The following is a 57671-nucleotide window of genomic DNA, read 5'->3' on the forward strand; positions in this document are numbered from 1 at the left end:
GGATCCCGGGCTTCTGGGAGTGGTAGCGGGGGCAGGATTTGAACCTGCGACCTCTGGGTTATGAGCCCAGCGAGCTACCGAACTGCTCCACCCCGCGTCGCGTTGTGTCTAAAGACTAGTGGGCGGCGCGGGGTGGGCGCAAACTGAATAGCTAGGACGTGCCTCCCGCTTGCGATCCCGTAGGCGATGGCGACGGCGAGACCGAGGGGGCGGGCGTGGCCGGCGGCGAGGCGGACGGAGTGGCCGAGGGCGCCGTCGAAGGTGTCGTCGATGGCGTCGGCTGCTGGACGTTGGCCCCTTGCAGCGCCTTCAGCGCCTCCTCCAGCCGCTTCTGCGCCTCACCGTAGGCGTCCCAGTTGGGCGGGGTGGCCTGCAGGGCCTTCTGCGCGTCCTCGTACGCCTTCTTGGCGTTGGAGATCGCCGTGTTGAGCGCCGAGTTGGCCTGGTTGGGGACGGTCGCCTGCTGATCAGTGGGCGGCTTCTGCTGTTGCTCGCCGCCGAAGACCTCCTGGAGCGCCACGTCCAGGGTCGGTCCGACACCGATCTTGCTGCCGTAGGACACCAGGACCCGCTGCAGGATCGGGTACGGCTCCTGGCCTCCGCCCGCTGTCGTCTGGACGTACACCGGCTCGATGTAGACCAGGCCGCCCGCGTACGGCAGCGTCAGCAGGTTTCCGTAGCGCAGCGACGAGCTGCCGACGCCCATGACGTTGAGCTGGCCGGCGAGGCGGCTCTGGAAGGCGTTCTGGATCTGCCCAGGGCCCGGGATAGGTGTGTTGGACGGCATGCGCAGGATGCGCAGCCGGCCGTATCCCGAACCGGCCGACGAGTCGACCGCCATGAACGCCGACAGGTTGGCCCCGCCCTGGCGCGGCACGAACGTGGTCGTCAGCGAGAACGTCGGCGTCGCGCCCGGCCCCGGCATCGTGGTGGTCAGGTAGTAGGGCGGCTGCTTGATGTTCTTGTCGCCCTGCGTCGGGTCGCCCGGGACGTTCCAGAAGTCCTGGCCGCTGTAGAAGGCGGCCGGGTCGGTGATGTGGTAGCGCGACAGCGTGTAGCGCTGCACCTTGAACAGGTCTTCCGGGTAGCGGACGTGGTTGCGCAGGTCGGGGCTCATCTCCGAGGCCGGGCGGATGACCCCCGGGAAGGCCTTGCTCCAGGTCTTCAGCATCGGGTCGTTGGTGTCCCAGCCGTAGAGCTTGACCGTGCCGTCGTAGGCGTCGACCGTGGCCTTGACGGAGTTGCGAATGTAGTTGATCTTGTCGGTCGGCTGCTGGGCGATCACGCGGCGGTCCGTGGACGCGTCGCGCGTCATGTCGCCGAAGCTCTCGCTCTGCGAGTACGGGTAGTCGTTGGACGTGGTGTAGCCGTCGACGATCCAGGTGATGCGCCCGTCGACGATCGCCGGGTAGGGGTTGCCGTCGAGCGTGAGGAAGGGCGCGACCTTCTGCACCCGGTCACGCGGGTTGCGGACGTACAGGATCTTGGAGTTGTCGTTGATGTCGCCCGACAGGAGGATGTTCGCCTCGCCGTACTTGGCGGCGTAGACGAGCCTGTTGACGAACGACCCGACCTGGACCCCGCCCCCGGTGTAGGTGGTGTTCTCCTGGCCCGTGCCGCCGGTCTTCGGGTAGTCGAGCTCCTGCGGGTTCTTCGGGTTGCCGCCCGCGATGACGTAATCGTCCCCGGCCGGGGCCTCGCCGAAGTAGACGCGCGGCTCCCGCAGCTTGGTGCTGGTCGCCAGCGGGCCGGTGACCGGCATGTCCTTGGCGTCGTACGCGGGCTGGCCGCTGGTGTCGACCTGGTTGCCCGGCGCGGCGACGAAGCCGTAGCCGTGGGTGTAGACCAGGGCCCGGTTGATCCAGTTGTTCTGGCCCTCGGGCGGGCCGGTCAGCTCACGGACGCCGACGACGTGGTCGATCAGCTTGCCGGTGCTGTCGGGGTAGCGGTCGACGTCGAGCGTGTCGCCGAAGCTGTAGAAGCCGCGGATGCGCTGCGTCTGCTCGTACGTCGACGACACGAGCGCCGGGTCGAGCAGGCGGACACCCGAGACCGAGGTGTCCCCGTCCTTCTGGACCTTGGCGGGGTCGGACTCGGCCTCGTAGGTCTCCACCTCGGTCTTGTCGACGTTGTACGCCTCCCGCGTGGCCTCGATGTTGCGCTGGATATAGGCGGCTTCCTTGCCCTGCTGGTTGGGCTTGACCTGGAACTGCTCGACCAGCGCCGGGTAGACGCCGCCGATCAGGATGGCCGAGAGCACGAGCAGGCCGGCCGAGACGCCGGGGAGCATGCCGCCGGGGCGCACGACGCCGGCGAAGAACAGGGCGGCGCAGATCAGCGCGATGATCGCGAGGATGGTCTTGGCCGGCAGGACGGCGTTGACGTCGGTGTAGGAGGCGCCGTTGACGAAGCCGCGGTCGGAGAAGACCAGTCCGAAGCGGTCGAACCAGTAGGCGACGGCCTTGAGCAGCAGGAAGACGCCGAGCAGCACCGACAGGTGGGTGCGCGCCGCCCTTGAGGCGTGCACGCCGGGCGACTGCAGCCGGAACCCGCCGTACAGGTAGTGCGTGATCGCCGCCAGCACGATCGAGATGATCACGGCGGTGAACAGGAAGTTCAGCACCATCCGGATGAACGGGTAGTCGAACATGTAGAACGAGATGTCCAGCCCGAACAGCTTGTCCTGCTTGCCGAACGACGCCCCGTTGACGAACTCGAGCCACGTCTGCCACTGTCCGGCGAAGGAGGAGCCGGAGAAGAGCGCGAGCAGGCCCATGCCGACAATGAAGATGAGCTTGCGGTGGGGGTCGAGCGCCATGCGGTAGCGGTCGGCGCCGCTGCCGCCGCCGAACATCGCCGGCCCGAACATCGGGCGCACCCGGAAGGCCAGCAGCATGTTGCCACCCGCGATGCCGACCATCAGCACCGCACCGATCAAGAACAGCACGATTTGGGTCAGCAGCACACCGGTGAAGACCGACGCGTAGTTCGTCGCGTCGAACCACAGATAGTCGGTATAAAACCCAGAAAATAGGAAAAACAACGCCACGATCGCCACAAGAGCGATCGCCACAGGCAGAAGCAGTCGGGGTCGGCGGGGCAAGCGCATCGCCCTACCGGCTCCTGGGGTCCGGAAGCTCAAGGCCAACCCCTCGTCGTGATGAAAAAACGGTCCGTGTCTGGCAACCTACACCGCGGTGCCAGCGCTACGGCTAACGCACGGCAAGGGCCGAAAGTTTCATCCGGCCTCACACGCGGGCACGTTTCCCTTGCCTGTGCGCAGCGCGTCGAGCGCCAGCACCGCGTCATGCATCGTCTCGGCCTTGACCAGCCGGAGCCCGTCGGGCACGGCTTTCATGGCCTCGGCGCAGTTGTCGGCGGGGGTGAGGAAGACGGTCGCGCCGGAGTTCTTGGCGCCCACCATCTTCTGTGCGATGCCGCCGATCGCGCCGACCTGACCCGACGGCTCGATCGTGCCGGTGCCGGCGATCTGCTTGCCGCCGGTGAGCTCACCTGGCGTGAGCTTGTCGAAGATGCCGAGCGAGAACATCAGCCCCGCGCTCGGCCCGCCGACGTCGCCGACGTTGATGTCGACGTCGAAGGGGAACTTGTACTTCGCCTGCATGAGCACGCCCACGAGGGGCTGCCCCTTGGGGCCCGCCACCGTCGGCACGGTGACGTCGAGCTTCTTGCCGCCCCTGGTGACGTTGAAGAGCACGTTCTCGCCGGGCTTGTGCGCCTTGACCGCGTCACCCACGACGTCGACGTTCTTGGCGGGTTTGCCGTCGACGGCATTGATCTCGTCGTCCTTCGCGAGCTTGCCGTCGGCGGGCTTGCCCTTCTCCGTGGACACCACCGTCACGGCGGTGGTGTAGGGGATCTTGAGCTCGTTGAGCGCGGCGGCGGTGGCGGAGTCCTGGGAGTTGGTCATCTCGACCGTGTTCTCCTCCTCGACCTCCTTGGGATCGCGGTCGGGAGCGAAGATGGTCTCCTGCGGGACCACCGCGACAGTCGGGTCGATCCAGCCGCGCAACGCCGTCAGCAGGTCGATCTGGGCGGCCGGGCCGCCCTGGTAGGCCACCGTGACGAGGCTGAGCGCGCCGCCGGTGGGATAGGTCTGCCGCCCGTTGATCGTGATCACGGGCTTCTTGTCGACCTCGCCGATCGTGTTCTCCGTCGGGCCGGGGCTCAGCACGACGTACGGGACCGGACTGAACGCGCCCACCACGCCGAGCGCGAGCACCAGGAAACCCGCGATCAGCAGGGTCAGGGCGCGTCGTGACATGTCGATGAGCTTATTCGCCGGCGCCGACCCATTCGGTCTCGCCGTCGGCGAACGCCTGATGTTTCCAGATCGGGACCTCTGCCTTCAGGTCGTCGATCAGCCGGCGTGAGGCCTTGAACGCCTCGTCCCTGTGGGGCGCGGCCACTGCGACGACGACGGCCGCCTCGCCCAGCTCCAGGTCGCCCACGCGGTGCACGGCGGCCAGCGCCGTCACGGGAAAGTCGGCGGCGATCTTCTCGGCCACCCGCCGCAGCTCCGCCTCCGCCGAGGGGTGCGCCGAGTAGGAGAGCCTGGTCACCGGCTTTCCGTGGTCCTGCTCGCGTACGGTGCCCACGAAAAGGGTGGTGCCGCCGGCGGCGTGGTCGCCCACGGCGGCCAGCACCTCGTCGACGGAGAGCGGCGTGTCACGAATGCCGAGCAACCGGATGACGTCCACGGAAAGGGAGCCTACCCAATGAGAAACCCGCTCGTACGGCTGCCGCTTACAGGCGCCGCTTCTTACGCACCTGCCGGACGATCGCGGCGGTGCCGATGACGGCGACGGTGGCGCCCGCGGCGGTGAGCGTGGCCTCCTTGACGGGCAGTCGCCGGCCGACCACGGTCGTCCTCTTCTCGCGCAGCTCGAGGAGCTGGGCGAACGCGGCCTCGTTGGTCCACGACGGCTTCCAGCCAGCCTCGCGCAGCGACGCGCAGTCGACGACCCACGGATAGACGACGTAGTGCAGGTCCGTCGCGGGCGCCGGGGTCACCCCGAGCCGGTGGAGCCGCTGCGCCGTGCCGAAGGTCAACCCTGCGGGCAGTTCGAGGCTGCGGATGCCGGACAGCTCCTCGACCTGTTCGTGCCCCAGCCACCCGTCGGAGCCGACGGCCACCACGCCGGTGACCGCGCCGCGCGCCGCCAGCTCCAGCGCCGAGATCAGGTCGTCGATGTGGCAGAACTGCCAGTGCGGGTTGCAGCCCTTGACGGTCAGGAGCCTGGGCGACTCGAAGTGACGGGTGATGACGGTGTCGACTCCCGGACCGACCACGGCGGCCGGGCGGAGCACGGTGACCTCCAGGCCGGGGTGGGAGCGCAGCGACCTGCGTACCAGGGACTCGATCTCCAGGTAGTCGCCGACGACGCCGGTGTCGGGCTCGGCCGCCACCGGAGCGTCCTCGGGCAGGGGGACCTCGTTGTCGGGCGCGGCGCCGTACACCATCGCGCTTGTGACCAGCACCACTCTGCGCACGCGCGCCGCGGCGCTGGCCGTCAGCACCGTCTGGGCGGCCCGGAGGTTGTACGCGCGCCGCTCACCTGGGTCGGAGTCGACGGCGTAGTCACCGGCCAGATGAACCAGGACGTCGATGTCGGAGATCCGGTTCGCCAAGAGCGGATCCCGTACGTCGAGCACTCTCCACGTGGCGTCCTGAACGTCGCCGCGCTGATCGTCGATGGCCACCACCCTGCGGAAATCCGCGGAGGATACGAGCCTCGCGAGCAGCTCGCGGCCCAGGCCGGAAGCCGCTCCCGTGACGGCTACTACGGGTTGGCGCGGGCGTTTCGAGGTAGGCACCAGGTCCTCACTTTGCACTGATCCGCCGTAGGACGACTAACGTGGCGGATGTGGACTCCTCCATCCTGCACGAGGTAGAGCGGTGACTGACCTGCCAGGTCGCGAAAACGACCCTAACGAGAACCCGTTCGCCATGTTCGGCAACCCTGAGCAGATGGCTCAGGCGATGCGCCAGTTCGCCGACATGCTGTCGGCGCCGCAGGGTTCAGGCCCTGTCAACTGGGACATGGCCAAGAACATCGCCCGCCACGCCGTGGTCGCCCAGGGCGACCCGAGCGTCATGGAAGGCGAACGCCGCCAGATCGTCGAGGCGCTGAGCCTCGCCGACCTCTGGCTCAACGAAGCGACGACGCTGCCGAGCGGCGTGTCCAATCCGCAGGCCTGGAGCCGGTCCGAGTGGATCGAGAACACCGTCCCGATCTGGCGAAAGCTCTGCGAGCCGATCGCGGAGCGCATGGTCGAGACCATGGGCGGCGCTCTCGGCGGCTCCGGGCTGCCTCCGGAGGCCCAGCAGATGGCCGGGCCGCTGCTCGGCATGCTCAAGCAGATGGGCGGCATGATGGTCGGCCAGCAGATCGGGCAGGCGCTCGGCTCGCTGGCCCGTGAAGTGGTCGGCACCACCGACATCGGCCTGCCGCTGTCCGACACGGCCGCGCTGCTGCCGGGGGGCATCGCCTCCTTCAGCGAGGGCCTGGAGATCCCGTCCGACGAGATCAGGCTCTATCTGGCGCTGCGCGAGGCCGCGCACCACCGGCTGTTCCAGCACGTCCCGTGGCTGCGCTCCCACCTGCTGGGCGCGGTCGAGGAATACGCCAAGGGCATAACGGTCGACACTTCGGCTCTCGAAGAGCAGATCCGCGGTCTCGACATCAACAACCCTGAGGCGATCCAGGAGGCGCTGAGCGGGGGCAACCTGCTCAAGCCCGAGGAGACCGAGCGGCAGAAGGCCGCCCTGTCGCGGCTGGAGACGATGCTCGCCCTGGTCGAGGGGTGGGTGGCCACCGTGGTCGACCGGGCGGCCGAGGGCAAGCTGCCCTCCGCCGTGGCGCTGGCTGAGACCGTACGCCGACGGCGCGCGACCGGTGGGCCCGCCGAGCTGACGTTCGGGACTCTCGTGGGCTTGGAGCTGCGGCCCCGGCGGCTGCGCGAGGCGGCGGCGCTGTGGCGCGCGCTGGAGAACGCGCGCGGGCTCGACGGGCGCGACGCGCTGTGGGGCCATCCCGATCTCATGCCGACGGCCGACGATCTCGACGACCCCGACGCCTTCGTGCTCGGCGAGACAGCCTGGGACATCTCCGAGCTGGAGAAGAAGCCGGACGACAAGGGCGACGAGAGTTGAGCCTGCATGCCGACGCGGTGGCGGTGCTGTCCGCGTGGGACGCGCCGACGCCTGAGGAAGAGGCGTTGCGGGCGGAGTTCCTGGAGCATCTGGGCTCCTACGACGACGCGATGCTGCGTGAGTGCGTACCAGGGCATCTGACGGCCACGACGGCGGTGCTGTCGCACGACGGCTCGCAGGTGCTGCTCACGCTGCATCCGAAGGCCAAGATGTGGCTGCCCATGGGTGGCCACTGTGAGATTTCCGACATGTCGCTCGCGGAGGTTGCTCTGCGGGAGGCGTGGGAGGAGTCGGGAATTTCCGGACTCGAGCTGCTGCCCGGGCCGCTCGCGGTGGACAAGCACGTCGTATGGTGCCATCCACCGCACAGCTGGCATCTCGACGTCGAATACGCGGCCGTGGCCCCTCCCGGCGCCGAGGCCGTGATCAGCGAGGAGTCGCTGGATCTGCGCTGGTTCCCGGTTGACGGCGTTCCCGAGCCCTCCGACGAGGCGACTCGGCGATTGGCCGCACGTGGACAGGCAAAGCTTCGGTCAGGCTCACGCGCCCTCGGCTAGAGTCCGTTGCGTCGTTCCAACAGGGGGTGGCGTGGAGACTTCTGCCGTCGGCGGCACGATCGTGACGCCTGGGCGCAAACGGGTGAAGTTCCCCGGGACGGCGTTGACCTGGCTGGCGGTGACGCCGTTCGCCGCCTGGGCCGTGGCCAGGGTGGCCGGGCTGGAGCGGGGGTCGCTGCCCACGCAGATCATGACCGCCACCCCGTACGCTGCGGCGGGTTCGCTGGTCCCCCTCCTGATCGCCGCGGTCGGGCGCAAGCGCGCCGCGACCGCCGTGGCGCTGCTGGCCACCACCGCGCTCGGCTTCAGCGTGCTGCCCAGGGCGCTGGGCAGCGCCGAGACGACGTCGGGCAGGCCCTTCCGGGTCATGACGATCAACATGCTGTTCGGCAGGGCCGACGCGGTGACGATCATGAAGCTGGTACGCGAGTTCAACCCCGACGTGCTGAGCACGCAGGAGCTGACGCCCGGGGCGGTCTCCGACCTGGACGCGGCCGGCCTCGAAGAGGTGATGCCGCACCGGGTGCTGCTGCCCGAGTGGAGCGCCGGGGGTAGCGGGCTCTACTCCAGGCATCCGCTGGAGCCTCTGACGGGCGTGATGCCGCCGGTCGGGCATCAGATGCCTGCCGCGCTGATCTCCCTTCCCGGCGGGAAGCCGGTCGAGTTCATCGACGCGCATCCCTTTCCGCCGCTGGGGGACTATGTCGTCGAGTGGAACGAGGCTCTCGCGGCCTTCCCGTCCGCCTCGTCGCCGGACCGGATCCGGATCATCGCGGGCGACTTCAACGCCTCGCTCGACCACGCCGCCCTGCGCGGGCTGCTGGCCCGCGGCTACAAGGACGCGGCCGACACGGTGGGGGCCGGGCTGATACCGACGTGGCCGGCGAACAAGCGGGTACCGCCGATCATCACGATCGACCATGTGCTGGTGGATCGGCGGGTGGGGGTGAAGGAGGTCAGCGTGCGGGACGTGCCGAGGACCGACCATCGCGCCGTGCTGGCCGAGCTCACCGTGCCCTGACCGGCCGGGCGCATTGTGCCCTGACTTACCCGCCCTTCTGCCCTGACGGGCTGAGTTCACCGTGCCGCGACCAGGGCCCTCGTGTTCTCCCAGCCTTCCAGGCCGGGGTCGAGGCGTTCGACGTCTTCGCGGGTGCGCAGGCGGTGCCAGCCCGGGGAGGTGGCGACCCGACGCGGTCCGGGGGCCTGAGCGCGCAGGGTGGCAACGATTTCCGCGTCGTCGAGGTCGGGATCGGCCCAGGTGGGGGCGGGGAGTGCGCAGGCCATGGCCACCGCGCCGCCGTTCTCGGCCGGGCAGATCGTGATCTCGGCCCTGCCCAGCTCCCTGAAGAGCTTGCCGACGAGCAGGGGCGGCAGGTCGGGCGCGTCGGCGCTGATCACGGCTGCCTGGTCGGCGTTGAGGCGCTGGAGGATGATTTTTAGCGGTTCATCGTCTTTTATCGTGATTACTTCGGTGCCGGGCCAGACGATCTCCTCCAGCTCCGGGATGCTGGTGATCAGGACCGGAGTGACGAGCTCCAGCCCGGCGACCATCTCGTAGGTGTCCTCCGCCACCGCTTCGAGAAACTCACGGGGATCCACGCCCGGGGGCGCCGCCTGTGCCATGCGCTGTCGTACGAGAACCGCGGCGATGCGCGTCAACACTCCTCCGGTGCCGTATGGGCCGCGGCCGAGAATCCCTCCAGAAACCCGCGCGCGCGTTCTGCCTTGGGATACTGTTCTACCAGCGCCCAGAACTTGGCCCCGTGGCTGGGCACCAGCAGGTGCACCAGCTCATGGATGATCACGTAGTTGATGACCCATTCGGGCAGGCCCTTGAGCCTGGTCGAGATCCTGATCGTGCCGTTCTCAGGGGTGCACGAGCCCCAGCGGTGCTGCTGGTTGTCGACCCATCGCACGCTCACCGGCTCCGGCTTGCCGTCGAGATATCTCGTCGACAGCTCCTTGGCCCGCTCGAGCAGCGCCTCGTCGGTGGGCCTTCGTCGGCTTTCCTTCGCAGCCAGCCGATCCAGCATCCGGCTCACCCACTCATCCGCGTCTTCACCACTCAGCCAGGCGGGCAGGAGCACGATCGTCTTGTCGCCGTCGCGGTAGGCGGAGACCGTACGCCGGCGACGAGAACTGCGACGAACCTCGACTGTCTCGGGGGGCACATATGCACGGTAGCCGACCCCGGCGAAATTCCACAGAGGGTGGACGTTGTTTCTGCTGGTCAGATGATTAAGAGCCGGTGAATTTGGGCACGCGCGGTTTCCCGATGCGCGGCCTGACCTGGATCGACCTGCTGGAGGCCGTGGTCAGGGGCATGTTGGGGATTCCCACATCAGCACGGCTTCCTGGCGTTGATGGTCTTGGTTGTGAGTGCTTTGGCGGGCCTTGTGGGGTTGGCACGTTCTAGGCGATCTTCGCTGCGATGGCATCCGCTTGCGACATTGGGCTATTTTCCGGGAAAGATTGATTTACCAGATCTTTATCTCTGCTCGTCCGGGCCATCTCCTGTCCACAGGCACCCGTCCGGGGCCATGCTTATCCACAGCCACCGCCGAACCGGCCCGGGATCTTGCTCGGCCATGAAATCTTTCCCGCCATGAGGCCACGTGTGAAGCCCGCCCTCCGGCGCATCATCCGCGACGAGCACACCCTCCAATACGGCGTACACCCCCTCCGGGCCGTCATTCTCAGCGGGCTGACCCCGGCCGTCCGCCAGTGGATAGAGAGGCTCGACGGCACTCGCGAGCTCGAGCGTGTCCTGGCCGAGGCGGCTGCTGCGGGCTTGGACGAGATCAGTGCTCGCTCGTTGCTGGAGCAACTCGCCGCACAGGGCGTTCTCCACGACGCTGCCACCAGCCCCACGCCGCTCGCCGATCTCTCACTGGCCGAGAGAGACCGCCTGAGACCCGACATCGACGCCCTCGACCTCGCCTCCACCGCCCCGGACGGCGCGATCGCCCACTTCGGCCGCCGCAGGGAGCAGCGGGTGCGCGTCTATGGGGCAGGCCGGGTGGGCGCGCAGGTGGTCGCCCTCCTCGCCGCCGCCGGGGTCGGCAACATCCGCGTGTTCGACCCAGGCACCGCCCGGCCGTGCGACATCACACCCGGCGGGCTGACGTGGGCAGAGGTCGGTCTCCCCCGGGAGGTCGGCGCGGTGGCGGTCGTCAGGCGGCTCACTTCAGGCGGCCACACGTCACGTGGCCACACGTCCGTGGAGTCGGCGGGCGCGCCGCAAGCCGTCGATTCCCGAGGCACCACTCGTCCGCCGGTCGCGCCGCCTGCTCGATCACCGCAGACCGCGCGGGTCACCAACACACCACCAGTCCCGCGCTCCGGCCGTCCAGCGCAGGGCGGTCACTCCAGTGACGCAGCACCGTCGTCACGCTCCAACCGCCCAGCACAAGGCGATCGCTCCAGTGACGCAGCACCATCATCACGCTCCAACCGCCCGGCACAAGACGGTCACTCGGGTGGCGCATCACCATCACCGCGCTCCGGCAACCCAGCGCTGTCCTCGCGGTCCGGCCACCCAGCGCTGTCCTCGCGCTCTGGCAACGCGGGACAAGCCGCACGCTCCAGCACCCCCGCCCAGGCCGCGACCTCCGGCGACCCGGCGCAGGCGGCGCGCTCGGGCCTTACCCCGTATCGGAGGTCCGCCGCCGGCGCTGCGATGCCCTCCCGGACCACCGCACCATCCACCGCAGGCACCGCGCGGTCCACCGCAAGCACCTCAGGCACCGCGTCGTCCACCGCAGGCACCGCGACAGCCGCCGCGGGTGCCTCGGCGTCCTCCGCGAGCGCCGTGACGTCCGCCACGGGTGTGGAGGCGTGCCGCACCACCACTGGGTCGTTGCAGCAGGGGCGCACCTCTGAGAGGCGGGCCGTCCCATCGGGCGGGCAGCCCGTTGCGACGTCCGCCCGGCAGCGTCCGGAGGCTGACGGTGACGGTGGTGAAGGGGCGAGGCCGTCCGTCACTGCCTTGGCCGGAGGTCCGTATCTTGGGGACAAGTCGGATCGGCCCGATCTCGTCATACTCACGCCCGTCACACCCCTCGACGGGGTGCTGGTCAACGAGCTGGCCTCGCTCGGCATCCCGCACCTTCTGGCGTCGGCATTCGAGGGGCACGGTACCGTGGGGCCACTGGTCATACCGGGGAAGACGGCGTGCCTGCACTGCCTGGACCTGACGCGCCGGGATGGTGATCCCGGATGGCCGATCGTGACCGCCAGGCTGGGTGGTTATCCGCCGGGCGAGATCGCCTGTGACACCACGCTGGCGACGCTGGTGGCGGCCGAGGCGACCGGCCATGCGCTCGCCTACCTCGACGGCAAGGAGCCGGCTGTGACCAACGGCACATTGGAAGTTACGCCTGATTGGCGCTGGAAAAGGCGGTCGTGGAAGGCGCATCCGCAATGTCGTTGTATGCGAAACAATCCGTATTCGCTAAGAATGGTCATGTCTCCTAACCGCGACTGACGTGCTCAGAGGATGACCATGAAGGGGGGAAGCGGTATCTCGCCGAGGTTCCGCGCATCAGTGTGAGCGATCTTCCGCGTCGTGCTGTCACGCGCTCCGCCAAGCTGGCCGCCCTTCCGCTCGGATTCGCCGGCCGCGCCGCACTCGGGCTGGGCAAGCGACTCGGGGGCAAGTCCGCCGAGATCGTGGCGCAGGAGGTCCAGCAGCGTACGGCTGAGCAGATCTTCAAGGTGCTCGGCGAGCTCAAGGGCGGCGCAATGAAGCTCGGGCAGGCCCTGTCCATCTTCGAGGCGGCGCTGCCGCAGGAGATCGTCGGCCCCTATCGCGCCACCCTGACCAAGCTGCAGGACGCCGCTCCCCCGTTGCCCGTGTCCACCGTCCACAAGGTGCTCGCCGAGCAGCTCGGCGACGACTGGCGGGAGAACTTCCTGTCGTTCGACGACCAGCCGACGGCCGCCGCGTCGATCGGGCAGGTGCACAAGGCTGTGTGGCATGACGGCAGGGAGGTGGCCGTCAAGATCCAGTATCCGGGGGCGGGTAAGGCGCTGCTCGGCGACTTCGCGCAGCTGGCGCGGCTGGGCAAGCTGTTCGGCGCGCTGCTGCCCGGTCTCGACATGAAGGCCGTGCTGGCGGAGCTGCGCGAACGGGTCGCCGAGGAGCTCGACTACCTGCGGGAGGCGGAGGCCCAGCACGCGTTCGCGCTCGAATTCGACGGTGATCCCGACTTCCATGTCCCCGACGTGGTCGCGGCCAACGAAATGGTGCTGGTCAGCGAGTGGATGGACGGCACCCCGCTGTCCCGGATCATTGCCGACGGCACCAAAGAGGAGCGCGATCACGCCGGATTACTCTTCGTCCGCTTCCTCTTCTGCTCCCCCGCGCGGGTCGGCATGCTGCACGCCGATCCGCACCCAGGCAACTTCCGGATGCGGCCCGACGGGCGGCTCGGCGTACTGGACTTCGGCGCGGTCAACCGCCTGCCCGGCGGCTATCCCAAGATGTTCGGCCAGCTGACGCGCATCTTCAACGAGGGCGACATGGACACCGTCATGGCCGGCCTGCGCCGGGAAGGCTTCATCCGCGACGACATAGAGATCGATCCCGACGCGCTCCGAGCCTTTCTGGCGCCGTACGTGGAGCCGACGGCGGTGGAGGAATTCACGTTCAGCCGGGAGTGGCTGCAGGCGCAGGCGGCGAGCGTCACCGACCTCCGCCCCACGAACGTGGTCCGCCAGCTGAACCTCCCGCCTTCGTACGTGCTCATACACCGCGTTCATGCCGCCGGGATCGGCGTCCTGTGCCAGCTGGGCACCACGGCCCGCTTCCGCGACGAGGTGATCCGCTGGGTCCCCGGTTTCTCCGACGACCCCAACGACGAGGCCCTGGCCGTCAACTAGCCCGTCCACGGGTCATCCCTTCGTTGATGGGCCCACGGGTGACTCGTTGACGGACACAGGGATTTTACTGACGCCGTATTGATTTTCGACTGCGCTGTGTAATGATACGAGTGCAAGGCGTTACCGAACGGAGGGGATCCGGATGCGTCGATCCGCGCGCCTGTCCACCCCCGCCACACCGGCGACCGCAGGCCTCTTCATGGCCGCTACCACCGTCGCCGGGTCGCGGGGATCACAGGCGTGGGTGCCGCACGCATCGATTCTCGCCCGGCTCGACTTAGCACTGCCCGTAGCCGGCATAGGCACGTGACCCGCCGGCCAGGGTCGTGACACCCGAGGTCGGTCCGAAACGGTGACGGCTGTGGCGGGTTCAGGACTGAGGCACCTGGAGCCGGCCAGAGGCAGTGACACCTGTGGCGGGTTCAGGTCTGAGACACCTGGAGCCGGCCAGAGACGGTGACGCCTGTGGCCGGTGAAGCGGGTGTCGCCCGTGGCCGGTTCGGGTCGTGACACCCGTGGGCCGGTTCGGGCCGCAATGCCCGTGCACGCGCGTGTGCTCGTGCACGGTGAGCCCACCGGCGCCGATGGTCAGCGCACTCCCCTCCAGGGTGCTGAACAGGCGCCGGTGGGCTCGCAAACAGCCGTGGCAACCTGAAGCCGACCGAGGCAGGGGCGTTCAGGTGAGGCCTTGGAGCAGGGCCGGGACGCCGTCCGTGAGGACGCGTCCACTCTCCTCAAGTGAGTCCAAGAACCACCCCGGGAGCGGGCTGCGGAGCGAGCAGGTCCTGACGAGTGTCTTCGCCGACGGAGCGCCGCGCAGCTGTGAACCGCCCCTGCTCAGTGCGCCGAGTTCTTTCGGGGCGCTTACATCTCTCGGCGCGCTCTCACCATCTCGGGCGAAAACGCGCACCATAACGAGCGTTATCGCTTGATATCGCCGAGGGAAAGGACTCCAGACATGCGCGTCCATCGGGTCACGGCGGCGGCCGGGTTCGTCTGCGCCGCACTGCTCGTGGTGAGCTCCGCCCGCCGTGCCGGGTTCCTGCCGGAGACGGCGTTCACGCACGCCATCGCGCCGTTCGGGGCGCTGACGGGCTTGCTCGCGATCACGGGCGTCTACCTGCTCATCCGGAATACGGCTGGTGGTCTCGGACTCGTCGGGTACGTCCTCAACTCGACCGGTCTGGCCGGAGCGTTCGCGATCGAGTACATACTGCACTTCGTCTTCCCCTACCTCGGCGGGGGCACGGTGAACGAGCTGCTGGCCGGGGACACCGGGCGGGCGTTCCTGGTCACGTCGGTGGTCCTACTGGCTGGGGTGCTGACGTTCAGCGCGGCGGCGATCCGGAGCGGGGCGATGCCCGCCCTCGGCGTGGTGCTCTACGCGGTGGGGATGGTTCCCGGGTCGTTGCGGAGCGTGGTGCCGCTGCCGGTCTATCTGATCGGGCTGGTGGTGGCGTCGGTCGGGGTCGCCTGGATGTCGGCTCGGCTGTGGGCCGCCGAAGAGGAACTCGTCACGAGTTCGCCGCGAACCGGCGTACGTCCCACGGCTTGAGGTGGGACGACGTAACGTCCCGGCGGAGGTGGCCCGCGTACGAGCCGAGAGGGCGCGCGACAACCAGCCTCGGACGGCGTGACGCCTCGGCAGAAAGTGGCCCACTGTAAGAGCCGAGGGAGGAAAGGTGGGCGAGCGCGACAGACAGTCAGCCTGTCGACGGGCGTGACGCTTCCGCCGAAAGTGGTTCCGTGCGGGCCGAGGAGGTGAGGGAGGGCGGGTGCGCGACGGTCGGCGCTTCGAGAGGGGCAATGTGCTGGGCCCAAGTGGTCGCGTACGAGCCGAGGAGGCGGGCTCGCAAGGGAAGAGCCGGGCGCTGGGAGCGCCCGGCTCTTTTGGAGGATCGCGGGAGATCCTGCGCCGGCGGCAGGATCTCCCGGATCACATCTGGCGGCTCAGGGCCTCGCGGAGGCGGTCGTGCGCCCGCTTGACCTCGCGCCGCGCTCGCTGCACGCGGCTGACGCGCAGGATGAGGCGTTGGTGCTCCGCCTCGCGGTGGAGCGTTTGTATTCGGTCATTTACCAGGTCATGGATGAGATCCGGCACTGCTCGGCTCCTCGTGATCTGAGTGCTCATTCGTCTGTTCGCTTTCTGGTGGTAGGTGCGGTGTTCAGGCAGCGACCGGGTGCTTGCGGGGACGCCCGCGCGGACGCTTGCGGGGAACGATCGTTCCCCTGAGGATCAGTTCGCCGCCCCAGACACCCCACGGCTCCTCGCGCTCGAGCGCGCGGGCCAGGCAGGCCTTCTGGATGGGGCAGCCGCCGCAGAGCGCCTTCGCGAACTCAACGTCGTCCGGCGACTCGGCGAACCACAGGTCAGGGTCGGTACGGCAGGGGATCTTGGCTTCGTCGATCAGGTCCATGATCGTCTTCGCCCCCATCTGCTTCTCCTTTTGATCGATCTTTTTGATCTTGGTCGGGACACCTCGTAGGTGGTCGGGATCACGGACAAATAAATAAGGCCGCGGATCCGTCTGTGGATCCGCGGCCTGGTGGGCTGCTATGTACCGGTCAGGTTATGACCGGTGCATCCCTCCAGGGCTGCGGACCCCACAGTCCACCCTTGGTGAGCTGGTTGGCCGGCAGTTCAATACGTGCGGTGTAGGCAGGGGCAGCTTGCGCAGCGGCGCCGTAGTGGGCGCGCGCGTTGTAGGCAGCCGCCTGGCTACGGGCAGACCTCTCCTGCCGCGGCTTGGCGGGACCATCGACGAGCCTCACCGAGTCACGGCACGCGGAAGCGAGCCACTGCGTGGCCGACATCTTGATGCTCATCACTGGTGACTCACCTCCACTCGAGATCGTCGGGACTGTGCGTCCCGACTCGCTTGACCAAGACCCTAAACCGGGAACCCAGGAACCGGCAACATATTTTCTACCTGCGATTTTGTAACAAGTGGCCGTCTCTGACGGCCGTCGCAGGCGGTGACTTCGCGCCTACTTCGTCAGGCGGATCATGGCCTCCTGGACGACCGAGACCACGAGCTCACCCGACGCGGTGAACATCTCACCGCGCGCAAGTCCCCGAGCTCCCCCCGACCAGGGGGATTCCTGAGCATAGAGCAGCCAGTCGTCGGCCCTGAAGGGGCGGTGGAACCACATGGCGTGGTCCAGTGACGCGCCCATGACATTCGACGCGCCCCAGGCCATGCCGTGGGCCAGCAAGATCGTGTCGACCAGCGTGAAGTCGGAGGCGTACGCGGCCAGCACCACGTGCAGGAGCGGGTCATCGGGCAGGTCCGCGTGGTAGCGGAACCACACGTTGGTCTCGGCGCTGCGCAGCTCCGGGTTCTTGAACGCCTCCCAGGTGAGCGGCGAGACGTACCTGGCGTCCACAGGGCGAGGCCGCGAGAGCCAGTCCCGGAGGCCGGGGTTGTCACCGGCCAGCTCGTACATCCTGTCCTGGAACGTGGGGAGCGTCTCAGGGTCGGGCACCTGCGGCATCACGGACGCCTGATGCGTCACACCCTCCTCGGGGATGTGGAACGACGCCGACATCGTGAAGATCGCCTTGCCGTGCTGGATGGCGACGATTCTGCGGGTGGTGAACGAACGGCCGTCGCGCAGGCGCTCCACGTTGTAGACGATCGGGACGGCGGGGTCGCCGGGGCGGATGAAGTACGCGTGGAGGGAGTGCACGTTACGGTCCTTGGGGACCGTACGGCCGGCTGCCACGAGGGCCTGGGCCGCCACCTGGCCACCGAAGACGCGCTGGATGCGTTCCTCCGGGCTTCGTCCCCGGAAGATGTCGAGCTCGATCTGCTCCAGGTCGAGCAGGTCCAGGAGCTCCTTCAGCGCCTCGTTCACGTGTCCGTCCCCCCTTGGTGCTGTGCAGTATTGGGACAAGTCTGACGTGTCTCCCGTATGCGGCCAAAGGTGGGCCGGACGTTGCCCGATGATCCCGGGCGCTGGTTTCCCTCCTGTTACGGCGCTGCGGCCTTTCTGGATGGTGGTTCTTGGGGGCTCAGGGAGGCCGCCTTTCGCTGGAGAGCCGGCCTCGACCCACGGACCCGGCGTGATGCGGACGGGCGCCTGGGTGCTGGACTGCGCGTGCGCGGGCGGGGCGATCGAGCGTCGGTTGCGCTGACAGCGGGACCAGGGCGGGGCGGCCTGGAGTGAGAGCGGGGATCAGTCGGCGCGGCAGAGGGCGAGGACGGCCTCGCCGTAGCGGTCGAGTTTGACCCTGCCGACCCCCGCGATCGACAGCAGCTCCTGCTCGGACCCCGGCGCACGCTCCGCGATGGCCTGGAGGGTCACGTCCGTGAAGATGACGTACGGCGGGATCTTGGCCTCCTTGGCCGTGGCCGTGCGCCAGGCCTTCAGGCGCTCCAGGAGGGCCTCGTCGTAGTCCGCCGGGCACGTCGAGCAGCGGCCCAGCTTCTGCTCGGCGGCCGCCACCAGGGTCTTGGCGCACACTCGGCAGCTCACCGGGGCCGCCACCGGACGGCGCTCGCGGGAGGACGGCGAGAGGCGGGGCGGGGACGAGGTGCGACCGTTGAGGCCGTCGAGGAAGCGGGAGGGGCGGCGGGTCCTGCGGGCCCCCGGGGCGCGGGCTCCGGCCCAGGAGAGGGACAGGTGCTCCCTGGCGCGGGTGATGCCGACATAGAGGAGGCGGCGTTCCTCCTCGATCTGCTCCGGCGTCTCGGCGTAGATGATGGGCAGCATGCCGTCGGTCAGGCCGACCAGGAAGACGGCGTCCCACTCCAGGCCCTTGGCGGCGTGCAGAGAGACCAGGGTGACCCCCTCCACGGGCGGGGCGTGCTGTTCGGAGGCGCGGCGTTCCAGCTCGGCCACGAAGGCGGGCAGGTCGGCGCCCTCGGCGGCCATGTCCTCCGCCAGGTCGGCCAGGGCCTTCAAGGACTCCCACCGCTCCCTGGCCTTGCCGCCGCCCGGAGGAACCGGCGTCAGGCCCACGCCGCTGAGAATGTGGTGGACCTCCGAGGCCAGCGGCTCTCCGGCCGAGGAGCGGGCGGCGCCGCGCAGGAGGACGACCGCCTGGCGTACCTCGGGGCGGTCGAAGAAGCGCTCGGCGCCGCGCAGCACGTAGGGGATCTCGGCCTTGGACAGCGCCTCCTCGTACGACTCCGACTGCGAGTTGACGCGGAACAGGATCGCGATCTCCCGCGAGGGCACGCCCTTGTCCAGGAGTTTCCTGATCGCGCGTGCCGCCCCCGCGGCCTCGGCGGGCTCGTCGTCGTAGTCGGAGAAGGACGGCTTGGGGCCGTCGGGGCGCTGTGCCACCAGGTCGAGCCGGTGCGGCGACCTGGCGACCATCCGGTTGGCGAGATCGACCACCTGCGGGGTCGAACGGTAGTCGCGGACCAGCTTGATGACGGTGGCGTTCGGGTGCTCCACGCCGAAGCCCGTCAGGTAGCGCGGGGAGGCGCCGGTGAAGGAGTAGATCGTCTGGTTGGGGTCGCCGACCACGCAGATGTCGTCGCGGCCCCCGAGCCAGGTGTCGAGGAGGAGCTTCTGCAGCGGGTTGACGTCCTGGTACTCGTCCACGACGAAATAGCGGTACTGCTGGCGGATCTGTGCCGCGACCTCCTGGTGCTCGGTCATCACGGCCGCGGTCAGCTCGAGGATGGTCTCGAAGTCGACGAGGTGGCGCTCGCGCCTGATCTGCTCGTACGCCTCATAGAGCCTGGACACCTCCTCCGGGGGGACCGGGGGCGTGCGGTGGTGTTTCGCGGCCGCGGCCACGTAGTCCTCCGGGCCGATCTGGGTGACCTTGGCCCACTCGACCTCGGCCGCGATGTCCCGCAACTCGGACCGATCCGGATTTTTCCGCATCTGGCGGCAGGCCTCCGCCAGCACCGGGAGCTTGGACTCGATCACCGAGGGCGCCTCGCCGCCGATGACCCGCGGCCAGAAGTACGTGAGCTGCCGCAGGGCCGCCGCGTGGAACGTGCGGGCCTGCACGCCCGGCGCCCCCAGCGCGCGCAGGCGCTGGCGCAGCTCCCCCGCCGCGCGAGTGGTGAACGTCACAGCGAGCACGCTCGGCGCGTCGACCACCCCGCTGCGCACCGCGTACGCGATGCGATGGGTGATCGCCCTGGTCTTGCCCGTGCCCGCCCCGGCCAGCACACACACCGGCCCGCGCACGGCCTCGGCCACCGCACGCTGCTCGGGGTCGAGGCCGGCCAGGACGTCATCCATGTTGTTCACCCGTACATACTCCCAGGTGTAGCGGAAAGACTCTTTATTCTGGCAACATGCGGGCCGACGTATGTTGACTGTCAGCCAGATGCAAAGAACTGGTCTCTTCCCCCACAATGGGGCCGACCATCTGCATGGGGGAAAGGAAAGCCGTGCGAACAGCGGTTTCCGCGAGCGTGCTCGCGCTCGCGCTCGCCGCCGTCGTGCTCACACCAGTCGCCGCCAGTGCGAACAAGGAGCCGACGCCCGCCCCCACCTCCGTCATCGACCAGGAGGGCCTGGGTGGCTTTGCCAATGAGACCATCTCGTACGGCTCCCACGTACGCCAGAGCATGGACGTCTGGTGGACTCCCGACGGCCAGCAGCGCCCCGGCGTCTTCCTGATCCACGGCGGCTGGTGGTCGGGCGGCGACAAGCGCTACATGAAGGAGATCGTCCGCCAGTACGCCGACCTCGGCTACACGGTCTTCAACCTCAACTACCGGCTCTCCGGCGACGCGGCCTGGCCCGCGCAGCGCACGGACGCGCTGGCCGCGATAGCGCTGGCCCGCAAGCACGCCGACCGATGGGCGTTCGACCCGAGCAACTACGTGGTGGTCGGCTTCTCGGCCGGCGGCCACATCGCGGCGGCGGTGGGCACGTACGGCGACGGCATCCACGGGCTGAAGGGCGTCGTGGGCCTGTCACCGATCATCTCGCCCCTCCGCGCCTACTCCGACGGCGAGAAGTCCAGCGACGCCAGCAAGCGCAAGCTCCGCACGGCCGCCATCCGCCTGGCCGGAGGCTGCGAGCCCAAGGGCAAGTGCTCGCGGGTCTGGGCCAGCATGGAGGTGGCCTGGCACGCCAGCAGCAAGGACGCTCCGATGCTGACCGTGCACTCCGAGGACGAGTTCGTGCCGCCGGTGCAGAGCCAGCTGCTCAAGACGATGCTGGGCCAGGTGGGGGTGCCCGTGACCGTCATCACCCAGCCGGGCATCAACCACAGCAACCCGCTCTACCGCGAGCCGGGCGTGGCCGAGCGCGTGCAGGCCTGGGTCGCCGAACGCCTCGGCGGGTGAGAGCCGCCTGCCGGGGGGATTAACCCGGCACGCGGCGTTGTTGCACCGAGCGCCTGATTTCCTGACCTTGGAGGGATCTCCCAACATGGCGCTCACGGTCTACAGCACCACCTGGTGCGGCCCCTGCAAGCGACTCAAGTCTCAGCTCACCCGCGAGGGCATCAGCTTTCAAGAGGTCGACATCGAGCGCGACCCGTCGGCAGCCGAGTTCGTCATGAGCGTCAACAACGGCAACCAGACGGTGCCGACCGTGGTGATCGACACCCCCAACGGCCGCATCGTCCGGACGAACCCCTCCGCCCTCGAGGTCAAGGCCCTGCTCGAAGCGGCCTGATCACCAGTCGCCGGTCAGCTCGCCGCCGTACCAGGTCTCGATCAGGCGGCGGGCTATCGACACCGGCGGCGGCAGGCGCAGCTCGCCGGAGTCCAGCGCCCGCGCCAGCTCCTCACGGGAGTACCAGTGGGCCTCGGCGATCTCCTCCGCGTCGGGCGTGAGGTCGGTCGAGGTGGCCTCGGCGAAGAAGCCGAGCATGAGGCTGCGCGGGAACGGCCAGGGCTGGCTGCCGAGATAGCGCGGGTTGACGACGGTGATGCCGACCTCCTCGGCCACCTCGCGCGCGACGGCGTGCTCCAGCGACTCCCCCGGCTCCACGAACCCCGCCAGGATCGACAGCCGCCCCTCCGGCCACTGCGGGCCGCGGGCGAGCAGGCAGCGGTCGTCCTCGTCGCGTACCAACATGATGACCGCGGGGTCGACGCGCGGGAAGTGCTGGCTGGCGTCCTGCGGGCAGACCCGGATGTGGCCTCCGGCCTGGATGTCCGTACGGCTGCCGCAGCGCGGGCAGTATTCATGGGTCGTGTGCCAGGCCTCCAGCGCCACGGCGTAGACCAGCAGGCCCGCGTCGCGGTCGCCGAGCAGGCCGCCCACCTGGCGCAGCCCGGCCGCCACCAGCTCGCCCTCCGGCGTGTCGATCAGGCTCATCGGGATCGTCACGCGGCCGTTGACGTCGCCCTTGGGGATGCCCGGCAGCGGCGCGGCGACCGCGAAGTACGCGACCCCGTCCTCCAGCCCGAGCAGATAACGCGGCCCGGTCGGCGCGTCCTCGGGCGGGAGGAGCACCGCGTGCACCTCATCGCCCGTCCGCCGCACCAGCGTGTGGCCGTTGTCGATCACCAGCACCCGGCTCGACGGATCGGACCACGCCCGCTCGAGCCATCCCTCGTTGGCACGCAGCGCCGATGATCTGTCGATCGTGCCGCGCGCCAGAAGCAGGGGTCCGATGAGTTGCTCTTCCGCGGTCGTCTCCACAGGCCGCCCCCTCCCCAAATCCCCTGTCATCCTATGACCTCGCGGTTAGCCGCCGATTACGGTATCCGGGCCCCGGAGCGATCTTTCTGAGGCTAAGATCGGTGAGTTAGGTTAGCCTTACCTGATTGCCCGGGGGTGCCTTCGCGTTGCGGCTCTATCTGACCGCGCTCAAACCAACAGATTCCGTGACGGATGGCTTCCTGCCCGCGGCTCAAGCGCTGGGCTGTGAGGTGACGATCCTGACGGATCGGCCGGAGCACCATCCGCACGCGGTGGCGTGCGACGTACGCGATCCGCGGGCCGTGATCGACGCCGTCGAGCACCTCGGCAGGCCGGACGCGATCTTCACCAACTCCGACCACCTGCAGGCGGAGACCGCGCTGGCGGCCGCCTATTTCGGGCTGCCCGGCAAGGACTGGCGGGCGTGCGTGGCCGCCAAGAACAAGTTCCTGATGCGCCGCAGGCTCCTCGAGGCCGGGATCGAGCACGTGTGGTCGACGCGGCTCGGCCCCGGCGACCCGGTGCCCGAGAGCCTGCCGTACCCGGTCGTGCTGAAGCCGCGCGAGGGCGTGGCCAGCGAGGACGTCATGCTCGTCGAACGCGATCCGGCCGGGGCGGTCGCCGAGGTCAGGAAGCGGCGGCCCGGGGAGGCGCTGGTCGTCGAGGAGTACCTCGAAGGGCCACTGCGGACACTGGAGACGCTGGGCGACTCCTCCGGCCTGCGGGTGCTCGGGGGGTTCGAGACGACGTTGGGGGCGCTGCCGTACTTCGTCGAGGAGCGGCTCGACTGGGCGCCGGCGGACGAGTCGCAGGAGCACGTGCTCGGGGCGCTGCGGGCGCTCAGGGTCGGGTTCGGGGCCTGTCACACCGAGTACGTGGTCACTTCGCGCGGGCCTCGGATCGTCGAGGTGAACTACCGGGTGATCGGGGACCACTGCGACTTCCTGCTCGGCGACGTGCTCGGTGTGCCGCTGTTCGAGTGGATCCTGCGGGTGCACCTCGGCGAGACCGTGCCCGACGTCCCGGAGACCTCCGCGCACGGGAGCGCGGTCAGCCTGGTCGCGGACCGGCCGGGGACCGTCAAGGACGCTCCCGGCACCGAGGCCGTGGATAAGGGCGACGTACGGCTGTGGCACCGGCCCCTGCGGCGGGTCGGGGACATCGTCTCCCTCACGCACACCAACCGGGACTATCTCGGCGTGGTACGGGCCGTCGGCCCCTCCCGGGAAGCGGTGGACTCGGCGATCGAGGCTTACCGGGCCGCACGGCCGTGGGTGATCGAATGAGCGGTCGGGAGGCCTATCTGGCCGCCCGGGTGCTGAACGCGCTGCTGCGCGAGGACTACGGCGGGCTGTCGTCCCGGGTCAGCCGGACCAAGGACGGCACGGGGCTGCTGCTGGCGGACGGGCGATGGGTGCGACTGGTCCCCGGGGCGCTGTTCCAGGACTTCGTGGTCGCGGAGGACGAGCGGCTGGGGCTGGAGCAGGTGCTGGAGACGCTGGCGGAGGTCGCGGACCCGGCGGACGCGGAGGGGGTGGCGGCCTTCTTCGAGGAGTGCCTGGCCGCGCTGGGCGCCCTGGAGCTGCACGACGCGCACGCCGCCGAGGTGCTCGCGCGGAAGCCCTCCTATGAGGCGCTCGCCGCCTTCGTGGATCATCCCGTCTATCCGACCTCCCGGGCTCGTGTGGGGCTGTCCGAGGCCGAGCTGCTGGCCTACGCACCGGAGTTCGCGCCCTCCTTCGAGCTGCGCTGGGCCGCCGTGACGGGCGCTGTGACGGGCGCCGTGACGGGCGCCGTGACGGGCGCCGTGCCCGGCCCCGCCGCGCGCCTTCCCGCGGACGTCGCGCCCTGGGAGAGCGACGAGGTGCTGTTCCCGGTGCATCCGCTGACCGTCGGCGAGGTGCGGAAGATCGACGGGGTACGGGTCCTCGACGAGGCCCGGGTGACCGTGCGCCCCACCCTGTCGATGCGTACGGTCGAGCTCGACGCCCGCACCCATCTCAAGCTCCCCCTGCCGATCAGCACCCTGGGCCTGCGGAACCGACGCTCGATCAAGCCCGGCACGCTCGGCGACGGGGCGAGGGCCGAGCTGCTGCTGCGCGAGCTGGCCGATCCGGACGTCCTGCTGGCCGACGAGCAGACCTACGCGCACGCCGGCCACGAGTACCTCGCCTGGATGGTCAGGCGGCTGCCCGAGGGCGAGATCGTGCCGGTGGCCGCGCTGGCCGCGCCCGGCGTGCTCGCCGAGCTGGGCGACGTCGTCCCCGCCTATCTGCGGGTGCTGCTGCGGTGGAACGTGCGGCTCTTCGTGCGGTACGGCGTCGCGCTCGAAGCCCATCAGCAGAATCTCGCCCTGGTCTTCCAGGGCGACCGGATGCGGCTGCTGGTCAAGGACAACGACGGGCTGCTGGCCTCACCCGCGAGGCTGCGCGCCGCCGGGGTCGCGGTACCGGAGTTCGCCGACGGGCGGATGCTCGACGACGACCCGCACGCGCTGGCCGACGTGTTCGTGACCATCACGCTGCACCTGGCCGCCGCCGCCGTGGCGTTCGCGGCGATGCCGAACGACCGGGCGGCCGCGCTGCTCCGTACCACGCTGGCCGAGGCGCTCGACGAGTACGGCGACGACCCCATGGCCAGGATCCTGCGCGCCAGGACCCTGGACGCCGCCAGGCTCACCGGCAAATCCATGATCACCGCTGGGACGCTCGTGGCGAAGGAACGTTCCGGCGCACGCGACGTCAACAAGTTCTACGGCACCAGCGGGCCCAACTACCTGAGGAGAGCCTGATGCGAGGACTGGCCATCGACGCGGCCTCCGCCCTGGCCGAGGAGGCGACGCTGGCGGCCCTGCTGCGCTGCTGCGTGCGGGAGGTGGCCGGGCCGCGCGGGCTGGTGTGGCCCGCCCCGCCGTACCTGCTGCTGCGGGTGGCCGGCACGCTGCTGCGGGCCCGCACGTACGGAGGCGCGGCGCTGCGCTTCGACGGCCCGCCGGAGCGCCTGGAAGGCGGCGCCTGGCAGCGGTTGACGACCGACGAGCTGGTACGGCTGGCCGAGACGGACCTCCACGGGGAGAACGGCGAGTTCGGCGGCCAGGTGGCGGCCAGCCGGGAGGCCGTGGCGGCGATCCTGCGGGCCAGGGAGGAGGCCGTGACACCCGCTGATCCGTGGCTGGCCTCGGAGCAGGCGCTGGTGTACGGGCATCCGTTCCATCCCAGCCCCAAGGCGCGCGGCGGGGACGGCTGGCTGCGGTACGCGCCCGAGGCGCACTCCCGGTTCCCCATCAGGCTGCTCGGCGTGCGGGAAGACGTGCTCGCGGAGGACGGCGACGTGTCGGCGCTGGACGCGATGGGGGCGGCGCCCGCCGGGTACCGGCTGCTCCCGGCCCATCCGTGGCAGCTCGAGCTGCTGCGGCCGGCGTTCGGGTCGGAGCTGGTCGATCTGGGGCCGGGACCGGCGGTCATGCCCACCTCGTCCGTGCGGACCGTCTACGCCCCTGAGCCGGAGGTCTGCCTGAAGTTCTCCCTGGACGTGCGGATCACCAACTGCGTGCGCAAGAACGCCTGGTACGAGCTGGCCGGGGCCGTCGAGCTCACCTCCCGACTTACACCGATTTTTGAGGAAATATCCGTCAAGCACCCCGCCACCCGCTGGCTCCCCGAGCCCGGCTACCGCTCGGCCGCCCTCGGCCCCCGGCTCCACGAGGGCCTGGGGGTGATCGTCAGGCAGAGTCCCTGGGCCGCCTGCGATCCCGGGGTGACTCCCGTGCTGGCCGCCGCGCTCGCCCTGGACGTTTCGGCGAAGGAGCCGCTCGCCTGGTGGCACGCGTACGTGACGGCGGTCGCGCTGCCCGTCCTGGAGCTGTACTTCACGCACGGCGTGGTGCTCGAGCCCCATCTCCAGAACGTCCTGGTCGGCCTGGACACCGACGGCCTGCCCGCGCAGGCCGTCTTCCGCGACCTGGAGGGTGCCAAGCTGGTCGCGGGCCGCCACGACCTCGCCGGCCTGCACCCCGAGGTGGCCGGGGCGCTCACCTACGACGCGGAGCGCGGCTGGGCCCGGGTGGTCTACTGCCTGCTCGTCAACCACCTCACCGAGATCGCCGCCACGCTGGCGGGGCAGGACGACGGGCTGCTGCGCGAGCTGTGGGGGACCGCCCGCGACCTGCTCGCCCGCCAGGCCGAGGACCTCGGCCGACCGCTGCCCCTGTCGGACCTGCTGGCCGGGGCGCCGCTGCCCGCCAAGGCGAACCTGGGCGTCCGCTGGGCCAGGGCCGCCGACCGCGCCGCCGGTTACGTCCCGATCGCGAACCCGCTCGCATGATCGCCGACCGCGTCCGGGACGCCGCCCTGAGCCTGCCTGCGGCCCCCGCCTACCTCTACGACCTGCCCGCGCTGGACGAGCACGCCGCGTCCGTACGACGGGCGCTCCCAGGGATCGAGCTGTACTACGCCGTCAAGGCCAACCCGGACGCCGAGCTGCTGCGCGTGCTGGCGGGCCACGTGGACGGGTTCGAGGTGTCGTCCGGCGGCGAGCACGCGCACGTCACCGCCCTCTTCCCCGGCGGGCGGACGGCGCTCGGCGGCCCCGGCAAGACCGACGCCGAATTGCGCCTGCCCCACCATCGCATCCACGTCGAGTCCCCGAACGAGCTGCGCCGCCTCCTCGACACCGGCCTGGAGGCCGACGTGCTGCTCAGGCTCAACCCGGACCTCCCCGTCGAGGGCGCCGCGCTCACGATGAGCGGGCCGTTCGGCATGGACGAGCAGGGCGTGGCCGAGTGCCTGCCGCTGTTCACCGATCGGGTACGGCTGCGCGGCCTGCACACCCACCTGGCCAGCGGCCTGGACGCGGCCCAGCTCCTGACACTGGCCGAGAGCCTGCTGGACAACGGGTACGACGAGGTCAACCTGGGCGGCGGCATGGCGGTCTCGTACGCCTCGCCCGAGTCGCGCTTCGACTGGGCGGGCTACGGTCGCGGCCTGGCGGCGCTCGGCCGGGGGCGGAGGCTGCGGATCGAACCAGGCAGGGCGCTGACCGCGTACTGCGGCTACTACGTGACCAGGGTCGTGGACGTGAAGCGGGTGCGCGGCGAGGCGTACGCGGTCCTGCTGGGCGGCACCCATCACCTGCGCACACCGGCGACGAAGGGCCACGACCAGCCGTTCACGATCCTGCCGACGGGCAAGGGGCAGGGCGTGGCCGACGAGCCGATCACCTTCGTCGGCCAGCTATGCACCCCAAAAGACGTTTTTTCCCGAAAAATCGTGAGCTCGGCGTACATCGGGGACACGGTGGTGTTCGAGATGGCGGGCGCCTATGCCTGGAACATCTCGCACCACGACTTCCTCATGCATCCGAAGCCGGCGTTCCACTATCTAGGAGCCTGACGCCCTCGATGAGCGCGACCAGACCGTCGGCGTCGAGCAGGTTGACGGGCCGTACGGTGCGGTTGGCGCGTACGTAGTGGAAGGCCGCCCGCACCTTCTCCAGCGGCACGCCCGCCAGGTGCGACCAGGCCAGCCGGTACGCGGCCAGCTGCACCGACGCGACCCTGGCGGCCTTGCCCTTGGGTGGATGGCCGGTCTTCCAGTCGACGACCTCGTAGCCGCCGTCGGGCAGCTCGAAGACCGCGTCCATCCGCCCGCGCACCAGCCGGTCGGCGATCATGGTCTCGAACGGCACCTCCAGATCGACCGGCCGCCGATCGGCCCACTCGCTCGCCTCGAACCGCTCCTGCAGCTCGGCCAGGCGCACATCGGCCTCTTCGAGCTCCTCGTCGTACAGCTCCAGGTCGTCGATGAGGCGCTGCTGGTCCCACCGCGTCTCCAGCCACTTGTGGAACGACGTGCCCCGGCGCGCCAGCGGCGCGGGCTGGACCGGCACGGGGCGGCGGATCCTGCGGGCCAGCTCGCGCGGGTCGCCGGCCAGCGTGACCAGCGACGACACGGTCAGCTTCGTCGGCAGCTCGACGACCGTGGCGGGCCGGCGGCGGTTCAGCTCGCGCTCGCGCAGCAGCAGGTCGGTGTCGCGCTCCCAGGCCCGCAGGCGCTCCTCCTCGAACGTCCGCAGCGGCTCGTCCTCCTCCTCCGGGAGCGTGCCCGCCAGCGCGTCCTCGACGAGCCTGGCGCCGTCCAGCACGGACTCGTAGCGCAGGCCCTCGGGCGTGACCGGCCAGACGGCCTCGGCGGGCTCGGCGAGCAGCGGGTTGGTGGCGCCCTCCGCCTGGCGGTCGGCCCAGAAGGAGACGCGGTCGGCGGTGTCGCGGATCTCCAGCAGGAAGTCGGACGGCTCCAGGGGCTTGGTGGCGCTGCCCCACCGGTAGCCGGAGGCGATCAGGTGGTAGTGGGCGCGGGTGACGGCCACGTACGCCAGCCTGCGCTCCTCCATCAGGTCGCGCTCGCGGCAGTGCTCGTCGAACGCGGCCAGCTCCTCCTTGCTCAGCCCGCTCAGCCTGGGCAGGTCGGCGGCGTCGCCGCGCAGGGCGTAGGGCAGCTTGCGCGGATTTTCGGTCCAGCGGCTGTTCATGACCGGTGTGGCGGGGAAGATGCTGCCGGTCGCGATCGTCCCCTTGGAGCTGACGAGCTGCGACAGCCCCGGCACGACCACGATGGGCCACTCCAGGCCCTTGGAGGCGTGCACGGTCATGAGCTTGACGCTGTTGCTGTCGCCGACCCGGCCCGCCTCCAGCCCGAACTCCTCGCTCTCCGCCGCCTGCAGGTAGGCCAGGAACGCCCCGAGCGTCGGATCCTCGGCGTCGCCCGCGAACCTGGACGCCGCGTCGATGAACGCGTCCAGGTCGGCCCGCGCCGCGAACGCGCTCGCCGTCCCGCTGCGCGCGGCCACCTCGACGTCGAGCCCGAGCGTCCGCTCGACCTCGGTGATCAGGTCGGGGAGCGGCTGCGCGGTGTGCGCCCTCAGCCGGCGCAGCTCGTGGGCGAGCGCGACGAGTCTGGTGCGGGCCAGCGGCGAGAACGGCTCCAGCCAGTCCTCCCTGTCGGGCAGCTCGTCCAGCGCGTCCACCAGGCTGCCGCGCTCTTCGGCCAGGTCGGCCACCACCTGGTCGAGCGGGTCCTCCTCGCGCCCGCTCTCACTCAGCTCACGGGCCAGCTGCCTGGCCTGCTCCCCCAGCACCCGCAGGTCGGCCGGGCCGATCCGCCAGCGCGGCCCGGCCAGGAGCCTGGCCAGCGCGTCGCCGGCCGTCGCGTCGTACAGGACGCGGAGGGTGGCCACGATGTCGGTCACCTCGGGCACGGTCAGCAGGCCGCCGAGCCCGACCACCTCGACCGGGATGTCGCGTTCTTCGAGCGCCCGGCGCAGCGCGGGGAACTGCGATCGCTTGCGCGCGAGGATCGCCACGTCCTGGGGCTGGATGGCGAGCGTCTTCTTGCGCTCCTTCTCGCCCCAGGGCATGCCGTCGGGTGCGACCTCCTGGCCGAGGATCTTGGCGATGCCGTCGGCGATCCACCTGGCCTCGTCCTCGGCGGTCTCGTGGAAGGCGCACGTGACGCGGCCCCGGTCGACCCGGTTGGGGCCGGGGACCAGGACGGGCACCTCGCGGGCCTCCATGCGCAGCGGGAGCTGGACGCGGGCGGCGACGTCGAGGACGCGGTCGCCGTTGCGGAAGCTGACGCTGAGCTGGCGGACCTCGGCGGCGTCGCCGGTGCTGGTGCGGAAGTCACGCGGGAAGCGGCGCAGGTTTCCCGCGGAGGCGCCGCGCCAGCCGTAGATCGACTGGCAGGGGTCGCCCACGGCGGTGACCGGGTGGCCGCCGCCGTACAGGGAGCGGAGCAGGACGAGCTGGGCGTGGCTGGTGTCCTGATATTCGTCGAGCAGGACCACGGAGTAGCGGGCGCGCTCGATCTCGCCGACCTCCTTGTGGTTGGCGGCGATCCGCGCGGCCAGCGACATCTGGTCGCCGTAGTCGATGACCTCACGGGCGCGCTTGAGCCGTTCGTACGCCTCCACCAGCGGCAGCAGCTGCTCCCTCGCGGCCTGCACGCCGAGCGGCTTGCGCTGGGCCACGGTCGTCCTGCCGGTCAGCGCGTCGTGCCGGTCCTGGAGCCACTCCCCCACCCGCCGCACGTCGCCGGACGCGCGCAGGTGCTCCGACAGCTCGCCGGCGAGCTCCAGCACCGCCGCGGTGACCGACGGCGGGCCCAGCTCGATGCGGTCCATCGGCCCGTCGTACATCGCCACCACCCGCGAGGCGAGCTGCCACGACACGGCCGGCGTGACCAGGCGCATGGTCGGCTCGAGGCCCTCGCGCAGGGCGTGGTCGGTGACCAGGCGCGCGGCGTAGGCGTGGTAGGTGGACACGGTCGGCTCGTTGTCGAGCGCGCCCGGCTCGACCAGGCCGGCCTCGGCCAGGCCGGTCAGCCGCTCCCTGACCCTGGTGGCCAGCTCGGCGGCGGCCTTGCGGGTGAAGGTCAGGCCCAGCACGTTCTCCGGCTTGACCAGGCCGTTGGCGACGAGCCAGACCACGCGCCCGGCCATGGTCTCGCTCTTGCCCGAGCCCGCGCCGGCCATGACGACCATCGGCTCCAGCGGGGACTCGATGACCGTGGCCTGCTCACGGGTGGGCGGCAGGATGCCGAGCTTGCCGGCGAGTTCGGCGGGGGTCAGCACACCTGGCCCCCGTTGTCGTTGACGGGACAGCTGGCCCTGGCCGCGCAGGTGCGGCAGCCGTCGTTGACCTTGGCCTGGAAGAACGGCCCCGACATGCCGGTCGCCACCGTGTCGACCAGGTCCTTGGCCCAGCCGGGGTCCTTGTCGTCCGACAGCGGGGGCTGGGCCTGCTCCAGTGCCTCCTTCTTGCCCGCCGCCTTGCCGACCTGGACCAGTGCGGCGCCGCCCGGCTCGGTCATGCCGTGCCGCGCGAACGCGCCCAGCAGCGCGGCGAGCTGGTAGACGCCGAGCTGGGGATGGCGGTCGAGGTCGCCGGCCTTGGGCTTGGAGCCGCCGGTCTTGAGGTCGATGATCACGGCGCGGTTGTCGGAGTCGCGCTCGACCCGGTCGACGCGGCCCTTGATCTGGACGCCCTCCGACACCATCGCCGTGAACGCCTCCTCCAGGGCCACCAGCTCGCGCGGATTCTCCTTGTGCCAGCGCAGGAACTTGCCGATCATCTGCTCGGCGACCTGGCGCTGCTTGCGGTTGTACCAGACGCCGCCGAAGTCGAGGTCGTTCCAGACCTGGTCGAGGCGGTCGCCCAGGAGGTCCTCGCTGGGCAGGTCGGTGGAGGCCAGGACGGCCAGAGCGTGGATGATGTTGCCGAGGCCCTGGGCGGTGCTGGTGCCCGCGGCGCCCACCGCCGTCTCCAGGAGCCAGCGCAGGCCGCACTTGGTGAAGCTCTCGACCGCCGAGGGCGAGATGTTCACGATGTCGTCGGGCCAGCTCAGGGGGCGGTCGTCGGAGATGGGCGTGAGGGCGTACCAGTCGTTGGGGTGGGCGCCCTGGACGCCCGCGGCGGCGAGCCGGGCGAGCTGCTTGGCGGCACTTTGGCGGATTTTTCGGGGCTTGGTGGGATCGGTCACCGCGCTGCGGAGGTCGGCCACCAGCGCGGACATGTTCAGCCAGCGGGCCCGGTCGTCGACCGTGGCCGAGTCCACCGCGCCCGGCATCAGCTCCGACAGGAACCTGGAGGGCCGCTCGTCGGTGTCCTCGCCGCCCACCGCGGTCACCACGAGCCTGCGCCTGGCGCGGGTGACGGCCACGTAGAACAGCCTGCGCTCCTCGGCCAGCAGCTTGGAGACCAGGGAGGCGGCGTTCGGCTCGGTGCCCTCGACCACCTCGACGAGGTCCTCCACGCCGAGCAGGGAGCCGCGCAGGCGCAGGTCGGGCCAGACGCCCTCCTGCACGCCCGCGACGACCACGACGTCCCATTCGAGGCCCTTGGAGCGGTGGGCGGTCAGCACGCGTACGGCGTCGCCGTCGGGCGCCCGGTCGGCCAGCGTGTCGCCGGGGATCTCCTGGGCGGCCAGGTCGTCGATGAACACCTCGGGACCCGCCTTGGGCATCCGGTCCACGAATCTGGCCGCGTGATCGAACAGCGCCACCACGGCGTCGAGGTCGCGGTCGGCCTGCGCTCCCCTGGGGCCGCCGTGCATGCTCAGCTCGGTCCAGCGCCCGGCCAGGCCGCTGGCGTGCCACACGGTCCACAGGAGGTCTTCGGCGGTGCCCTCCTGCGCCGCGGCCTCGCGGGCGGCGGCGAGCAGCTTGGCCACGCGTTCGGCGGGCAGGGCGATGTGGGGCTCCACCCGGGTCAGCTCACGGACGTCCTGGACGGCCGCGACCAGCAGCTCCCCTGACGACCGTGTCCCCTCCGCCTCGTTCTCCGCGATCTTGAGTGCGCGGCGGAGGCGCCGCACGCCGATCATGTCCGTGCCACCGAGCGGCCCCGTCAGCAGCTCCTCGGCCACGCCCTCGTCGAGCTGGGCCGGATCCAGGGCCACCCGCAGCATGGTGAGCAGCGGCCGCACGCCGGGCTCCTGCGCGATCGGCACCTCGTCGCCCGCGATCATCGTGGGCACGCCCGCGTTGACCAGCGCCCGCCGCAGCAGCGGCACTTGGCGTTTGGCCGAGCGCACCAGCACGGCCATCCGGTGCCACGGCACCCCGTCGATCAGGTGGGCGCGGCGCAGCGTGTCGGCCACGATCGCCGCCTCCTGGCTCGTGCTGTCGGCCAGCAGCACCCGCGCGTCACCGGGCTCCGCCTCGGACAGCGGCACCAGGTCGCGATGGTCGTGCTCGTGCCCGTACGCGTGGTCGGGCATGGGGGCGACGGGCAGGCGGGCCGCGACCCGGCGGGAGGCCTCGAGCAGGTCGGCCCCGCTCCTGCGGCACACCCGCAGCGCCAGCACCGGCGCGTCGCGGCCGTCGCGGGTCTTGAAACGCTCGGGGAACTTCATGATGCCCTGCACGTCGGCGCCCCTGAACCCGTAGATCGACTGGTCGGGGTCGCCCACCGCGACCAGGTCGCGGCCGTCTCCCGCCAGCTGGGCCAGCAGCAGCTCCTGGGCGGGGTCGGTGTCCTGGTATTCGTCCACGAACACCACGTCGTGCGCCGCCCGCTCCCGCTCCCGCACCTCCGGCCTGGTCAGGAGCGCGGAGGCGGCCCCGATCAGCTCGGCGTAGTCGTAGGTCTCCTCCGGGTCGAGGTCGAACCTGTCCTGGTAGCGCTCGGCGAACCGGCCGGCCGCCATCCAGTCGCTCCTGCCGTGCAGCCTGCCGAGCGCGACCAGCCGCTCGCCGTCGAGCCCGCGCTCGTTGGCCCTGGACAGGAAGTCGCGCAGCTCCTCGGCGAACCCCCGCGTCTTGAGCGGCTCGCGCAGCGACACCGGCCAGTCGAGCGCGCCGCTCTCCAGCTCGCCGTGGAGCAGCCGGCGGATCTCCAGCAGCTGCTCGGGGCCGGTCAGCAGGCGCGGCGGGGCCTTGCCCTCGAGCACGGACTCCCGGCGCAGCAGCGCGTACGCGTAGGAGTGGAAGGTGAGGGCCAGGGGCGTGCGGGTGGTGCGGCGCAGGCGGGCGGTGACGCGCTGGCGCAGCTCCTCGGCGGCCTTGCGGCTGAAGGTGAGAATGAGCACGCGCTCGGGGTCGAGGCCGCGCCGGTCGATCCTGTCGACCACGCTCTCCACGATCGTGGTGGTCTTGCCGGTGCCAGGACCTGCGAGAACGAGCAGCGGGCCGCTCTCGTGGGCGACCACGGCACGCTGGTGCTCGTCGAGCGCAGGGGGCACAACAGGGCCATCGCTGCCACGCCGCACCAAACGCCAGGTCTGACCACTCACAGCACTAGATTCCACCAGACCACAGGGACAGATCGTGCCGACTTGCCCGGTCTCCCCACAGGATCCGCCTACCGTATCGGGGCAAATCTCCACTTCCTCGCGCGACACGCCGCCCGAATTTCGCCATGGGCGTCTCAACCCATACGCGCGGCGCGGAGCCCTCGCGTACAGAGCGTTGACCCTTGTAACGTAAGGTCAACATCTCGCCTTGGCGCGGAGGTCGATCGCATGCGGTGGGAGGTCCACTCCGAGAGGTCGCTCTATGCCGACCAGTGGCTGGACATCCGCGTCGCCGATGTGGAGCTGCCCGACGGGCGCCGCCTCGACCACCGGCTCGTCCGCACGGCGCCCGGCGCGGGGGCGGTCGTCACCGACGACCGCGACCAGGTGCTGCTGATCTGGCGGCACCGCTTCATCACCGACAGCTGGGGGTGGGAGATCCCGCTCGGGCGGGTGGAGGAGGGCGAGATGCCTCGGGACGCGGCGGCGCGCGAGGTCGAGGAGGAGACCGGCTGGCGCCCCGGGCCGCTGCGCCCGCTCCTGTCGATCCAGCCGGCGAACGGCATCGCCGACAACCTCCACCACGTCTACCGCGCCGACTCGGCCACCCGTATCGGACCGCCCACGGACCCTTGGGAGGCGGAGCGGGTGGAGTGGATCCACGTCTCGGGGCTGCGCAAGCTCATCGAGAACGGCGAGATCGTCTGCGCCACCACCATGTCGTCGCTGCTCTACCTCATGGTGGAGAACCTCCCCGCCGTCGGCCTGCGCCGGGCCGAGGACCTTCCCGGCGATCTGGGCTACGACCCCGATCGCCGGTTTCTCCTACCGGACCTCCCGGACCTCTTCTGACGCCGTAGGGGGAGCCGCGGGCTTTTCACCACTCAGCCGGTCAAGAAGACACGTCGTCAAGGCGAACGACCCGTGAGCCTTCACGGCCGGCCATGACAGACGGCCACTGACGTCGGCGCGTGCGGCCTACCGTGCGGAGCCGTACGAACTGATCAAGAAAAGAGGTGGTCGACGACCCGCGCGGTCGCCTTGCCGTCGTCGCGGGGAGCGAACGTCGCACGGAAGGACTCGTAGCGGTCCCTGTGGGCGGCGGCGACGGAGTCGATGGACCGCAGGGCCTCGACCACCTCGGCCGACGTCGACAGCACCGGCCCCGGCGCGAGCTCCGCCAGGTCCAGGTAGAGCCCCCGCTTCGACGAGTATTTCGCCAGGTCGTACCCGTAGAACACGATCGGCCGGCCCGTGCACGCGAAGTCGAACATCACCGACGAGTAGTCCGTCACCAGCACGTCCGCCACCAGCAACAAGTCCGCGATGTCGGGATAAGTGGTGACGTCGTGGGCGATGTCGGGGACGGCGGGCATCGCCTGCATCGGGTGCGCCCGCACCAGGATCTCGTGATCGGCTCCCAGCGCCTCGCGCGCCTTGGCCAGGTCCAGCTTGACCATGGCGTTCTTGCGGTCGTAATCCCGCCACGTGGGCGCGTACAGGATCACCCGCTTGCCCTCCACGAGCCCCAGCCGCTCGCGCACGGCGGCTGCCAGCTCCTCCCGGTCGGGAGAGTGGAGCACGTCGTTGCGCGGCAGCCCGCTCTCCAGGATCTCGCCCTTGTAGCCGAAGGCCTTGCGCAGGATCGGCGTCGCCCACGGCGACTGCGACAGCAGCAGGTCCCAGCCGCGCACCTCCGCCGCCTGCCGGTGCCAGATCGGCGGCCTGGGGTCGCGGGCCATGTGGGGCAGGTCGTTGCCGACGCGCTTGGCCGGGGTGCCGTGCCAGGTCTGCAGCACCACCTGGTCCTCCCGCGCCCGGAACCAGGCCGGCAGGAACGAGTTGGTCACGATGTGGCGGGACCTGGCCAGCGCGGCATGGTGCTCGCGGCTGCCCGCGCGGATGACGGTCGCACCGCCGGGCGGCACGAAGGCGCCGTCCTTGACGATCCAGATGTGCTCGCGGTCGTCGCCCCGGCGCAGCCGCTCCTCGTAGATCGCGCGGACGCTGTCGGCGTAGAGCCGCCCGTCGTTGACGACGTAGACGGTCGCGTCCGTCAGCGGCTCCGTGCGCTGGGCCGGGTAGAAGACGCGGCGCAGCACGTGGGTGCCCGCCACGCCCCGCTCGTCCGCGGGCCGTGCCTCCTCGACCGTCACGACCGGCACGTCGAAGCGGGTGGAGATCATCCGGTACGTGCGCCCGTCGAACGTGCGCGGATCCTCGTCGAGCCCGGCCAGGGCCGCGTGATCCATGCGCAACGGCACGATCTCACCCGACGGGTGGCGGATCGACATGTTCCAGGTGCCGGAGGCCAGCGGCACGGACTCGCCGAAGCGGTCCATGGCCGACGGCTCGACGCGTACGGAGAACTCCTCGCCGGAGCGCTCCACCGGCAGCCAGTAGCACAGCCCGGACCGGTGCCGCAGCGTCAGCGTACGGGGGCCGGGAGCGTCGGGATAGCTGCCGCGCAGGACGAGCGCGGAGCCCTCCCAGACCGCGGAGGTGATCACGGGGCGGATGCGGTGAGCAGAGACGACCACGCGGTCGCGGCGGTCACCGAGCACGGTGATCTCGCGGTCGCCCACCGGTGTGCGGGTCTCCACCAGGTCGCCGAGCATGACGGAAGCCGCGGGATCGCCCTTGGGCTCGACCCAGAGCCGCCGCCCGTCCTTCTCCTGCAGCAGCGCGGACACGGCCAGGCCCACCACGACCTGCGTGCCGTCGCCCGCGGGCGAGAAGTCGGCGGCGATGCGGTGGCCGCCCAGCCGGGCGTGGCCCTTGGTCACCGTGCGCCCGGGCAGGAAGATCTTCAGCTCGAGGCGCTCGCCCTCGACGGACACGCCCGTCAGCTCGGCCCTGTTGGGCTGGAGCACGACCTGCAGCGCCCGGTCGGACGTCCACACCGGCCTGATCCACCAGCCCGGCTTCAGCTTGAGCCCGGCCGGGCGCTCCGGCCGGCCGATGGAGGAGCCGCGCAGCAGGCCTGTGGCCCGCGCGCCCCGGCTCCAGAACACGATCTCGGCCCGCCACGTCGTGGCGTCGGGCACCGACGGCCGGTGGCGCATCCGCCGCCGCACGGCGGACACCACCCCGCGCACGGCGCCGCGCCAGCGCAGCGGCCACGGGCTCAGCTCGGCGCTGAACCCGGACCAGTCGTAGTTGCAGCCGGGCTCGCGCGCGCCGTGCGTGGCCTCGGGCGCGAGCACGCGGTGCGTGCGCATGCGGATGGGCGGCAGCCAGCGCGGTCCGCGCAGCACCACGGTCGCCCGGTTGAACCTGCGGCTGCGGACGGACAGCCCCGCCAGATAGGCGAACCCGGTGACGCGCAGCCTGCCGTCGACCCAGACGATGTCGTCGATGTGGGTCACCGGCACGAGGTCGGCCCGCCGCAGGCGGTAGAGGTCGGCCGGGAGCTCGTCACGGAAGGGCAGGTCGGCGTACCAGTGCAGGCCCTTGCGGATGCGCTTGGACGGCTCGGCCGCCGCGGTCACGACCTTGACGAGCGTCTCTCCCTCGACGAGCTCCTCGTCGGGCCGGTGCTCGATCAGGTGGACGATGGCGCGCCGCGCGACCGGCAGGTCGTGCTTGACGCGCGCGTCGACGGCCGCCAGATAGGGCCGGACGAGATCGAGCATCTCACGCCGCCGCGCGGCGCCACGCTTGACCGCGAGGTCGATGCGCGCCCCGAGCGGGCCGCTCAAGACCTCGGTGTCGAACGCAGCGTCGCGGCCGCCGGGGCCGAGCGCTCGCATGACCGCTTCGAGAGGCTCTCCACGGTCGCAGAGATCCTGGACAGCCTTGAGGCGGTCGGCGAGCGACTCGCCGCCCTGGCTCTGGGCTGTGACGCCGGTGGCCATAGGGTGGCACCGCCTTTCGGGCCGCCATCAGTGTTCTGCCCATGGTAATGGGAGTCACATGTCACGGATTCGCCGGTTCGGCGAAACAGCAGGTCAGACCCCTTACTGAAAATCCGCTGAACGCCCGTCCCAGCGTGCCCGGCGCATGTCCACCCGCTCGCCCCGCAACGGGGTGCCCTCCTCGCGCCAGTGCGTCAGACAGCGTTGCACGTGGTCAGGGGCCGCGCCGGTGCCGTCGGCGTGCACGACGCGCCACCACGGCACGCCGCCGCCCCACGTGGACATCACCTTGCCGACCTGACGGGGGCCGCCCTCGCCGAGGTATTCGGCGATGTCGCCGTACGCCATGACCTTGCCGGGCGGGATGCGCTCGACGAGGTCGAGCACCCGCTCGGCGAACGGGTTCAGGGGGTCCATGCCGCGGGACCCGCGTCGATGATCTCGTCGAACTTGCCGATCTCCATCGCGCTGCCGCCCGCCAGCACCTCGATGACGCCGTCACGCAGCGCGTAGACCTCGCCGTCCTCGCCCATGAGCCGGGCGCCCAGCGCGGCCGAAAGCCGGAGGAGCTGTGCGACGTGCCAGTCGGAGCCGGGCTCCCCGACCAGCTGGCCCTGCCAGCGCGCCACCGCGTGCGTGCCGCCCCGGTGTGCGGCCACGATCTCGTCAGATCCGCGCAGCTCGAAACCGGCCGGCGCGATGGCCTTCGCGAGCTCCGCGAAGGCGAGTGGCGACTCGCGCACCACCCGCAGCTCGTATCCCATGACGGGGGACCATAGCGGAACTTTACTGTTCGCGCGGATCGTAAAGGTTCACTCCCTGCGCTGATTGAGCATGATGATCGCGCCGCAGAACATGACCAGCGCGACCAGGACCCCTCCGCCGTACAGCCACAGCCGCAGCGGGTCGGGCCCCGGCCGCGTGGGCACGGGCGAGTCCTCCCCCTGCCCGAAGTGCTCCTTGCCCGCCACGACGCTGCGCTGCTCGCCGGTGAGCCGCTCGGCGGAGTTGAGCGCGGCGGCCGCGTCCACGACCCCGTACCCGGTCTGGTCGTCGTACCCCGCGGCGGGCCTGCCGCGTGCGCTCGACGCCAGGGCCTGGGCGACCTGCTCGGGCGGCAGGTCCGGATATTTCGCCTTGATGAGGGCGGCCACGCCCGCCACGAGCGCGGCGGCCGAGCTCGTGCCTTCCGACAGCTCGTAGCCGCTCTTGCGCTTGACCACGGGCACGCCCACGCCGGGCGCGGCGACCAGCACGGAGAGGTTGTCGCTGCTGAACGCCGCCCGCTTGCCCTGTTTGTCGGTGGCCGCCACGCCGATGACCCCTGGGTAGCCGGCCGGGAAGCTCCAGTAGGAGGTGCTGTTCTGCCTGGCGTACTCGGTCAGGCCGTCGTTGCCCACGGCGGCGACCAGGACGACGCCCTTGCCGAGCGCGTACGAGACGGCCTCGCGCTCGGACCTGAGCGGGCCGTAGGAGCCGATGGACATGCTGACGACCTTGGCTCCGTGGTTGGCCGCGTAGCGCAGCGCCCGGGCGAGCGGGCTCTCCATGACCTGCTCCTCGTCCTGCGCCGGTGGGACGCCCACCTCAGGATCGTCGTCCGTGAGCATGGGGAGCGACAGGATGCGCGCCTTGGGCGCCACGCCGATCAGCCCGTCGTCCTCGCCCGAGGCCGCGATCAGGCCGGCCATGGCGGTGCCGTGCCTGCCCGGCGGCATCTGGCGGCTCACGGCGCCCGAGGTCATGTCGGGGCCCGCGCTCACGCGCCCCTTCAGCTCCTTGATCTGACCGTCCACGCCGCTGTCCACGACGGCGACCGTGACGCCCTCGCCTTTGGTGACGGTCCACGCCTGCTCGACGTTGAGCGCGTCGAGCACCCACTGCTGCTGGTCCCTCACGGGCGCGGCGGAAGGTCCTGACAGCACGAGCAGCGCGGCGGTGAGCGCGCGCACGCCGGCTAGCACACGTTCCCCTGGGTGCAGGGCGGCACCTTGGGCGGGTCCGCGAGGAAGTAGGCGATCTGGTTCCCGACGGACTTGGCGGCCGGCCAGAGCTCGCTGTGCAGGATCTCCTCGGGCGGGATCGCGGCCCTGGTCCGCCCGTCGGCGTAGCCCGCCGTCGAGAAGACGATGTACGGCCCCGCGCCCACCCAGCCGGTGCGCTGGCGCTGGTCGGGACCGAAGCGCTCGCTGATCGTGCCGGGGAAGGCGACGGGCAGCACGCCCACGCGGTCGTCCTGGGTGAGCTCCTCGGTGGCCGAGACCCTGGACTCCTCGTCCTTCAGCACGGCGACCCCGACCGTGATCACGAACGAGGCCGTCTGGTCGATGTACGTCGCCCGCAGCATCGTGAGGCAGCCGTGGCTCTGCAGCACTCCGGCGACGGAGGCGTCCACGCCCTTGCCGCACTCGGTCTCAGGGGCGATGCCGACGCGCCTGGCGTACTGCTGGGCCCGGTCGAGCCCGAGGTACTTCACCTCTTCAGGGAAGACCCCCGTCGCCGGCCACGCCTGCCAGCGCCTGGCGATCTCCTCCTGCTGGTACCGGCTCTGCTCCGTGGGGGTCAGCGGGCGCGAACGCGTCTCGGCGAACAGGCCGATCGTGCCGAGCAGCACGACCACGGACGACACGACCACGATGACGCTGAGCAGGGTCACGAACATGCGCCTGTACCGGACGCCCTGCTGGAGCGCGTCCAGTTCCGCGCGCTGCTTGAGGGCGGCCCGCGTACGGGAGTTCGCCGCCGGCCAGGCACGAATGCGTGAACCCCGGCCGGCGGGGGTGCCGAGCGGGTTCCTGTGTCCCTGCGTGGCCTCTCCCCCGGCGCGGGGAAGCCCTGACGTCGACCTACGAGCCTTCACCACCACCTCTTCCCGGCTCTTCCCAGCTGCATGTCTATTTCGTCCCCCTTGACAGGCGGATCATGCGCCTTGCGAGCTGTGTGCCCGGCGGACGCGCCTGACCAGGATGAATATGACTGCCAGCGACGTGAGCGCGCCGACGGCGGCCGCGGCGGCGACGGCCGCGTGGATCGCGACGCGCCTCTCGTCCCTGGCGATGACCTTGATGGGGGCCGTCCGGCCGCCGGCCAGCGGCTTGGCGGGGTCCTGTGCCTGGGCGCCCGTGGCGGTCTCGGTGTATCCGGCCAGCTTGCCGGCCTCCGACAGGGCCCTGGCCGCGTTCACGACGCCGAAGCCGGTGGCGATGTCGTACCCTCCCGGCGGCCGGTCGTTGGCACCGGCGGTGAGGGCGCGGGCGACCAGCGGCGGCGACATGTCCGGATATTTTGCCTTAATGAGGGCGGCGACTCCGGAGACCAGTGCGGTCGCCTGCGAGGTGCCCCGCCCGACCCAGTACTCGTCGCCAGGCCCGGCGCCCATGATGTCCACGCCCGGGGCGGCGACCAGCACGGAGGAGTTCCAGTTGGAGAACGCGGCCCGGCGCAGCCGCCGGTCCGTCGCCCCCACCGAGACGACACCGGGGAACGCGGCTGGATAGGAGTAGGGGGCGTAGTCCACGTCGACCTTCCTGTCGCCGTCGTTGCCCGCAGCGGCCACGAGCACGACGCCCTTGGAGATGGCGTAGCGGATGGCCGCCCGCTCCTCCTCGGTCGCCAGCTCCTTGGAGATCGACATGTTGATCACGTCTGCCCCCTCGTCCACGGCGTAGCGAATGCCCCGGGCCACCACGTTCTCGAACCGCTCCGCGGTGTTGAACTCGCGGAAACCCGGCTCCTCGTCCTCGAGGATGACCCTTACTGACAGTACGTCCGCTTCGGGCGCGACGCCGATGATCCCCAGATTTCCCCCGGGACCGTGACCGTGCCCGGCGATCAGCGAGGCCATGTACGTGCCGTGCAGGCGGAGCGGGGCGACCCCCGGCGGATTCGCGCCGGCGGTGAAGTCCTTGCCCACCCGCACCGAGCCGACCAGGTCGCGATGGCGCGGATCGACGCCGGAGTCGAGCACCGCCACCGTCACCCCGCGGCCCTTGCTGGTGCGCCACGCGTGGGTCAGCTCCAGCGTCCTGATGACGGGCCGCTGCCCGCCGCGCACGTCGTCCGCCTGCGCGGGCGCGGCCGTGAACAGCAGCATCCCAGCCGCCGCGACCGCCGCGCCCCTCATCAGCACGGTCGGCGTACTGCCCAGGCTCAGCACCGCCACTCCTCGGCCGCGCAGTCGGGCGTCCTCGGCGTGCTCAGGTCGGTCAGCACGTGCTCGGCGATCTCGGTGGCGAAGGCGAAGATGGCGGGCCGCTGCTCGTCCGCCGCGTCCGCCGGCCGCCCGTCCACCTGGCCCGCCGTGGTCAGCACCAGGTACGGTCCTGCCTGCCGTACCGAACCGGCCTGCCGCACGGCGGGGGTGAACCGGTCGGCCACCGTGCCGCTGAAGGCGAGCGGATACAGGCCCGGGACGGGTTTGCCGCTGTCGGAGAAGGCGTTCCTGGCGCGTGCGGCGCCCGGCTCGTCACGCATGGCCACCACGCCGATCGTGACGAGCACGCCGCGCAGCGCGTCGATGTAGGTGGCCCGGAGCAGGCCCCTGCAGCCCGCCCTGCGCAGCGCCTTGACCGCCTTGGCGTCGACGGGGTCGCAGGAGGTCTGAGGCGAGATGCCGATCCTGCTGGCACGTTCCTGGCCGCCCTGCTCGGCGGAGTACGGCAGTGTGGCGGGGAAGATACGTCCGCTGGGCCAGGTGCGCCAGCGCTCGGCGACCTCGTGCCTGGCCGCCGACTGAAGCTCCATCGTGGTGGGGCCGCGGGTGAGCTCCGTGACGGCCGCGCTGCCCGCCACCCCGGCGGCCACCGCGCAGACCAGGGTCAGCGCGGAGGCCACCACGAGAGTGGGCCAGGGCCGAGCGGAGTTCACCCCATCGACCTTAATAGGGTCGCCAATAGGGTCGCTCGGGGAACTTCCCCAGAAACCCGTCAGTAGGTGGGCAGGCTCGGGTCTATCGTCTTGATCCAGCTCAGCACGCCGCCGCCCACGTGGACGGCGTCGGAGAACCCGGCGTTCTTGACCACGGCGAGTGCCTCGGCCGAGCGCGCACCGGACTTGCAGTGGAGCACGATGCGCTTGTCCTGCGGCAGCTTCTCCAGGGCCGAGCCGTTGAGGAACTCACCCTTGGGGATCAGCGTGGCGCCGGGGATGGAGACGATCTCGTACTCGTTGGGCTCGCGGACGTCGACGAGGAAGATGTTGTCGCCGCGGTCCTGCATCTCCTTGAGCTCCAGCGCGGTGATCGTGGAGCCGCTGGCGGCCTCGGCGGCCTCGTCGGAGATCGCGCCGCAGAACGCCTCGTAGTCATCCAGCAGTTGGGTGACCGTGGGGTTCTTGCCGCACAGGACGCACTCGGGGTCCTTGCGGACCTTGACGTCGCGGTACTTCATCTCCAGGGCGTCGTAGATCATCAGCCGCCCCACCAGCGGGTCGCCGATGCCGGTGAGCAGCTTGATGGCCTCGTTGACCTGGATGGAGCCGATCGACGCGCACAGCACGCCGAGCACGCCGCCCTCGGCGCACGACGGCACCATGCCGGGAGGCGGGGGCTCCGGGTAGAGGCAGCGGTAGCAGGGCCCGTGCTCGGCCCAGAACACGCTGGCCTGCCCGTCGAAGCGGTAGATCGAGCCCCAGACGTACGGCTTGCCGAGCAGCACCGCGGCGTCGTTCACCATGTAGCGCGTGGCGAAGTTGTCGGTGCCGTCGACGATGAGGTCGTAGCCGGAGAAGATCTCCATGACGTTCTCGGTGGTCAGCGCCGTGTTGTGGATGACGACGTCGACCAGCGGGTTGATCTCGCGGACCGACGCCGCGGCGCTCTCGGCCTTCAGCCTGCCCACGTCGGACTGGCCGTGGATGATCTGGCGCTGCAGGTTGGACTCATCGACCACGTCGAAGTCGATGATGCCGAGGGTGCCGACGCCCGCCGCCGCGAGGTACATCAGCGCGGGCGAGCCCAGGCCCCCGGCGCCCACACACAGCACCTTGGCGTTCTTCAGCCGCTTCTGCCCCGCCATGCCCACATCGGGGATGATCAGGTGGCGCGAGTAGCGGCGCACTTCGTCGACGGTCAGCTCTGCGGCCGGCTCGACCAGCGGTGGCAACGACACGTTCTACGCTCCCGTTCCAGGGGGTCCTATCTCACCTTGAAACCTAGCTGGCGAGTGGGGCATTCCCCAATCGAGTCTCACTGATCAGACGGCGTGCTTCCGCCGCCACGACCTGCGGCATCTCCATCATCGCCACGTGGCCCGCCGTCGGCAGCAGCACGAGCCGGACCTGCGGGAACGTACGGTATGCCTTCGCGGCCATCGCGGGCCGGACGAGGCGGTCGTGCCGGCCGTGCACGATCAGGGTCGGGGCCTTGACCTTGGCCGCCTGACGCCACAGGTTGTCCTCGCCGCGGCGGAAGTATTCAGCCACGATGCCCCTGGCCGAGGCGATCATGGCCTCGCCGGCGTACGGGAGGTCGTCACGTCTGCGGAGCTCGTCGATCGCGTCGCGCAGGCGTACGGGATGGACGCTGCCCGTGTTGGCCCAGACCATGGCCATGGAGGCGTTGATGCGCTGCTCGGCGGGGACCAGGGAGAGCTTGCTCGCCACCCATTCGCCCAGCACGGGGATCGCGGCGGCGGCCACGCGGACGGGGCCGTACCTGGGGAGCAGGTCGGGCAGGGCCGGGGAGACCAGCGTGAGCGAGCGGACCAGGTCGGGACGGGTGGCGGCGACCCTGACGGCGATCGCGCCGCCGAGCGAGTTGCCGAACAGGTGGGCCGGGCCGGTGTGCTCCATCAGCTCGGTCACGGCTCTGGCGTGGCCGGCGACGGTGTAGTCGCCGTCGGACGGGGCGGGCGAGAACCCCGCGCCCGGCAGGTCGATGGCGTGACCGGTGACGGTGTCTTTGAGCTCGTCCATGAGATCGGTCCAGTTGGTGGCCGAGCCGGCCAGGCCGTGCACGAAGACGGCCTGCCGGCCGGGGCCCTCGCGCGTCGATCGGACGTACACCGAGCCGATCATGCGTCCCGGCCAGTGCGGGACCGGTTCCGCCATCATGTGTCCCCCTTGTCGTCGCGCGTACGTCTCTTCTCGGTCCTTCAACGATAACCATCGGGTCTTGGTGGGGTCTGGGTTCCATACAGAGCCGCCCTTCTATCCACCATCCGGACATCTGGCGCAGACACCCCACGGCGGTGGGACGTCGGGTCACGAGAGCCCGTTCTCACCAATGCGGACATATCGTCCTATTTGGTTTCATAAATGTCTAATGGATCTCATGCCAGGCCAAGAGTGGGGTAAAAGCTGCAGTCCCCCGTTTGCGGCAGTCAAGGCCGGAAAACATGACAATCATGCGGTACTCAGCGTGACAGCACGAGCACTCTCCGTTCACGACGGGCGAGTCCAGAACGCGGGCATTGCCGGGCATCGCGAAACGCGGAAGACATCCTCCGGGAAGGCACCACGCCCTCTCGGCCAATGATGGCCGCCGTGGCGCAATAACGCATTCAGCCGGTGACACCGGTGTGCGTCAGCATGCCTGCCCTCACAGCTACGGCGAAATGCGAACGCCACCACCACCGGCGCGAGCAAGGCGGACCCTGCGTCACGGCAAGAGATATGTTCGCGGTTTTCCGCGCCTGGGAGCGAAAGCGCAAGCGAGGACATCACGGCCGGCACGCCGGCAAGGCCACCAGAGAAAGCCAGGCAGGCGCGACGGTCGTGTGGTCTACGTTTCCATAGCGGAACAATCGGACATATCGAGCCATTTCATTGGATAGATGTCTAATGCGAGCAATAAGAGTGTTAATGCATAGCAAAATAGGGTGATTCCTGTTTGCCTGCCCACCGCTCCGGAAATGACTTTCGGCGGATGACTCTTCAGCAGCCGTCCAGGAACCTGTCTCAGGTATTCCGAAAACGTCGAGAAACGGGGCAAGATCCTTTAGGGGGAAAACGAAATGCCCAACCTCAAGAGTGTTATGGCGGGCCTCGCCTTCAGTACGCTGCTGACCGGCGGCGTGGTCGGCCTCGGCGCCACTTCCGCCGACGCGTTCACCGGCACCATCCTCAGCGGCGACGACGACGACGACCACATCTTCTTCGACAACGACGACGATGACGACGACGACGACAACAACTTCGCGGAGTTCCTGCCCTTCTTCGCCAACAACGGCTTCAACAACGGCAACAACGGCACCTTCGGTGGCCGTCGTTGCGGCCGGGGCGGCGGCGGTGGCGGCTGGAGGTCCAACCGTCGGCACGTCTGCGTCACCGTCTTCAACGACAACCAGAACTTCAACTTCGATCACAAGAGGGACAAGCGGCGCGAGTTCGAGAACGACCACCGCGAAGTCAAGATCAAGAAGGACAAGAAGCACGACGAGGACTGACGCGCGGCATCTGTCCGTGCGCTGACAATGCAGGGATGAGTGCCCGTCTTCACGGGTGGCCACGGTTCACGTGAAGTGGATTCGGCCGGTGAATGCCGGGCTCTCGGGAGCGGTCCGCGCTTCCTTCGCGGTTCGGCCTGAGATTCATTCTCCTCGTCTTCACGACAATCCTGGTGAGGGCTCCGTCGGCATAGGCCCGGGGGAGCCCTCACTTGGCCTCGTTCCATTTCTCGCCCTACTGCGATTCGGGGGATGGCGGCCATTCACCGGCATTTTCCCCTGGACCATAGAGACGCCTATCGTTGGGCAAGACTGAATAATTCCGGTTTCCTGGCTTTCCGACCGGAAACAAAAAGGATACGAATGGTTTACTCAGCGGCCATTCCCAGTTATTTCCCGGCATCCAGGCTCTGCCATTTCGGGAAATGACGAGAACGGGGCAATCGATCCTTTAGGAGGAAAACGCAATGCCCAAGCTCAAAAGTGTTATGGCGAGCCTCGCCATCGGTACGGCCATGTCCGGCGGCCTGCTCGCCGCGAGCGGGACAACGACCGCGGCCAACGCCGGCACCCAGGTCAGCGCCGGTGCCCCCGTCCTCATCGGAGGGCACGGCTGCGGCTGGCGTTCGTGCTGGGGCTGGGGCGGCTGGTGGCGCAAGCACCACCGTAACGACCGCATCGACATCCAGATCTTCAACAGGAACCACAACTTCAACCTCAAGCACGACAACAAGAGGACCCGCGAGTTCGAGAACGACCACGACGAGTGGAAGCTCGAGGACGAGCACGGCCACAAGGGCAAGGACGGCGAGGACGGCGAGGACGGCGAGGACGTCATCGGCGGCAACGGCGGCAACGGCGGTAACGGGGGCAACGGCGGTAACGGCGGCAACAACTGCAACGGCAACGCCAACTGCAACGGCGGTGCCGGTGGTGGCGGCGGCGCCGGCGGCGCCGGCGGCGACGCCGAGGACCTCTGAGAGCCGACGCCTCAGCCTGAGCCTGTGGCGCGCTTCCCTGCACCACTAAGGAGTCCACCGACGCGATGAACTCCGCTCACAGGGACGAGTGCCCCTGTTCGCTCCAGCAGCGAACAGGGGCACTCGACTTGTCTCTCCCTCCGGCAAGGACGGCCAAGCCGCGCACCCCAGACACGAGGCCGGAGCGGCTGGGTCCGTACGTATCCGGCATCCCCCAGAGCGGCCACCGGCAGCATGCGGCGCGTGATGGCCTACGGCTCTCCAGGCGTCATGTGCTGCTACGGCGAAGGCCGTCAGCATCGGGCGGGCGCGCGTGGAGCGGCGCTCGGCGAGCATGGGCGGCCGCTACGGCCCAAGCGAGTCGCTGGAGTCACGCCATCCGCCATCGCCGAGCTCCCACGAGGTGCGCGACACGGCGACGCCCCCCAGGGTGAAGGGCGTGGCGCAGCGGCGATCGACACAAACGAAGTGCCCGTATTCGCCTGTGGAGCGAATACGGGCACTCGTCGGTGTGAGCGGAGTTCAACGCGTCAGCGGACTCCTGAGTGGCCCAGGGAACTGCGCCACGGGCTCAGCCTGAGACCTCAGTCGTCATCGTCGTCGAAGAACCGGTCGCGGAAGCTGCGGAAGCGCTGGTCGTCGAACCTGTTCCGGTTCACGTTCCAGTTCTGGTTGTTGTTGTGGATGAGGATCCGGATCGTTTCGGGACGGTTGCGCCGCCAGCCCCAGCCGCGTCCGCCGCGTCCGCCGCGTCCCCAGCCCCAGCCGCAGCGACGCCAGCGGCCGCAGCGGGTGACCCCGGTGAGGACGGACGTCCCGGCGCTCATCTGAGTGCCGGTGCTGGCGTTGGCCGCGGTCGTCGTGGCGCCCACGGCGACCACGCCGCCGGTCAGTGCCGTGCTGATGGCGAGGCCGGCCATAACATTCTTGAACGTTTTGGGCATTGCGGTTCCCCCCTAAAGGATCGATTGCCCCGTTCTGAGCGCTCCCCAAATCCAGTACGACCCGAATATCGGGAAACGCCCCCCGGATGCTCGCTAGGCGAATCATCCGTACCCTGCATATTTCCGGCCGAATAGCCAACAAACCGACATTGTCCACTCTTGCCCGACACCAGGCATTCACATGGCCCAGCGGCAACCAGCCGCGGCATATAACCGCCGCCTCCCACCGGACATGACACAGCGAGGGCTCCCTGGCCGATGCCAGTGGAGCCCTCACCAGGAATTGCCCGTGCTGTCAGCACACGGTCATGTCAGAGCACTTCAGTCGTCGTCGTCATCGTCGTCGTCGTGGTCGTTGAAGAAGTGCTTCTGAATGTCGAATTCCTTGTGGTTGTTCCGGTCCCGGCGGATGTTGAAGTTCTGGTTGTTGTTGTGGACGAAGACGTTCGTCCGGTTGTTGTTGCGGTGACGACGCCAGCCGCCACCCCAGCCACCGCACCGCCAGCCGCAGCCGTTGATGAGGACGGGCGCGCCGGAGGTGGCCTGGGTGGTGCCAGCGCTGGCCGAGGTCGTCGTCGCACCCAGGGCGAGCAGGCCGCCCGTCAGACCCGTGCTGATGGCGAGGCCGGCCATAAGACTCTTGAGCTTGGGCATTGCGTTTTCCCCCTAAAGGATCGGTTGCCCCGTTCTGGACGCTTCCGGATTACCCGGAAAACGTCCTGGACGCCTGATGAGAGCCATCCGGTGAATGTCATTGCCGAGGACGTAGGGGTACAAACAGGAATCGCCCCATTTTGCTATGCAATAACCATGTTATTGCTCGTATTAAAGATTTATCTCGGGACATGTTATGAATTATCCCGATATGTCCCTTTTGGCTGATCGCGGGCATGCTTCATCGCGGGATGGCACCGGGGCCGGTGCAGCGGAAATCAACGCAGATGGCGTGGCATTGAGACGCTCACCACTGATACGCACAGTGGAGCGTTCCTCATACGCGTTCCATCGCCCATGCCCTTCAGAGGGCCACAGGCGGCATTAGGGGGACTTAGGCGGACTTGCGGGCCTTGCGCTTCGCGGGGGCCTTCTCTTCGTCCTTGGACTTGCCCGCGGCCTTCTTGGCCTTGGCGGGCGCGCCGGCTTCCCGCTCCCGCTTCGCGGCCTCCACGCTGGCCCTCAGCGCGGCCATGAGGTCCACCGCCGGGCGGGCCTCCTCTTCCTCCCTGGGAGCAATGACCTCCTTGCCCGCCACCTTCGCCTCGATCACCTGCTCCAACGCCTCGCGATAGGCGTCGTGGTACTCGCTCGCGTCGAAGTCCGACTCCATCGTGGCGATCAAGGACTCGGCCATCTTGAGCTCCTGGGCCCGTACTTCGATGTCCTCGTCCAGGAAGGCGAAGTCCGGCTTGCGGATCTCGTCGGGCCAGAGCATGGTCTCCAGGACGAAGACGCCGTCCCGTACCCGGAGCGTGGCGAGGGACTCGCGCTGGCGCAGCGCCACCTTGACCACCGCCACCTGGCCCGAGCTCTCAAGGGCGTTGCGCAGCAGCACGTACGGCTTCGCCCCCTGCGCGTCCGGTTCCAGGTAGTACGACTTGGCGAAGTAGATCGGGTCGATCTGTTCGGCCGGGGCGAACTGGAGGACGTCGATCCTGCGTGACGTGGTCAGCGGCAGACCCTCGAAGTCGTCGTCAGTGAGCACGACCATCTCGCCCGACGCCAGCTCGTACCCCTTGGCGATGTCGGAGTACGGCACCTCCTCGCCGTCCACCGTGCACACGCGCTTGTAGCGAATCCGGCCGCCGTCCTCGCGGTGCACCTGGTGGAACGACACGTCCTTCTGCTCGGTGGCGGAGTAGAGCTTGACGGGGATCGTGACCAGCCCGAAGGAGATCGCACCTTTCCAGATGCTGCGCATGGTCACTCCTCAGCTCGCATGGGTTTGCCATGGGGCACATACCCGTCATGGGGCAACCAATGCCATACCCGGTCGAACCGATGCTGGCCGTACCTGGGGAACTACCCTCCGACCGCGACCTGTACGGGTTGGAGGTCAAGTGGGACGGCATCCGCGCCATCGTCCACCTTGACGGCGGGCTGAGGGTGACGGGCAGGCACGGTGTGGAGTACACGCGGCGGTATCCGGAGATCTCGGGGTTCGGGATCAAGAACGCGATCATCGACGGCGAGGTCGTCGCGCTCGACCCGGGCGGCAGGCCCAGCTTCGTGCGGTTGCAGCACAGGATGCACCTGACCGATCCCGAGCCGATCATGCAGGAGCTGTACCCCATCACGTACATGCCTTTCGACCTGCTCTATCTCGACGGCACGCCGCTGTTCGACCTCCCCTACCGCGACCGGCGGGCCCTGCTCGACGAGCTGGACGTCGGCGCTCCCCCGTACTTCCCCGGCGACTCCGACCTGCTCACGGCCACGCACGAGCAGGGGCTCGAGGGCGTGGTCGCCAAGCGGCTGGACTCGCCCTACCGGGCGGGGACGCGCTCCCCCTGGTGGATCAAGGTGAAGAACCTGACCACCAGGGAGGTCGTGATCGGTGGCTGGAAGCCGGGCAAGGGGCGCCGGGCGGGCGGGGTCGGCTCGCTCGTGATGGGGGTCTTCACCGAGCAGGGGTTCACGTACGTGGGGCATGTCGGCACCGGGTTCACCGACGCCCTGCTCGACGATCTCCACCAGCGGATACGGCCTCTGGAGATCCCGCACAGCCCGTTCTGCAACGAGGTCCCGTGGCGGAACCGGTGGGTTAGGCCGGAACTGGTCGGGGAGGTGGCCTACACGATGTGGACCGACGAACAGCGGCTGCGGCACCCCGTGTGGCGCGGGCTGCGGCCCGACAAGCTCCCCGCGGAGGTGACGCTATGAAGGTGCCGGTCATGGTCGACGGGCGCGAGCTGACGCTGAGCAACCTGGACAAGGTCCTCTACCCGGAGTACGGCTTCACCAAGGCCGAGGTCATCGACTACTACAGCCGGGTCGCACCCGTGCTCCTCCCCCACCTCCAGGGCAGGCCCCTCACCGTCAAGCGCTACCCGAACGGCGTCACCGGCCAGTCCTTCTTCGAGAAGAACGCCCCCGACCACACCCCCTCCTGGGTGCGGCAGGTCACCCTGCCCGCCCCCGGCAGCACCAAGAACCGCGAGACCATCGACTTCGCCGTCGTGGACGACCTGCCCACGCTCGTCTACTACGCCAACCTCGCCGCGCTCGAACTGCACGTGCCCCAGTGGCGCGTCGGCGAGGACGGGGAGGCGCTGCCGCCCGACACGCTCGTGTTCGACCTCGACCCCGGCGCGCCCGCGACCATCGTCGAGTGCTGCGAGGTGGCGCTCATGCTGCGCGAGGTGCTGAAGGGCGAGGGGCTCACCGCCAGACCGAAGACCAGCGGGAGCAAGGGCATGCAGCTGTACGCCGACTGGGACTGCCGCGAGGAGCCCTCCGCGTACGCCAGGAGACTGGCCAGGCTTCTGGAGAAAGAGCATCCCAAGCAGGTGGTCAGCGTGATGACGAAGGCGGCCAGACCTGGCAAGGTGTTCATCGACTGGAGCCAGAACAACCCGGCCAAGACGACCGTGGCGCCTTACTCGCTGCGGGCCAAGGAGCAGCCGACCGTCTCGACACCACTGCTGTGGAAGGAGGTCGAGAGCTGCGAACGGCCCGATGAGCTGGTGTTCACGGCGCCGGACGTACTCGCCAGAGTGGAGAAACGCGGCGACCTTTTCAGCCGGGCGTAGGCTGGTGGCGTCCACACCTTAAGGGGGACCAGAAAATGTCGGAGATGGACATACGCGGGGACGAGATCTCCTACGACGTGGAGGAGGAGGCAGAGCTGTCGATCGAGACGCCCGAGGCCGACGCCGCCGACCAGCATCACGAGATACGCCAGAGCTCCGCCAGGCTCCGCTATGAGCTGCCGCTCGACGTCGATCCCGCCGACGCGGCCGATCAGCACCGCGTGGTGGACCTCGACGACGACGACGAATACCGCTGAGTACGGCTCCACGACGACTCGGCTGACTCGGCATCCGGGCGACCGAGCCCGCCTCACGGAGTGGTGTAAGGCCAGGGTGACGTGGCCTACTCGCACGTAGGATGTCCGCACAGCCCGCTGAGAGACCTATGGAGACCCGTGTGACCGCAACCCCGGATGCGAAACCCCGGGGCACCCGGCTGCCCCGGCTGGCGCGCCGCCGGCAGCTGCTGAGCGCCGCGCAGGAAGTGTTCGTGCAGAACGGCTATCACGCGGCCGCCATGGACGAGATCGCCGACCGTGCGGGCGTCAGCAAGCCGGTGCTCTACCAGCACTTCCCCGGCAAGCTGGAGCTCTATCTGGCGCTGCTCGACCTCCATGTCGACGACATGGTCAACCGCTGCCGGGAGGCGCTGGCCTCCACCCACGAGAACAAGCTCCGCGTGCAGGCCACGTTCAGCGCGTTCTTCGACTTCGTCTCCACGCAGGGCGAGGCGTTCCGGCTCGTGTTCGAGTCCGACCTGCGCAACGTCGCGCCGGTGCGGCAGCGCGTGGAGCGCTCGCTGCAGGAGTGCGCGGAGATGGTCAGCGCGGTCATCCAGGAGGACACCGGCTGCACCAGCGACGAGGCGCACCTGCTCGGCATGGGCCTGGTCGGCATGGCCGAGGTGAGCGCCCGCTACTGGGTGACCACGCAGGGCTCGATCCCCAAGGACGCGGCCGAGCAGCTCATGGCACGGCTGGCCTGGCGCGGCATCAGCGGTTTTCCGCGTACGGCATAACCCGTTCGCTGTTCGCGATCATTTGCGCCGTTCCCGGCTCCGAGCCGCCACGATGAGAGTGAGCCAGCCCGTCGACTAAGGAGCCATGATGGAAATCAAGATCGGCGTACGCTCCGTACACCGCGAACTCGTTGTCGAGACCGACCTCACCGCTGAGCAGATCGAAGAAGAGATCAGAAACGCACTGGCGGTCCAGCGCGGCGTGTTCGTCGTGACCGACGTCAAGGGCAGGCGGGTCATGGTGCCGGTGCACTCACTCGGTTTCATCGAGATCGGCGAGCCCGAGGCCCGGCCCGTCGGGTTCGGCGGCACTCTCTAGAGTTCTCCTGACTTAGGGGTACGGCTCTCGCGCCGTACCCCTTCGCTGGGCGCTCTCCTTGTCGACTTGCTGCGCCGGTTTCCCTCACCGCTCCCGGCCCAGCGGGCCCTCGTCCGCAGCGGCTGCCGTCGCCTGCCCCACCAACGCGACCGGAGCCCACGCACCGCCCATCGTGCGCGAGGCGACGGCCATCGGCGGAGTGTCTCGGCGACCGGGCCCGCGCACGGCCCGCCTCCGGGGCGCGCCGCAGCCACGAGAAGACACCGCCCGGCGGTGGGTGTTCCGGGGCGCGGGCGGCCGGAGACACGCGGGCGGGAAGCACCTGCGTCGCCCCCCGTACGTCGCGACACCGGAGACGCGCGGGCAGGAAGGCACCTTTGTCGCCACCGTAGGTCGCGACAAAGGGTGTCACCCCGCTACCGGCGAGGGTGGGTCAGCGGAGCGTCCCGAGGTGGCAGCCGCGGGGTGGCCGGGGGCGGAGGACGGCGTGCCCGGGCTTGGCGGTCGGGCAGCGTGCGCTCTCCCTCCGCAGCACCGGGCGCGAGGTCCAGCGGTTCGGCCTACATCTCGTCGTCAAAGAACTGCCGTAGCGGCGCGAGGCCCTCATGTCTGGCACGGTACAACCGTTCCGCGCCTCGCGCCGCCCGATGGGCGGGACCAGTCCTCGGCAGCGGGCGTCGGTCAGAGGCCCATGGCGGCCATGCGCTTGTTGTGCGCCTCCGTCAATGTCGCGAAAAGTCGGGAAATATCGGCGGCGCCCTCGCCCGACACCAGCAGCAACGCCAACTCGGGCCGCGCCGAGGCCACCTGCTGCCCCTGGCTGAGCGCCTCGCCGACGAGCCGCCGGGCCCACAGCGCCAGCCGGCCGGCCTCCACGGGCGCGGCCTCGATGCCCGCCCTGACCCGTTCGACCGCGAACTGCGAGCGCTCCTCGTCCACGATCACCTCGTCCACGAGTTCGGCGATCGACGGATCGAGATGCCTGGCCGCCTCCCGGTAGAAGTCGAGCGCGATGCCGTCCCCGACGTACGTCTTGACCAGCGCCTGCAGCCAGTCGGCCGGTCTGGTCTGCGCGTGCCAGGCGTCCAGCGCGCCGACGAACGGCGCCATCGCCTCGCCGGGATCGGCTCCGAGCTCGGCCAGCCGGTCGCGCAGCAGACGGAAATGGGCGTACTCGGTCACGGCCAGCTCGCTCAGCGCCGCGCGGTCGGCCAGCGTGGGCGCCAGCGTGGCGGCGTCCTCCGTCATCCGGGCGTAGGCGCTGAGCTCCGCGTACGCGAGCACACCGAGAAGGTCGACGACTCCTGGAGACTCCTTCATAGGGGCAGCGTACTTCGGGGAATCTGCGGGAACATACGTAAGCTCGGCCAGCGTTGTGGTATCGAGTACACTGCTCTGTGAAAGTGCGACCGCACTGTGTAAATTCGAGGGTTTCCCCCGATTACCCCCACTTCCGGGTGCGCGGTCGCTGATGACGCGAGAGGGCTGGCTCTACCGCGAGGACCCACACAACGGGGGCTGTTTTCCGCCCGTCGGTCCCGGCAGGCCCGCCTTCATTTGAGAACTGAGGCAGGCCACGCTGACGACTTTCCGAGACCTCGGAGTCACACCAGAGATCGCCGATGCCCTCGAGACTGAGGGCATCGTCACACCGTTCCCCATCCAAGAGATGGCTCTCCCGCTCGCCCTGAGCGGCCAGGACCTGATCGGTCAGGCCCGCACGGGCACGGGCAAGACCTACGCGTTCGGCATCGCCATGCTGCAGAGCATCGGCAAGCCGCGCAAGAACCGCAAGAAGCCCCGCGGGCTCGTCGTCGTGCCCACCCGCGAGCTGGCCGTGCAGGTCAGCGAGGACCTCGTCACGGCCGCGGGCAAGCTCGGCTCGCGGGTCCTGACCGTCTACGGCGGGCGCGCGTACGAACCGCAGATCGAGGCGCTGAAGGCCGGCGTCGACGTCATCGTCGGCACCCCGGGCCGCCTGCTCGACCTGGTCAAGCAGAAGCACCTCGACCTGAGCCAGGTCACGACCCTCGTGCTCGACGAGGCCGACCGGATGCTCGACCTGGGCTTCCTTCCCGACATCGAGCGGATCTTCAAGCTGATCCCCACGGAGCGGCAGACGATGCTGTTCTCGGCGACCATGCCGGGCGAGATCGTCGCGCTGTCGCGCAAGTACCTCAACCGTCCGACCCACGTTCGCGCCGAGCACGAGAGCGGCGAGGGCGAGACCACGCCGCAGGTTCGCCAGATCGTGTGGCGTGCGCACCGGATGGACAAGATCGAGATCGTCGCGCGGCTGCTGCAGGCCGAGGGCCGCGGGCTCACCATGGTCTTCTGTGAGACCAAGCGGGCCTGCGACATGGTCGCCGAGCAGCTCGACACCCGCGGCTTCGCGGTCGCGGCCGTTCACGGCGACCTCGGCCAGGGCCAGCGGGAGCAGGCGCTGCGCGCGTTCCGCAACGGCAAGATCGACGTGCTGGTGGCCACCGACGTGGCGGCCCGCGGCATCGACATCGACGACGTCACCCACGTGGTCAACTACGACTGCCCCACGGACGACAAGACGTACGTGCACCGCATCGGCCGCACTGGCCGGGCCGGGCGCACGGGCATCTCGGTCACGTTCGTGGAGTGGGAGGAGCTGACCCGCTGGAAGATGATCAACCAGATGCTCGGGCTCGACTTCGCCGAGCCCGAGGAGACCTACTCCACCTCGCCGCACGTCTTCTCCGAGCTGAACATCCCCGAGGGCACCAAGGGCGTCCTGCCGCACGCGAGCCGCTCGCGTGCGGGGCTGTCCGCGGAGCGCATCGAGGACCTCGGGGAGACCGGCAGGCCCCGCGGTCGTGGCGGCCGTCGCCGCGACGAGCGCGAGGAGCGCCCTGCCCGCACGCCGCGCCAGCGCCGCCGCACCCGTGGCGGCAAGGAGCTGGCGGAGACCGCAGCCGTCGAGACTCAGGAGGTCGAGCTCGTGGATGCCAAGGCGGAGGAGACCCCCGCGATCTTCTCAACGGACGAGATCCAGGCGGCCACCGAGCCGAAGCGGACGCGTACGCGGAGGGGGGCTGCCTCCTCGGCCATCGAGCAGGCGCTCGCCGAAGCCCCTGAGGCGCCCGTCAAGGCCACGAGGCCGCGCCGGAGCGCCGACGACGCCCCGGAGGCGCCCGAGGCGCCGGTCAAGGCCACCAGGCCGCGCCGGACCGCCGACGCCGCTCCCGAGGCCGACGCGCCGGCAGCGACCGAGGAGGCACCGGTGAAGAGCACCCGCTCCCGCCGGACCGCCGCCAAGGCCGACGCCGTCGCCGAGCCTCGGACTGTCGTGGAGCCCGTGACCGCCACGGAGCCCGTGACCGTCGCGGAGCGGGAGCGCGAGCCGGAGCCGTCCTTCCTCGCGACGCCGCCCCCGCCGGTGCGCAAGGAGCCGGAGCGGATCGTCCCGCCGAACCCGTTCACGGTGATCTTCCAGTCACCCGATCTGGCCACGGACGACGACGACATCGCCCCGTCCGCCGCCACCGAGCGCAAGCAGCAGCGCCGCCAGTCCCGGGGCGGAGGCGGCAACCGCCGCCGCGCGGGCTGAGCACCGCAGGAGAGGCGCGCACCCGGTCGGGTGCGCGCCCTTTCGCCCAGGTAGTCCCCTCGACGGTGTCGAGCCGCTGACCTCTGGGTATTGTTGCCCCACGTGAGTACGCCGCGATTCCTCGATCTGCCTCCTGGCGTCGCACCACAGAAGATCGAAACCCCGCAGGGCACGTTCGCGGCCCTGGACGCGCGACCGGTCAGTGGTGTGATTGAGCGCTGGCCCGCGCTCCTGGTCCCCGGCCTGACGGGCAGCAAGGAGGACTTCATCGCGGTCCTGATGACCCTGGCCCAGTCCGGGCGCAGGGTGGTGGCCGTCGACCTGCGCGGCCAGTACGAGACGCCGGGCCCTGACGACCCGGCCGCCTACTCCTGTCCCGCGCTCGGCGCCGACGTCGACGCGCTCGCCCAGGTCATCGGCGGCGGAGACCCCGTTCACCTGGTGGGCCACTCGTTCGGCGGGCTGGTCGCCAGGGAGGCGGTGATCGACGGGCGCACGCATTTCGCGTCGTTCACGCTGATGGGGTCGGGACCCGCGGCCATCGAGGGCAGGCGGGCGATCAACGGCAAGAAGCTCATGGAAGAGGTGCGCGAGTTCGGCCTGGAGCACGTGTGGCACCACCGGCTCGAGCCCGAGGCACTGGCCGGCGACGTGCCGGACGAGATCCTGGCGTTCCTGCGCAAGCGCCTGCTCACCAACTCGCCGACCGGGCTGACGTGCATGGCCCAGCAGGTGCTGAGCATGCACGACCGCACCGACGAGCTGCGCCAGATCGAGGTGCCCACGCTCGTGCTGTACGGCGAGCACGACGACGGATGGCCGCCCGAGATGCAGGCGGAGATGGCCGCCAGGCT

General features: G+C 69.8%; 50 protein-coding genes and 1 tRNA gene (1 of these 51 running past the window's edge). 22 read left to right on the forward strand and 29 right to left on the reverse strand.

The genetic code is table 11. The annotated features are described in order from the left end of the window. Positions 1 to 20: 20 nt before the first annotated feature. The 5 genes from AB0J64_RS03495 to AB0J64_RS03515 all read right to left on the reverse strand — a co-directional run bounded on the left by AB0J64_RS03495 (position 21) and on the right by AB0J64_RS03515 (position 5841). Positions 21 to 97: transfer RNA gene (locus AB0J64_RS03495), tRNA-Met, on the reverse strand. A 54-nt stretch (positions 98 to 151) separates the two neighbouring features. Next, positions 152 to 3109 carry a UPF0182 family protein gene (locus tag AB0J64_RS03500; protein WP_364019953.1) on the reverse strand — a complete coding sequence of 986 codons (2958 nt, stop codon included), beginning with the start codon at positions 3107 to 3109 and terminating at the stop codon, positions 152 to 154. A gap of 129 nt (positions 3110 to 3238) precedes the next feature. After that, positions 3239 to 4285 (reverse strand): PDZ domain-containing protein, encoded by a 1047-nt coding sequence (locus AB0J64_RS03505; RefSeq protein WP_364019956.1) that lies wholly within the window; start codon positions 4283 to 4285, stop codon positions 3239 to 3241. A 10-nt stretch (positions 4286 to 4295) separates the two neighbouring features. Further along, positions 4296 to 4721 (reverse strand): molybdenum cofactor biosynthesis protein MoaE, encoded by a 426-nt coding sequence (locus tag AB0J64_RS03510; RefSeq protein ID WP_364019959.1) that lies wholly within the window; start codon positions 4719 to 4721, stop codon positions 4296 to 4298. A 46-nt stretch (positions 4722 to 4767) separates the two neighbouring features. Then, on the reverse strand, positions 4768 to 5841 hold the full coding sequence (locus AB0J64_RS03515; protein WP_364020671.1) for an NAD-dependent epimerase/dehydratase family protein: 1074 nt from the start codon (positions 5839 to 5841) through the stop codon (positions 4768 to 4770). 130 nt (positions 5842 to 5971) lie between these two features. Here AB0J64_RS03515 and AB0J64_RS03520 point away from each other — a divergent pair, with 130 nt between their 5' ends. Genes AB0J64_RS03520 through AB0J64_RS03530 form a run of 3 tightly spaced genes read left to right on the forward strand, consistent with a single transcriptional unit; the run spans position 5972 to position 8755 of the window. Continuing rightward, the gene (locus tag AB0J64_RS03520) at positions 5972 to 7177 is read left to right on the forward strand and encodes a zinc-dependent metalloprotease (protein ID WP_364020674.1); all 1206 of its coding nucleotides are present in this window, start codon (positions 5972 to 5974) and stop codon (positions 7175 to 7177) included. After that, entirely contained in the window at positions 7174 to 7734 is a 561-nt protein-coding gene (locus AB0J64_RS03525; RefSeq protein WP_364019962.1) for an NUDIX domain-containing protein, read from the forward strand. Before AB0J64_RS03520 ends, AB0J64_RS03525 begins: the two co-directional genes overlap by 4 nt. Positions 7735 to 7765: 31 nt before the next feature. Then, the gene (locus tag AB0J64_RS03530) at positions 7766 to 8755 is read left to right on the forward strand and encodes an endonuclease/exonuclease/phosphatase family protein (protein ID WP_364019965.1); all 990 of its coding nucleotides are present in this window, start codon (positions 7766 to 7768) and stop codon (positions 8753 to 8755) included. A gap of 56 nt (positions 8756 to 8811) precedes the next feature. Here AB0J64_RS03530 and AB0J64_RS03535 read toward each other — a convergent pair whose 3' ends face one another. The 3 genes from AB0J64_RS03535 to AB0J64_RS03545 all read right to left on the reverse strand — a co-directional run bounded on the left by AB0J64_RS03535 (position 8812) and on the right by AB0J64_RS03545 (position 11562). Then, complete coding sequence (locus AB0J64_RS03535; RefSeq protein WP_364019969.1) at positions 8812 to 9396, reverse strand: hypothetical protein; 585 nt, start codon at positions 9394 to 9396, stop codon at positions 8812 to 8814. Then, entirely contained in the window at positions 9393 to 9908 is a 516-nt protein-coding gene (locus AB0J64_RS03540) for a M48 family metallopeptidase (protein ID WP_344992317.1), read from the reverse strand. The genes AB0J64_RS03535 and AB0J64_RS03540 overlap by 4 nt, the downstream gene beginning before the upstream one ends. 1300 nt (positions 9909 to 11208) lie before the next feature. Then, positions 11209 to 11562 carry a hypothetical protein gene (locus AB0J64_RS03545; protein ID WP_364019972.1) on the reverse strand — a complete coding sequence of 118 codons (354 nt, stop codon included), beginning with the start codon at positions 11560 to 11562 and terminating at the stop codon, positions 11209 to 11211. 244 nt (positions 11563 to 11806) lie between these two features. Here AB0J64_RS03545 and AB0J64_RS03550 point away from each other — a divergent pair, with 244 nt between their 5' ends. The 3 genes from AB0J64_RS03550 to AB0J64_RS03560 all read left to right on the forward strand — a co-directional run bounded on the left by AB0J64_RS03550 (position 11807) and on the right by AB0J64_RS03560 (position 15175). Further along, a complete protein-coding gene (locus AB0J64_RS03550) occupies positions 11807 to 12223 on the forward strand; it encodes a hypothetical protein (protein ID WP_364019975.1) in 417 nt (138 codons plus the stop codon). A gap of 62 nt (positions 12224 to 12285) precedes the next feature. Then, a complete protein-coding gene (locus AB0J64_RS03555; RefSeq protein ID WP_364019978.1) occupies positions 12286 to 13620 on the forward strand; it encodes an AarF/UbiB family protein in 1335 nt (444 codons plus the stop codon). Between the two features lie 958 nt (positions 13621 to 14578). Beyond that, positions 14579 to 15175 carry a hypothetical protein gene (locus AB0J64_RS03560; RefSeq protein ID WP_364019981.1) on the forward strand — a complete coding sequence of 199 codons (597 nt, stop codon included), beginning with the start codon at positions 14579 to 14581 and terminating at the stop codon, positions 15173 to 15175. A gap of 381 nt (positions 15176 to 15556) precedes the next feature. Here the strand turns inward: AB0J64_RS03560 and AB0J64_RS03565 are convergent, their stop codons facing one another. The 5 genes from AB0J64_RS03565 to AB0J64_RS03585 all read right to left on the reverse strand — a co-directional run bounded on the left by AB0J64_RS03565 (position 15557) and on the right by AB0J64_RS03585 (position 19830). Further along, positions 15557 to 15721 carry a hypothetical protein gene (locus tag AB0J64_RS03565; protein ID WP_364019984.1) on the reverse strand — a complete coding sequence of 55 codons (165 nt, stop codon included), beginning with the start codon at positions 15719 to 15721 and terminating at the stop codon, positions 15557 to 15559. Positions 15722 to 15785: 64 nt separating this feature from the next. Next, complete coding sequence (locus AB0J64_RS03570) at positions 15786 to 16055, reverse strand: WhiB family transcriptional regulator (RefSeq protein WP_344992332.1); 270 nt, start codon at positions 16053 to 16055, stop codon at positions 15786 to 15788. Positions 16056 to 16185: 130 nt separating this feature from the next. Continuing rightward, positions 16186 to 16446, reverse strand: coding sequence for a hypothetical protein (locus AB0J64_RS03575; protein ID WP_364019987.1), 261 nt, complete (start codon positions 16444 to 16446; stop codon positions 16186 to 16188). Positions 16447 to 16608: 162 nt separating this feature from the next. Further along, entirely contained in the window at positions 16609 to 17478 is an 870-nt protein-coding gene (gene tesB / locus AB0J64_RS03580) for an acyl-CoA thioesterase II (RefSeq protein ID WP_344992335.1), read from the reverse strand. A 321-nt stretch (positions 17479 to 17799) separates the two neighbouring features. Continuing rightward, a complete protein-coding gene (locus tag AB0J64_RS03585) occupies positions 17800 to 19830 on the reverse strand; it encodes an ATP-dependent DNA helicase UvrD2 (protein WP_364020677.1) in 2031 nt (676 codons plus the stop codon). Positions 19831 to 19982: 152 nt separating this feature from the next. Here AB0J64_RS03585 and AB0J64_RS03590 point away from each other — a divergent pair, with 152 nt between their 5' ends. Both AB0J64_RS03590 and AB0J64_RS03595 read left to right on the forward strand, forming a co-directional pair. After that, positions 19983 to 20888: an alpha/beta hydrolase gene (locus AB0J64_RS03590; RefSeq protein ID WP_364019990.1), complete on the forward strand. Its 906-nt coding sequence runs from the start codon at positions 19983 to 19985 to the stop codon at positions 20886 to 20888. 85 nt (positions 20889 to 20973) lie between these two features. Continuing rightward, on the forward strand, positions 20974 to 21222 hold the full coding sequence (locus AB0J64_RS03595; RefSeq protein ID WP_364019993.1) for a mycoredoxin: 249 nt from the start codon (positions 20974 to 20976) through the stop codon (positions 21220 to 21222). Here the strand turns inward: AB0J64_RS03595 and nudC are convergent, their stop codons facing one another. Beyond that, entirely contained in the window at positions 21223 to 22197 is a 975-nt protein-coding gene (nudC, locus tag AB0J64_RS03600; RefSeq protein ID WP_364019996.1) for an NAD(+) diphosphatase, read from the reverse strand. It lies immediately after the preceding gene. Positions 22198 to 22382: 185 nt separating this feature from the next. On the opposite strand from nudC, the gene AB0J64_RS03605 reads away from it, so the two are divergent. From AB0J64_RS03605 to AB0J64_RS03620, 4 genes are read left to right on the forward strand one after another with little or no spacing between them, the layout of a single operon-like run. Next, positions 22383 to 23483: a siderophore biosynthesis protein gene (locus tag AB0J64_RS03605; protein ID WP_364019999.1), complete on the forward strand. Its 1101-nt coding sequence runs from the start codon at positions 22383 to 22385 to the stop codon at positions 23481 to 23483. Further along, positions 23480 to 24988 (forward strand): IucA/IucC family protein, encoded by a 1509-nt coding sequence (locus tag AB0J64_RS03610; protein WP_364020002.1) that lies wholly within the window; start codon positions 23480 to 23482, stop codon positions 24986 to 24988. Before AB0J64_RS03605 ends, AB0J64_RS03610 begins: the two co-directional genes overlap by 4 nt. Further along, positions 24988 to 26520: an IucA/IucC family protein gene (locus AB0J64_RS03615; protein WP_364020005.1), complete on the forward strand. Its 1533-nt coding sequence runs from the start codon at positions 24988 to 24990 to the stop codon at positions 26518 to 26520. The genes AB0J64_RS03610 and AB0J64_RS03615 overlap by 1 nt, the downstream gene beginning before the upstream one ends. Continuing rightward, the gene (locus AB0J64_RS03620) at positions 26517 to 27587 is read left to right on the forward strand and encodes a type III PLP-dependent enzyme (protein WP_364020008.1); all 1071 of its coding nucleotides are present in this window, start codon (positions 26517 to 26519) and stop codon (positions 27585 to 27587) included. The genes AB0J64_RS03615 and AB0J64_RS03620 overlap by 4 nt, the downstream gene beginning before the upstream one ends. Here AB0J64_RS03620 and AB0J64_RS03625 read toward each other — a convergent pair. Next, positions 27547 to 30825 (reverse strand): ATP-dependent DNA helicase, encoded by a 3279-nt coding sequence (locus AB0J64_RS03625; protein WP_364020011.1) that lies wholly within the window; start codon positions 30823 to 30825, stop codon positions 27547 to 27549. The two genes, AB0J64_RS03620 and AB0J64_RS03625, sit on opposite strands and share 41 nt — an antisense overlap. Then, a complete protein-coding gene (locus tag AB0J64_RS03630) occupies positions 30819 to 33935 on the reverse strand; it encodes an ATP-dependent DNA helicase (RefSeq protein ID WP_364020014.1) in 3117 nt (1038 codons plus the stop codon). Before AB0J64_RS03630 ends, AB0J64_RS03625 begins: the two co-directional genes overlap by 7 nt. Before the next feature lie 279 nt (positions 33936 to 34214). Here AB0J64_RS03630 and AB0J64_RS03635 point away from each other — a divergent pair, with 279 nt between their 5' ends. Beyond that, entirely contained in the window at positions 34215 to 34838 is a 624-nt protein-coding gene (locus AB0J64_RS03635; RefSeq protein ID WP_364020017.1) for an NUDIX hydrolase, read from the forward strand. Positions 34839 to 34990: 152 nt separating this feature from the next. Here AB0J64_RS03635 and AB0J64_RS03640 read toward each other — a convergent pair whose 3' ends face one another. The 9 genes from AB0J64_RS03640 to AB0J64_RS03680 all read right to left on the reverse strand — a co-directional run bounded on the left by AB0J64_RS03640 (position 34991) and on the right by AB0J64_RS03680 (position 44893). Then, complete coding sequence (locus AB0J64_RS03640) at positions 34991 to 37843, reverse strand: CDP-glycerol glycerophosphotransferase family protein (protein ID WP_364020020.1); 2853 nt, start codon at positions 37841 to 37843, stop codon at positions 34991 to 34993. 102 nt (positions 37844 to 37945) lie between these two features. After that, positions 37946 to 38260: an MGMT family protein gene (locus AB0J64_RS03645; protein ID WP_364020023.1), complete on the reverse strand. Its 315-nt coding sequence runs from the start codon at positions 38258 to 38260 to the stop codon at positions 37946 to 37948. Next, positions 38248 to 38607, reverse strand: coding sequence for a hypothetical protein (locus AB0J64_RS03650; RefSeq protein WP_364020026.1), 360 nt, complete (start codon positions 38605 to 38607; stop codon positions 38248 to 38250). Before AB0J64_RS03650 ends, AB0J64_RS03645 begins: the two co-directional genes overlap by 13 nt. Before the next feature lie 48 nt (positions 38608 to 38655). Further along, positions 38656 to 39795 carry a S8 family serine peptidase gene (locus AB0J64_RS03655; protein WP_364020029.1) on the reverse strand — a complete coding sequence of 380 codons (1140 nt, stop codon included), beginning with the start codon at positions 39793 to 39795 and terminating at the stop codon, positions 38656 to 38658. A 5-nt stretch (positions 39796 to 39800) separates the two neighbouring features. Next, positions 39801 to 40703 carry a hypothetical protein gene (locus AB0J64_RS03660; RefSeq protein WP_364020032.1) on the reverse strand — a complete coding sequence of 301 codons (903 nt, stop codon included), beginning with the start codon at positions 40701 to 40703 and terminating at the stop codon, positions 39801 to 39803. Positions 40704 to 40763: 60 nt separating this feature from the next. Beyond that, the gene (locus tag AB0J64_RS03665; RefSeq protein WP_364020035.1) at positions 40764 to 41999 is read right to left on the reverse strand and encodes a S8 family serine peptidase; all 1236 of its coding nucleotides are present in this window, start codon (positions 41997 to 41999) and stop codon (positions 40764 to 40766) included. Then, on the reverse strand, positions 41993 to 42709 hold the full coding sequence (locus AB0J64_RS03670; protein WP_364020038.1) for a hypothetical protein: 717 nt from the start codon (positions 42707 to 42709) through the stop codon (positions 41993 to 41995). Before AB0J64_RS03670 ends, AB0J64_RS03665 begins: the two co-directional genes overlap by 7 nt. 59 nt (positions 42710 to 42768) lie before the next feature. After that, the gene (gene moeZ / locus AB0J64_RS03675; RefSeq protein ID WP_364020041.1) at positions 42769 to 43950 is read right to left on the reverse strand and encodes an adenylyltransferase/sulfurtransferase MoeZ; all 1182 of its coding nucleotides are present in this window, start codon (positions 43948 to 43950) and stop codon (positions 42769 to 42771) included. Positions 43951 to 43993: 43 nt separating this feature from the next. Further along, on the reverse strand, positions 43994 to 44893 hold the full coding sequence (locus AB0J64_RS03680) for an alpha/beta hydrolase (RefSeq protein WP_364020043.1): 900 nt from the start codon (positions 44891 to 44893) through the stop codon (positions 43994 to 43996). A gap of 902 nt (positions 44894 to 45795) precedes the next feature. Here AB0J64_RS03680 and AB0J64_RS03685 point away from each other — a divergent pair. Together AB0J64_RS03685 and AB0J64_RS03690 are read left to right on the forward strand one after the other, a co-directional pair. Continuing rightward, entirely contained in the window at positions 45796 to 46227 is a 432-nt protein-coding gene (locus AB0J64_RS03685; RefSeq protein ID WP_364020046.1) for a hypothetical protein, read from the forward strand. Between the two features lie 467 nt (positions 46228 to 46694). Further along, a complete protein-coding gene (locus AB0J64_RS03690; protein WP_364020049.1) occupies positions 46695 to 47207 on the forward strand; it encodes a PE family protein in 513 nt (170 codons plus the stop codon). 584 nt (positions 47208 to 47791) lie between these two features. Here the strand turns inward: AB0J64_RS03690 and AB0J64_RS03695 are convergent. From AB0J64_RS03695 to AB0J64_RS03705, 3 genes are all read right to left on the reverse strand, one after another. Beyond that, positions 47792 to 48151 carry a hypothetical protein gene (locus AB0J64_RS03695; RefSeq protein ID WP_364020052.1) on the reverse strand — a complete coding sequence of 120 codons (360 nt, stop codon included), beginning with the start codon at positions 48149 to 48151 and terminating at the stop codon, positions 47792 to 47794. 321 nt (positions 48152 to 48472) lie between these two features. Then, a complete protein-coding gene (locus AB0J64_RS03700; protein ID WP_364020055.1) occupies positions 48473 to 48784 on the reverse strand; it encodes a hypothetical protein in 312 nt (103 codons plus the stop codon). A 415-nt stretch (positions 48785 to 49199) separates the two neighbouring features. Further along, positions 49200 to 50069 carry a Ku protein gene (locus tag AB0J64_RS03705; RefSeq protein WP_364020058.1) on the reverse strand — a complete coding sequence of 290 codons (870 nt, stop codon included), beginning with the start codon at positions 50067 to 50069 and terminating at the stop codon, positions 49200 to 49202. Positions 50070 to 50128: 59 nt separating this feature from the next. On the opposite strand from AB0J64_RS03705, the gene ligD (AB0J64_RS03710) reads away from it, so the two are divergent. The 5 genes from ligD (AB0J64_RS03710) to AB0J64_RS03730 all read left to right on the forward strand — a co-directional run bounded on the left by ligD (AB0J64_RS03710) (position 50129) and on the right by AB0J64_RS03730 (position 53237). Next, a complete protein-coding gene (gene ligD / locus AB0J64_RS03710) occupies positions 50129 to 51031 on the forward strand; it encodes a non-homologous end-joining DNA ligase (RefSeq protein WP_364020061.1) in 903 nt (300 codons plus the stop codon). Next, positions 51028 to 51900 (forward strand): non-homologous end-joining DNA ligase, encoded by an 873-nt coding sequence (ligD, locus tag AB0J64_RS03715; RefSeq protein WP_364020064.1) that lies wholly within the window; start codon positions 51028 to 51030, stop codon positions 51898 to 51900. Before ligD (AB0J64_RS03710) ends, ligD (AB0J64_RS03715) begins: the two co-directional genes overlap by 4 nt. Before the next feature lie 44 nt (positions 51901 to 51944). Next, positions 51945 to 52157, forward strand: coding sequence for a hypothetical protein (locus AB0J64_RS03720; RefSeq protein ID WP_364020067.1), 213 nt, complete (start codon positions 51945 to 51947; stop codon positions 52155 to 52157). 140 nt (positions 52158 to 52297) lie between these two features. Beyond that, positions 52298 to 52918: a TetR/AcrR family transcriptional regulator gene (locus tag AB0J64_RS03725; RefSeq protein ID WP_364020070.1), complete on the forward strand. Its 621-nt coding sequence runs from the start codon at positions 52298 to 52300 to the stop codon at positions 52916 to 52918. 85 nt (positions 52919 to 53003) lie between these two features. Further along, positions 53004 to 53237 carry a DUF3107 domain-containing protein gene (locus AB0J64_RS03730; protein WP_364020073.1) on the forward strand — a complete coding sequence of 78 codons (234 nt, stop codon included), beginning with the start codon at positions 53004 to 53006 and terminating at the stop codon, positions 53235 to 53237. 681 nt (positions 53238 to 53918) lie between these two features. On the opposite strand, the gene AB0J64_RS03735 is transcribed toward AB0J64_RS03730, so the two are convergent. Then, positions 53919 to 54557: a ferritin-like fold-containing protein gene (locus tag AB0J64_RS03735; protein WP_364020076.1), complete on the reverse strand. Its 639-nt coding sequence runs from the start codon at positions 54555 to 54557 to the stop codon at positions 53919 to 53921. A 349-nt stretch (positions 54558 to 54906) separates the two neighbouring features. On the opposite strand from AB0J64_RS03735, the gene AB0J64_RS03740 reads away from it, so the two are divergent. Together AB0J64_RS03740 and AB0J64_RS03745 are read left to right on the forward strand one after the other, a co-directional pair. Beyond that, positions 54907 to 56817 (forward strand): DEAD/DEAH box helicase, encoded by a 1911-nt coding sequence (locus tag AB0J64_RS03740; RefSeq protein WP_364020079.1) that lies wholly within the window; start codon positions 54907 to 54909, stop codon positions 56815 to 56817. 102 nt (positions 56818 to 56919) lie between these two features. Then, on the forward strand, positions 56920 to 57671 hold the 5' portion of the coding sequence (locus AB0J64_RS03745; RefSeq protein ID WP_364020082.1) for an alpha/beta hydrolase. Its footprint extends 139 nt past the window's final position; only the first 752 of its 891 coding nucleotides appear in the window; it begins with the start codon at positions 56920 to 56922; its stop codon lies beyond the right edge, outside the window.

Origin of the sequence: Nonomuraea sp. NPDC049695 (genome assembly GCF_040674955.1) — a bacterium.
Taxonomy (GTDB): domain Bacteria; phylum Actinomycetota; class Actinomycetes; order Streptosporangiales; family Streptosporangiaceae; genus Nonomuraea; species Nonomuraea helvata.

Coding starts and splice junctions, on each gene's coding strand:
- AB0J64_RS03500 (WP_364019953.1), bottom strand. CDS start 3,109: ATGCGCTTGCCCCGCCGACCCCGACTGCTTCTGCCTGTGGCGATCGCT.
- AB0J64_RS03505 (WP_364019956.1), bottom strand. CDS start 4,285: ATGTCACGACGCGCCCTGACCCTGCTGATCGCGGGTTTCCTGGTGCTC.
- AB0J64_RS03520 (WP_364020674.1), top strand. CDS start 5,972: ATGTTCGGCAACCCTGAGCAGATGGCTCAGGCGATGCGCCAGTTCGCC.
- AB0J64_RS03560 (WP_364019981.1), top strand. CDS start 14,579: ATGCGCGTCCATCGGGTCACGGCGGCGGCCGGGTTCGTCTGCGCCGCA.
- AB0J64_RS03570 (WP_344992332.1), bottom strand. CDS start 16,055: ATGGGGGCGAAGACGATCATGGACCTGATCGACGAAGCCAAGATCCCC.
- AB0J64_RS03575 (WP_364019987.1), bottom strand. CDS start 16,446: ATGAGCATCAAGATGTCGGCCACGCAGTGGCTCGCTTCCGCGTGCCGT.
- AB0J64_RS03585 (WP_364020677.1), bottom strand. CDS start 19,830: ATGGATGACGTCCTGGCCGGCCTCGACCCCGAGCAGCGTGCGGTGGCC.
- AB0J64_RS03595 (WP_364019993.1), top strand. CDS start 20,974: ATGGCGCTCACGGTCTACAGCACCACCTGGTGCGGCCCCTGCAAGCGA.
- AB0J64_RS03610 (WP_364020002.1), top strand. CDS start 23,480: ATGAGCGGTCGGGAGGCCTATCTGGCCGCCCGGGTGCTGAACGCGCTG.
- AB0J64_RS03615 (WP_364020005.1), top strand. CDS start 24,988: ATGCGAGGACTGGCCATCGACGCGGCCTCCGCCCTGGCCGAGGAGGCG.
- AB0J64_RS03620 (WP_364020008.1), top strand. CDS start 26,517: ATGATCGCCGACCGCGTCCGGGACGCCGCCCTGAGCCTGCCTGCGGCC.
- AB0J64_RS03635 (WP_364020017.1), top strand. CDS start 34,215: ATGCGGTGGGAGGTCCACTCCGAGAGGTCGCTCTATGCCGACCAGTGG.
- AB0J64_RS03640 (WP_364020020.1), bottom strand. CDS start 37,843: ATGGCCACCGGCGTCACAGCCCAGAGCCAGGGCGGCGAGTCGCTCGCC.
- AB0J64_RS03645 (WP_364020023.1), bottom strand. CDS start 38,260: ATGGACCCCCTGAACCCGTTCGCCGAGCGGGTGCTCGACCTCGTCGAG.
- AB0J64_RS03650 (WP_364020026.1), bottom strand. CDS start 38,607: ATGGGATACGAGCTGCGGGTGGTGCGCGAGTCGCCACTCGCCTTCGCG.
- AB0J64_RS03680 (WP_364020043.1), bottom strand. CDS start 44,893: ATGATGGCGGAACCGGTCCCGCACTGGCCGGGACGCATGATCGGCTCG.
- AB0J64_RS03685 (WP_364020046.1), top strand. CDS start 45,796: ATGCCCAACCTCAAGAGTGTTATGGCGGGCCTCGCCTTCAGTACGCTG.
- AB0J64_RS03690 (WP_364020049.1), top strand. CDS start 46,695: ATGCCCAAGCTCAAAAGTGTTATGGCGAGCCTCGCCATCGGTACGGCC.
- AB0J64_RS03695 (WP_364020052.1), bottom strand. CDS start 48,151: ATGCCCAAAACGTTCAAGAATGTTATGGCCGGCCTCGCCATCAGCACG.
- AB0J64_RS03700 (WP_364020055.1), bottom strand. CDS start 48,784: ATGGCCGGCCTCGCCATCAGCACGGGTCTGACGGGCGGCCTGCTCGCC.
- AB0J64_RS03705 (WP_364020058.1), bottom strand. CDS start 50,069: ATGCGCAGCATCTGGAAAGGTGCGATCTCCTTCGGGCTGGTCACGATC.
- ligD (WP_364020061.1), top strand. CDS start 50,129: ATGCCATACCCGGTCGAACCGATGCTGGCCGTACCTGGGGAACTACCC.
- ligD (WP_364020064.1), top strand. CDS start 51,028: ATGAAGGTGCCGGTCATGGTCGACGGGCGCGAGCTGACGCTGAGCAAC.
- AB0J64_RS03720 (WP_364020067.1), top strand. CDS start 51,945: ATGGACATACGCGGGGACGAGATCTCCTACGACGTGGAGGAGGAGGCA.
- AB0J64_RS03730 (WP_364020073.1), top strand. CDS start 53,004: ATGATGGAAATCAAGATCGGCGTACGCTCCGTACACCGCGAACTCGTT.
- AB0J64_RS03735 (WP_364020076.1), bottom strand. CDS start 54,557: ATGAAGGAGTCTCCAGGAGTCGTCGACCTTCTCGGTGTGCTCGCGTAC.
- AB0J64_RS03740 (WP_364020079.1), top strand. CDS start 54,907: ATGGCTCTCCCGCTCGCCCTGAGCGGCCAGGACCTGATCGGTCAGGCC.